The sequence below is a fragment of the Bifidobacterium canis genome, from assembly GCF_009727065.1.
GTDB lineage: Bacteria > Actinomycetota > Actinomycetes > Actinomycetales > Bifidobacteriaceae > Bifidobacterium > Bifidobacterium canis.
This window is the reverse complement of record NZ_WNLP01000002.1, coordinates 173,014-230,684: the sequence shown is the minus strand read 5'-3', so window position 1 is coordinate 230,684 and position 57,671 is coordinate 173,014. Positions and strand designations below refer to the sequence as shown.

46 protein-coding genes, 2 tRNA genes and 3 pseudogenes (2 of these 51 only partly in view) are annotated in these 57,671 nt (G+C 57.0%); 20 read left to right on the top strand and 31 right to left on the bottom strand.

Going from position 1 to position 57,671, the window contains the following annotated elements; genetic code table 11:
* Positions 1 to 1,352: the 3' portion of a sialate O-acetylesterase gene (locus GSD1FS_RS03350; protein WP_155588362.1), read on the top strand. 373 nt of this gene lie to the left of the window's left edge; 1,352 of the gene's 1,725 nt are visible here — the last part of the coding sequence; the start codon falls outside the window, past its left edge; its stop codon occupies positions 1,350 to 1,352.
* A 403-nt stretch (positions 1,353 to 1,755) separates the two neighbouring features.
* A complete protein-coding gene (locus tag GSD1FS_RS03345) occupies positions 1,756 to 2,976 on the top strand; it encodes a Fic family protein (protein ID WP_155588361.1) in 1,221 nt (406 codons plus the stop codon).
* Between the two features lie 187 nt (positions 2,977 to 3,163).
* On the opposite strand, the gene GSD1FS_RS03340 is transcribed toward GSD1FS_RS03345, so the two are convergent.
* The 3 genes from GSD1FS_RS03340 to GSD1FS_RS03330 form a co-directional block, all read right to left on the bottom strand.
* On the bottom strand, positions 3,164 to 4,312 hold the full coding sequence (locus tag GSD1FS_RS03340) for an MFS transporter (protein ID WP_246165759.1): 1,149 nt from the start codon (positions 4,310 to 4,312) through the stop codon (positions 3,164 to 3,166).
* A gap of 542 nt (positions 4,313 to 4,854) precedes the next feature.
* On the bottom strand, positions 4,855 to 5,910 hold the full coding sequence (ilvC, locus tag GSD1FS_RS03335) for a ketol-acid reductoisomerase (protein WP_155588360.1): 1,056 nt from the start codon (positions 5,908 to 5,910) through the stop codon (positions 4,855 to 4,857).
* Between the two features lie 384 nt (positions 5,911 to 6,294).
* On the bottom strand, positions 6,295 to 7,566 hold the full coding sequence (locus tag GSD1FS_RS03330; RefSeq protein ID WP_246165786.1) for an MFS transporter: 1,272 nt from the start codon (positions 7,564 to 7,566) through the stop codon (positions 6,295 to 6,297).
* Positions 7,567 to 8,092: 526 nt separating this feature from the next.
* Here GSD1FS_RS03330 and GSD1FS_RS03325 point away from each other — a divergent pair.
* Positions 8,093 to 8,623, top strand: coding sequence for a hypothetical protein (locus tag GSD1FS_RS03325; protein ID WP_155588358.1), 531 nt, complete (start codon positions 8,093 to 8,095; stop codon positions 8,621 to 8,623).
* Positions 8,624 to 8,791: 168 nt separating this feature from the next.
* On the opposite strand, the gene GSD1FS_RS03320 is transcribed toward GSD1FS_RS03325, so the two are convergent.
* The 8 genes and pseudogenes from GSD1FS_RS03320 to fbaA form a co-directional block, all read right to left on the bottom strand.
* On the bottom strand, positions 8,792 to 10,387 hold the full coding sequence (locus GSD1FS_RS03320) for an MFS transporter (RefSeq protein WP_155588357.1): 1,596 nt from the start codon (positions 10,385 to 10,387) through the stop codon (positions 8,792 to 8,794).
* A 120-nt stretch (positions 10,388 to 10,507) separates the two neighbouring features.
* A complete protein-coding gene (locus GSD1FS_RS03315; RefSeq protein WP_155588356.1) occupies positions 10,508 to 12,118 on the bottom strand; it encodes an MFS transporter in 1,611 nt (536 codons plus the stop codon).
* A gap of 92 nt (positions 12,119 to 12,210) precedes the next feature.
* Positions 12,211 to 13,725: a sucrose phosphorylase gene (gtfA, locus tag GSD1FS_RS03310; protein ID WP_155588355.1), complete on the bottom strand. Its 1,515-nt coding sequence runs from the start codon at positions 13,723 to 13,725 to the stop codon at positions 12,211 to 12,213.
* A gap of 482 nt (positions 13,726 to 14,207) precedes the next feature.
* Entirely contained in the window at positions 14,208 to 15,212 is a 1,005-nt protein-coding gene (locus tag GSD1FS_RS03305) for a LacI family DNA-binding transcriptional regulator (protein ID WP_155588474.1), read from the bottom strand.
* A gap of 128 nt (positions 15,213 to 15,340) precedes the next feature.
* On the bottom strand, positions 15,341 to 15,715 hold the full coding sequence (locus GSD1FS_RS03300) for a fluoride efflux transporter FluC (protein ID WP_155588473.1): 375 nt from the start codon (positions 15,713 to 15,715) through the stop codon (positions 15,341 to 15,343).
* Positions 15,716 to 15,965: 250 nt separating this feature from the next.
* A pseudogene (locus GSD1FS_RS10385) lies at positions 15,966 to 16,325 on the bottom strand (CrcB family protein); the annotation flags it as partial.
* Between the two features lie 387 nt (positions 16,326 to 16,712).
* Positions 16,713 to 17,999 carry an adenylosuccinate synthase gene (locus tag GSD1FS_RS03290; RefSeq protein ID WP_155588354.1) on the bottom strand — a complete coding sequence of 429 codons (1,287 nt, stop codon included), beginning with the start codon at positions 17,997 to 17,999 and terminating at the stop codon, positions 16,713 to 16,715.
* 57 nt (positions 18,000 to 18,056) lie between these two features.
* On the bottom strand, positions 18,057 to 19,121 hold the full coding sequence (gene fbaA, locus GSD1FS_RS03285; RefSeq protein ID WP_155588353.1) for a class II fructose-bisphosphate aldolase: 1,065 nt from the start codon (positions 19,119 to 19,121) through the stop codon (positions 18,057 to 18,059).
* 149 nt (positions 19,122 to 19,270) lie between these two features.
* Here fbaA and GSD1FS_RS10265 point away from each other — a divergent pair, with 149 nt between their 5' ends.
* Positions 19,271 to 20,548, top strand: a complete 1,278-nt coding sequence (locus GSD1FS_RS10265; RefSeq protein ID WP_343030182.1) for a polysaccharide deacetylase family protein — start codon at positions 19,271 to 19,273, stop codon at positions 20,546 to 20,548.
* 197 nt (positions 20,549 to 20,745) lie between these two features.
* On the opposite strand, the gene GSD1FS_RS03275 is transcribed toward GSD1FS_RS10265, so the two are convergent.
* The gene (locus GSD1FS_RS03275) at positions 20,746 to 21,639 is read right to left on the bottom strand and encodes a LysR family transcriptional regulator (protein WP_155588352.1); all 894 of its coding nucleotides are present in this window, start codon (positions 21,637 to 21,639) and stop codon (positions 20,746 to 20,748) included.
* Between the two features lie 198 nt (positions 21,640 to 21,837).
* On the opposite strand from GSD1FS_RS03275, the gene GSD1FS_RS03270 reads away from it, so the two are divergent.
* The 3 genes from GSD1FS_RS03270 (at position 21,838) to GSD1FS_RS03260 (ending at position 24,130) form a co-directional block, all read left to right on the top strand.
* Positions 21,838 to 22,626, top strand: a complete 789-nt coding sequence (locus GSD1FS_RS03270; RefSeq protein ID WP_155588351.1) for an SDR family oxidoreductase — start codon at positions 21,838 to 21,840, stop codon at positions 22,624 to 22,626.
* Between the two features lie 69 nt (positions 22,627 to 22,695).
* Positions 22,696 to 23,547 (top strand): aldo/keto reductase, encoded by an 852-nt coding sequence (locus tag GSD1FS_RS03265; protein WP_155588350.1) that lies wholly within the window; start codon positions 22,696 to 22,698, stop codon positions 23,545 to 23,547.
* A gap of 109 nt (positions 23,548 to 23,656) precedes the next feature.
* Positions 23,657 to 24,130, top strand: a complete 474-nt coding sequence (locus tag GSD1FS_RS03260; protein ID WP_155588349.1) for a flavodoxin — start codon at positions 23,657 to 23,659, stop codon at positions 24,128 to 24,130.
* Positions 24,131 to 24,288: 158 nt separating this feature from the next.
* Here the strand turns inward: GSD1FS_RS03260 and GSD1FS_RS03255 are convergent, their stop codons facing one another.
* The gene (locus GSD1FS_RS03255; protein ID WP_155588348.1) at positions 24,289 to 25,158 is read right to left on the bottom strand and encodes a LysR family transcriptional regulator; all 870 of its coding nucleotides are present in this window, start codon (positions 25,156 to 25,158) and stop codon (positions 24,289 to 24,291) included.
* Between the two features lie 131 nt (positions 25,159 to 25,289).
* On the opposite strand from GSD1FS_RS03255, the gene GSD1FS_RS03250 reads away from it, so the two are divergent.
* The 5 genes from GSD1FS_RS03250 (at position 25,290) to GSD1FS_RS03230 (ending at position 30,091) form a co-directional block, all read left to right on the top strand.
* The gene (locus tag GSD1FS_RS03250) at positions 25,290 to 26,273 is read left to right on the top strand and encodes an alpha/beta hydrolase (protein WP_196425015.1); all 984 of its coding nucleotides are present in this window, start codon (positions 25,290 to 25,292) and stop codon (positions 26,271 to 26,273) included.
* A gap of 142 nt (positions 26,274 to 26,415) precedes the next feature.
* Complete coding sequence (locus GSD1FS_RS03245) at positions 26,416 to 26,856, top strand: cupin domain-containing protein (protein ID WP_155588346.1); 441 nt, start codon at positions 26,416 to 26,418, stop codon at positions 26,854 to 26,856.
* A gap of 315 nt (positions 26,857 to 27,171) precedes the next feature.
* Positions 27,172 to 27,879 (top strand): carboxymuconolactone decarboxylase family protein, encoded by a 708-nt coding sequence (locus GSD1FS_RS03240; protein WP_155588345.1) that lies wholly within the window; start codon positions 27,172 to 27,174, stop codon positions 27,877 to 27,879.
* A gap of 247 nt (positions 27,880 to 28,126) precedes the next feature.
* On the top strand, positions 28,127 to 28,612 hold the full coding sequence (locus GSD1FS_RS03235) for a methylated-DNA--[protein]-cysteine S-methyltransferase (RefSeq protein ID WP_155588344.1): 486 nt from the start codon (positions 28,127 to 28,129) through the stop codon (positions 28,610 to 28,612).
* 300 nt (positions 28,613 to 28,912) lie between these two features.
* Complete coding sequence (locus GSD1FS_RS03230) at positions 28,913 to 30,091, top strand: Fic family protein (protein ID WP_343030181.1); 1,179 nt, start codon at positions 28,913 to 28,915, stop codon at positions 30,089 to 30,091.
* A gap of 172 nt (positions 30,092 to 30,263) precedes the next feature.
* Here GSD1FS_RS03230 and GSD1FS_RS03225 read toward each other — a convergent pair whose 3' ends face one another.
* The 3 genes from GSD1FS_RS03225 to GSD1FS_RS03215 all read right to left on the bottom strand — a co-directional run bounded on the left by GSD1FS_RS03225 (position 30,264) and on the right by GSD1FS_RS03215 (position 32,543).
* Positions 30,264 to 30,578 (bottom strand): DMT family transporter, encoded by a 315-nt coding sequence (locus tag GSD1FS_RS03225; protein WP_155588343.1) that lies wholly within the window; start codon positions 30,576 to 30,578, stop codon positions 30,264 to 30,266.
* 126 nt (positions 30,579 to 30,704) lie between these two features.
* Positions 30,705 to 31,376, bottom strand: a complete 672-nt coding sequence (locus GSD1FS_RS03220) for an SOS response-associated peptidase family protein (protein ID WP_155588342.1) — start codon at positions 31,374 to 31,376, stop codon at positions 30,705 to 30,707.
* 48 nt (positions 31,377 to 31,424) lie between these two features.
* Entirely contained in the window at positions 31,425 to 32,543 is a 1,119-nt protein-coding gene (locus GSD1FS_RS03215; RefSeq protein ID WP_155588341.1) for a lipocalin-like domain-containing protein, read from the bottom strand.
* A gap of 193 nt (positions 32,544 to 32,736) precedes the next feature.
* Between GSD1FS_RS03215 and GSD1FS_RS03210 the strand changes: the two genes are divergently transcribed.
* Entirely contained in the window at positions 32,737 to 33,276 is a 540-nt protein-coding gene (locus GSD1FS_RS03210; protein WP_155588340.1) for a TetR/AcrR family transcriptional regulator, read from the top strand.
* Between the two features lie 212 nt (positions 33,277 to 33,488).
* Complete coding sequence (locus tag GSD1FS_RS03205) at positions 33,489 to 34,160, top strand: transmembrane-type terpene cyclase (RefSeq protein ID WP_155588339.1); 672 nt, start codon at positions 33,489 to 33,491, stop codon at positions 34,158 to 34,160.
* A gap of 66 nt (positions 34,161 to 34,226) precedes the next feature.
* Here the strand turns inward: GSD1FS_RS03205 and GSD1FS_RS03200 are convergent, their stop codons facing one another.
* The gene (locus tag GSD1FS_RS03200) at positions 34,227 to 35,450 is read right to left on the bottom strand and encodes an MFS transporter (RefSeq protein ID WP_155588338.1); all 1,224 of its coding nucleotides are present in this window, start codon (positions 35,448 to 35,450) and stop codon (positions 34,227 to 34,229) included.
* Positions 35,451 to 35,678: 228 nt separating this feature from the next.
* On the opposite strand from GSD1FS_RS03200, the pseudogene GSD1FS_RS10260 reads away from it, so the two are divergent.
* A pseudogene (locus GSD1FS_RS10260) lies at positions 35,679 to 35,938 on the top strand (type II toxin-antitoxin system RelB/DinJ family antitoxin).
* The gene (locus tag GSD1FS_RS03190) at positions 35,931 to 36,176 is read left to right on the top strand and encodes a type II toxin-antitoxin system RelE/ParE family toxin (protein WP_155588337.1); all 246 of its coding nucleotides are present in this window, start codon (positions 35,931 to 35,933) and stop codon (positions 36,174 to 36,176) included. The pseudogene GSD1FS_RS10260 and the gene GSD1FS_RS03190 overlap by 8 nt, the downstream one beginning before the upstream one ends.
* A 9-nt stretch (positions 36,177 to 36,185) precedes the next feature.
* Here the strand turns inward: GSD1FS_RS03190 and GSD1FS_RS03185 are convergent, their stop codons facing one another.
* From GSD1FS_RS03185 to GSD1FS_RS03145, 10 genes are all read right to left on the bottom strand, one after another.
* A complete protein-coding gene (locus GSD1FS_RS03185) occupies positions 36,186 to 37,568 on the bottom strand; it encodes a beta propeller repeat protein (RefSeq protein ID WP_246165752.1) in 1,383 nt (460 codons plus the stop codon).
* A gap of 457 nt (positions 37,569 to 38,025) precedes the next feature.
* Complete coding sequence (locus GSD1FS_RS03180) at positions 38,026 to 38,661, bottom strand: SDR family oxidoreductase (RefSeq protein WP_155588336.1); 636 nt, start codon at positions 38,659 to 38,661, stop codon at positions 38,026 to 38,028.
* Positions 38,662 to 39,241: 580 nt separating this feature from the next.
* On the bottom strand, positions 39,242 to 40,213 hold the full coding sequence (gene argJ, locus GSD1FS_RS03175) for a bifunctional glutamate N-acetyltransferase/amino-acid acetyltransferase ArgJ (protein WP_246165780.1): 972 nt from the start codon (positions 40,211 to 40,213) through the stop codon (positions 39,242 to 39,244).
* Complete coding sequence (locus tag GSD1FS_RS09700; protein ID WP_246165795.1) at positions 40,183 to 40,395, bottom strand: hypothetical protein; 213 nt, start codon at positions 40,393 to 40,395, stop codon at positions 40,183 to 40,185. Before GSD1FS_RS09700 ends, argJ begins: the two co-directional genes overlap by 31 nt.
* A gap of 301 nt (positions 40,396 to 40,696) precedes the next feature.
* Positions 40,697 to 40,770, bottom strand: a tRNA-Gly gene (locus tag GSD1FS_RS03170).
* Positions 40,771 to 41,305: 535 nt separating this feature from the next.
* Positions 41,306 to 42,286 (bottom strand): zinc metalloprotease HtpX, encoded by a 981-nt coding sequence (htpX, locus tag GSD1FS_RS03165; RefSeq protein ID WP_155588335.1) that lies wholly within the window; start codon positions 42,284 to 42,286, stop codon positions 41,306 to 41,308.
* A gap of 12 nt (positions 42,287 to 42,298) precedes the next feature.
* A complete protein-coding gene (locus tag GSD1FS_RS03160; RefSeq protein ID WP_246165750.1) occupies positions 42,299 to 43,501 on the bottom strand; it encodes a class A beta-lactamase-related serine hydrolase in 1,203 nt (400 codons plus the stop codon).
* 204 nt (positions 43,502 to 43,705) lie between these two features.
* Complete coding sequence (locus GSD1FS_RS03155; protein ID WP_343030180.1) at positions 43,706 to 45,154, bottom strand: FAD-dependent oxidoreductase; 1,449 nt, start codon at positions 45,152 to 45,154, stop codon at positions 43,706 to 43,708.
* Positions 45,155 to 45,310: 156 nt separating this feature from the next.
* Positions 45,311 to 47,524 (bottom strand): heavy metal translocating P-type ATPase, encoded by a 2,214-nt coding sequence (locus GSD1FS_RS03150; protein WP_155588334.1) that lies wholly within the window; start codon positions 47,522 to 47,524, stop codon positions 45,311 to 45,313.
* Positions 47,525 to 47,825: 301 nt separating this feature from the next.
* Positions 47,826 to 49,604: a S1C family serine protease gene (locus GSD1FS_RS03145; protein WP_155588333.1), complete on the bottom strand. Its 1,779-nt coding sequence runs from the start codon at positions 49,602 to 49,604 to the stop codon at positions 47,826 to 47,828.
* A gap of 1,076 nt (positions 49,605 to 50,680) precedes the next feature.
* On the opposite strand from GSD1FS_RS03145, the pseudogene GSD1FS_RS10380 reads away from it, so the two are divergent.
* From GSD1FS_RS10380 to GSD1FS_RS03130, 4 genes and pseudogenes are all read left to right on the top strand, one after another.
* A pseudogene (locus tag GSD1FS_RS10380) lies at positions 50,681 to 50,770 on the top strand (hypothetical protein); the annotation flags it as partial.
* Between the two features lie 294 nt (positions 50,771 to 51,064).
* A complete protein-coding gene (locus tag GSD1FS_RS09690) occupies positions 51,065 to 51,472 on the top strand; it encodes a DUF6508 domain-containing protein (protein ID WP_246165779.1) in 408 nt (135 codons plus the stop codon).
* Between the two features lie 10 nt (positions 51,473 to 51,482).
* Entirely contained in the window at positions 51,483 to 52,838 is a 1,356-nt protein-coding gene (tgt, locus tag GSD1FS_RS03135) for a tRNA guanosine(34) transglycosylase Tgt (RefSeq protein ID WP_246165748.1), read from the top strand.
* A 303-nt stretch (positions 52,839 to 53,141) separates the two neighbouring features.
* A tRNA-Leu gene (locus tag GSD1FS_RS03130) sits at positions 53,142 to 53,224 on the top strand.
* A 197-nt stretch (positions 53,225 to 53,421) separates the two neighbouring features.
* Here GSD1FS_RS03130 and GSD1FS_RS03125 read toward each other — a convergent pair.
* The 4 genes from GSD1FS_RS03125 to GSD1FS_RS03110 all read right to left on the bottom strand — a co-directional run.
* Positions 53,422 to 54,789, bottom strand: a complete 1,368-nt coding sequence (locus GSD1FS_RS03125; protein WP_155588332.1) for an FAD-dependent oxidoreductase — start codon at positions 54,787 to 54,789, stop codon at positions 53,422 to 53,424.
* Positions 54,790 to 54,979: 190 nt separating this feature from the next.
* On the bottom strand, positions 54,980 to 56,428 hold the full coding sequence (locus tag GSD1FS_RS03120; RefSeq protein ID WP_155588331.1) for a hypothetical protein: 1,449 nt from the start codon (positions 56,426 to 56,428) through the stop codon (positions 54,980 to 54,982).
* Between the two features lie 124 nt (positions 56,429 to 56,552).
* The gene (locus GSD1FS_RS03115) at positions 56,553 to 57,179 is read right to left on the bottom strand and encodes a CAP domain-containing protein (protein ID WP_155588330.1); all 627 of its coding nucleotides are present in this window, start codon (positions 57,177 to 57,179) and stop codon (positions 56,553 to 56,555) included.
* A 6-nt stretch (positions 57,180 to 57,185) separates the two neighbouring features.
* Positions 57,186 to 57,671: the final stretch of a coiled-coil domain-containing protein gene (locus tag GSD1FS_RS03110; protein ID WP_155588329.1), read on the bottom strand. The gene runs 522 nt beyond the window's last position; only the last 486 of its 1,008 coding nucleotides appear in the window; the start codon falls outside the window, past its right edge — the gene reads right to left on this strand; the stop codon is at positions 57,186 to 57,188.

The window sequence follows — 57,671 nt, the reverse complement described above, 5'->3', positions numbered from 1 at the left end:
AAGTGTGGCTCGCCGGCGGGCAGAGCAATATCGAGTTCGAACTCTACAACAGCGAGTTCGGCAAAGACGCGATCGCCAACGCGCAGGATCCGCTGCTACGCTTCTACAACACCCCGAAAACCGCGCGCGTCAATCTGAACGCCGAGGCGGAATCCGGCTGGCAGCTAGGCGAGGCACCGCAGGTCGCTCATATGAGTGCCGTCGGCTATTACTTCGCGAAGCAGTTGCGTGACGCGCTGGCACATGGCATTCCAGTCGGCATCATCGACTGCTACATCGGCGGCACGTCGATCAGCGCATGGATGAGCGAGGAACTGCTCGAACGCACAGCGCTCGGCCACAAGTATGTGCAGGAATATCGCGACGCGATCGCTGGCAAAACCGACGAAGAGATGCTCGCCGCGCAAAACAGTTGGCAGAAGATCTTCGACAAGTGGAACGCCGACGTCGCCGCTGTGAAAGAGGAGCATCCGGATTATTCGCAGCCGCAAATCGACGCCATGCTCGGTCCATGCCCGTGGCCGCCGCCGGTCACGCCGTTTGCCGAACGCAGGCCATACGCGCTGTTCGAGGCGATGATTCGCCGCGTTGCACCGTACACGATCGCCGGCGCGCTCTGGTATCAGGGCGAAGAAGACGAGCTCAACGCAGCTGGATACGGCGAACTGCTGCGCGGACTGATCGGCGAATGGCGGCAGACTTGGCAGCGCACTGATTTGCCGTTCCTCGTCGTGCAACTGCCGCAGTTCATCGCCGCCGCAGACGCCGATAACGACCCATTGCGCTGGCCTGTATTGCGCGACCAGCAGCTCAGTGTTACACGTGAAACACCGCATGCGGATATTATCTGCACGATGGATTGCGGCGAGTTCGACAACGTGCATCCAGTCGACAAGCGCACTGTTGGCATGAGGCTCGGAGATCTTGCGCTGCACGACATCTACCACCTCGACGTGCCAGCGAGCAGCCCGCAATTGATTGAGCTTAACATTGGCGAAGGCGGCGGCGAACTGATCGCCGTATTCAACCACGCGCACGGATTGCACTGGCATGGCACTACGCCAGACACAATGCGAGCTGTAGACGATATTGCCGAAAGCCCCGAGCGCGATGGCGGCAGTTCCGGCTTCGAAGTGGCTGCCAGCGCTGACTCGGAGTTCGTGCCTGCGCACGCTCGCATCGAGCAGATCGCACGCCCTGGCGAAGATCCAGCTGATTCCGATCTATGCGCCGTGCACATCTTCGCACCTGAAGTTCCGCAACCGCGACATGCCCGTTACGCTTGGCGCAGCTGGGGCCCTGCCCCACTGTTCAACGCGGACGGCCTCCCCGCCTTCCCATTCTCTGCCTGAGAGCAAAGCACGGCAGAGATAGGCAATCAACTGCGTTTCAAGCGCCGATACGGGGCATTTCGCTTACGAGGCGACATTACCGAGCATATCCACGTATAGTGGTGACGGTTTTCCAACGATTTCCGGCGATCATACTTGCCAAATGGGCTCTTAATGTCGCCTCGTAAGCGAAATACCTTGCGCCACTATCTTTTGTCTGTCTACTATCGCACTGAACAACAGCAATCTTATACTTGTTATCATTTTGAACACGGTTTAACCGTGAATCTAGCACAATCTGCCCCTCTATTTGATAATCACTATCATTTAGAGTGTAATTTGAGTGCAAAACTAGCTAAATCAGCTGCGCTATCTTATAATCTTTATAACTTAGCAATCTCAAATCGGTCGAACAGGCAGTCATATGCATAGCGAATACAAAACACTGGCGCGTCTTTTCCACGCCGACAGAAGCACGGACTCGTTCGCACATCTCGAACAGCGCGCAAGCGAGCGGCTTACTGCGGAATCCACGTTCCGCACCGGAATCAACACATCTATGGGCGAGCTCTTCGTGGGCGTACCACGCGAGCTCACGCTTAAACTCAACGACGTGCTGCTTGCGGAGCGCAAGGTTTCGCGCCTGTGGAACGCAGTCACCGGAGCCATGCGCCGAAACTACATCACGCAGTCCATCGCGAGCGAAATGCTGTCTACCAACGAAATCGAGGGCGTGCGCAGCACCCGCAAAGAAGTGACGCAGGCCATCACTGCCGCGGAAAATAACACGTCAGCAAGATTTAGCGAGCTCGCCAGACTGTATTTGGAGTTGGACGATTCAACCGCCGAATTCCCGCGTACACTTGAGCAGATTCGTGAGATCTACAACAAGATTGCGGCTGGCGAGATCGACGCAAACACCATGCCAGATGGCGCGTTGTTCCGCGCCCAAGATGTCGATGTGGTCGGACCGCATGGCACTGCAATACACAGCGGAGTCTCAGGCGAAGCACAGATCAGCGCGCTGCTCACACAGATGATTTCCTTGGCGCACAGTTCAAGTATGCCTGGCGTTATACGTGCCAGCGTCGCGCATTTTCTGTTCGAATATGTGCACCCGTTCTATGACGGCAATGGTCGCACAGGCCGGTATTTGCTGGCACTGGCACTCAACGCAGATTTCTCTTTACCTACGGTGCTCTCGCTTTCGCAGACGATCGCCGATAACAAAGAGCGGTATTATCGCGCGTTCACAGTCGCCGAAGACCCGCTGAATCATGGCGAACTCACGTTTTTCGTCGAGATGATGCTCGACTACATCGCGCAAGCGCAGCAACGCCTCATCGACGAGCTGGAGGCGCGCGATGTGCAGATGGAGCGCATCGAAACACTGTGCAAGAAGCTCGCCAAAGAGAACACTCTGTCACAGCGCGCGATGAATCTACTCTACGTGCTGCTACAAGTGGAGTCGTTCGACACGGTGAAATCAATGTCTTTGCAAAACGTTGCGGGTCAGCTCCAGCTCTCCAAGCAGAGTGTGCGCAGATATATTCACGAGCTCGAAGAACACGATCTCGTAGAGATTACTTCGCAAAAACCACTGAAGGTGCGTGTCAGCGAGCGCGTGCGGCAGCAACTGGTATGAGCTGAATCAGCCGAACATAGCGAATTGCAATTGAATTCTTATGCAATTTTCAGTTTGCGCCATGAGTTCGCCAAGGAAGGTGCGGTTATATTGATATCAACAACCGAACAGGTTGCGACATAACTTAAAACTCCTTCTTCTTCTCTTCTCTCTGGCCCCGACGGTTTCCTCCCGCCGGGGTTTTCTCTTATTTCACTCGCGCCATACGCCAGAGCCACACACCGAACGGTACAGTGAGCACGCCGCCGATGACGAAGATGCATTGTACGGGAATCATATCGGCGAGCGGACCGAACACCACCATGCCAAGCGGCGTGCCGAATCCAGAGAATGTAGTTAGCAGACCGAACACGCGACCGCGCATCTGCGGCGAGCTCTCCTCCTGCAGCAGAGTGAACGTGGGTGAAGCTGTGAAAGAGGTTGCAAATCCTACCAAAAAGTCCACGCACAAATATGCGAGCAATGTCGGAGATAAGCCAAGCCCAGCAGTAAACACACCCATGCCCACAAATGCTGCAGCCAGCACTGCCATGTTGTTGTGGAACACCTTTGGACCGATGGCAGATAGCAGCGCACCGCCGATCACCATGCCAACGCTCCATGCCAGTTCATTCGCTGCAAGCTTGTCCGCCGCCGTGCTGAGCACGGTGAATCCTAAGTCAAGTGATTGCCCGGAGAATCCGCGGTTCATCAGAATCAACGTGAGATTCATCGGCGCAATGTTGATGAAGCACACAAAAGCGTAAGAAATAAGCACGCTGCGTATGCGTGGGTAGCGCCACGCATACGCAAGACCCGTGCGAATGTTTGTGAATACGCCAGCCTCTGTTTCACCGTCATCAACGTGAGCTTCGTGTGAGCTCGCAGACGTCAGGCGCACGCGAATCAGCGCGACGAACACAATACCAATCACCGCGGTGGTCACATCCACATAGAGAATTGCCCACAACGGCATGATATTCACGAGTACTGCGGCAATCGCCGGCGCCGCAATCATATTGACCGACTGAATGGTGCCATTGATCGAGTTCACACGCAAAAGCTTGGGTTCCGGAGTGATTTCTGGAATGAACGACTGCACTGCCGGCGACTGCACGCCCGCGCCCGCCGAGCGGATCGCCAGAATCACAAAGAACATGGCCAGCGCAGTCATGCCGTTCGCGATTGCCAGCGATAGCACCACGGTGGCGACGGCTATAAGTGCATCGGGCAGAATGATCAGCGCTTTCTTGTTCCAGCGGTCTGCCCAGACACCGCCGAACAGTGACACGATTGCCTGTGGCAAGCACGCGCACAACATGATCACTGTCATGATTGTGCCCGAGTTCGTGCGCATCACTAGATACTAGGTGATCGCGTATTGCACGATACTCGATCCGATGAGCGAGAGCGCCTGCCCTGTCAGCAGTAGTGTCACTGACCTGCGCCAGCGCATACTTGTTCCAGATGTTGTGTTCATGATGTCTCTTTTCCTCTGGCGGAGGGCATGCTGCGGCTATAGAAGACGCATATATAAGAAAGTAATTAGATTAAAATGGCATGCCGATTGACCTGCACGCATACTGGCGTCAGGCTCCGCGAATTATTTCATTTCGGAGAATATTAGAGGATGCGTTCTAAAGTGCTATTTTCAGCACGAACATAGTCATCATGCACATTCCACACATGCTGGCAACTGTAGCACATGGCAGCGGAAATTTTTCTAAAGAATAAGAAAAGGTGAGACACACAGCGTGTGTCTCACCTTAACGATGAACCGGTGAACCCGAGCGGCTTGTGGCCTGTGGTTCACGGCTCAACAGCAACCCGCTTTGAGGGCGGGAGCTGTACAGATATGGCTGGCCTATGGCCTAGTGGCAACTAGATGGCTAGTTGAGCTCACTCCTGAACCTGGGCGCGAGCGATCTTGCCGGTGAACGAGTTGGACTCGTCGGCGTCCTTGGCGTCTTCGTTGTTCCAGGAGAACATGGCGCGAAGCTTCGGGCCGACCTCTTCGATGCGAACGTTGGAGTACTCTTCCTGAAGCTGCTTGAACTTCGGAGCGCCAGCGGCCTGATCGTCCATGAACTCCTTGGCGAAGGAGCCGTCCTGAATGCGGCCGAGGTGGTACTGCATGCGCTCACGAGCGTGCTCGTCGATGACGGTGTTCGTGTAGTCACCGTACTGAGCGGTGTCGGAGCAGCTCCAACGTGCCTTGTTCAAGCCGCCTTCGTTCATGAGGTCGACGAGCATCTTGAGCTCGTGGCACACCTCGAAGTAGGCGATTTCCGGCTGGTAGCCGGCGTCGGTGAGCACTTCGAAGCCCATTTCGACAAGCTTGTTGACGCCACCCATGAGCACGTTCTGCTCGCCGAAGAGATCGGTTTCGGTCTCTTCCTTGAAGGTGGTCTTGATGGCGCCGGCGCGCAGAGCGCCGAGAGCCTTGGCGTAAGCGAGGGCGAGATCCCAGCCGTCACCGCGAGGATCCTGCTCGACTGCCACGACGACCGGAACGCCACGGCCGGCGACGTATTCACGACGGACGATGTGGCCTGGGCCCTTCGGGGCGACCATGAAGACCGGGTGATCGGCGGATGGCTTGATGTAGCCGTAGTGGATGTTGAAGCCGTGTGCGAAGGCGACTGCTGCGCCTGGCTTGATGTTCGGCTCGATGTCGTTGTCCCAGATCGTCTTCTGATACTGGTCAGGAGCCAGGATCATGATGATGTCGGCCTCTGCAGCAGCTTCCGGAACGCTCTTCACTTCCAGACCCTGCTCCTTGGCGAATTCCACGGACTTCGAGTTCGGACGCAGGCCGACAACGACGTCGACGCCGGAATCACGCAGGTTGAGCGCGTGAGCGTGGCCCTGCGAGCCGTAGCCGATGATTGCGACCTTCTTGCCGTCGAGAACCGAGAGATCGCCGTCGTCTTCGTACCAGATCTGTGCTGCCATTTGTGGCACTCCTTTTATATGTATGTTGGTGGCACATGCTTCTGCGCCTATGCCAACGCTGTATATGTTGTTATTTTCGTTCACTGCGTTCCGGTGCTTCGTTCAGCCTGAGGTGGTGGCCGGCGAGCTTTCCGAAATGCTCTTGCAGATGTTCCCTATTCGTGTTGGAGATTTTGTCTCCACAACTGAATTTCATATTACCGAAATCTTCATATTCACTGCAGTCGCGTCCATCTTTTGGATACTGACCGTCTAACATTTTGGGAAAACAAATGAAATACTGCGCTTTTGCGCACGACCGCTTATATTATTGAAGATTTTTGACCGAATATTGGACACTTGGTGTGCTGATTGTCAGGTGAATAGTGACGTAGACCCCTTTCTCTACTCCATATAGTTCACGTTCTTGGTTTCATGGCAAGTGAGGATTGCGACGAGGCAGCACAACGCCATCACACCCATGTAGAGGCCGACCGAGCCGACTCCCCAGTGCGAGGAGAGCCAAGTTGCGACCGATGGCACGAAGGCTGCGCCGACGATTGCCGCGAGGTTGTAGCCGATGCCCGAACCGGTGTAGCGCACATTGACGCTGAAGAGTTCGGGAAGCAGTGCGCCGATCGGCCCGAAGGCGATGCCCATCAGGGCGAAGCCGACGCACAGGAACGTCATCGTCGCGAAGGTGTTGTGCACACCAACCACCGAGCTGTTGAGCAGCAGCGGGAAGGTGAGCGAGAACACGACGAGCAGCACCGAGGAGACGGTGATCACGCGACGGCGGCCGAGGCGATCGGCGTAGACGCACGAGAGCACGATGAACAGTGCGAACACGCACACCGACACCATCAGCATCGTCATGTATTCCTGCGTGGAGAAGCCGAGTCCGCCACCGCCTTGCTCAACGGACTTCGTGCCCCAAGCGAGCGACCAAGTGGCGAGAGTGTAGAACAGCGTGTAGGTCACAGCCACGAGGAACGTCGCCTGCAGCACCTGCTTCCAGCTGGTGCGGAACACTTCAACCGCCGGAGCCTTCACAACGCGCTGCGAGCGCTGCGCCTGCTGGAATGCCGGAGTCTCTTCCATATGAACGCGGACGAGCAAGCCGACCACCACGAGCAGCGACGAAAGCAGGAACGGCACGCGCCAGCCCCATGCGAGCATTGCGGCGTCATCGTTGAAGGTTTCGAGCAGCACGTAGGTGCCATTGCACAGGAAGAAGCCGATCGGAGCGCCGAGTTCAGGGAACGAACCGTAGAGTGCGCGCTTGTCTGCCGGAGCGTTCTCGGTGGCGACGAGAGCCGCGCCCGACCATTCGCCACCCAAGCCGATGCCTTGCACGAAGCGGCACAGGCACAGCGCGATGACTGCGAACACGCCCCAAGTGCTGTACCCAGGCAGGCAGCCGATCAGGAAGGTGGCGATGCCCATTGTCATCAGCGAGACGACGAGCGTTGCCTTACGCCCGATGGAGTCACCGAAGTGGCCGAAGATCAGCGAACCGACCGGGCGCGCCAAGAACGCGACGGCGAAGGTGACGAGCGAAAGCAACAGTGCGACCGTTGGGTTCGTGGTGTCGGAGAAGAACACGCGCGGGAAGTAGTTCGCAGCTGCGGTGCCATAAGCGTAGAAGTCATAGAATTCGATTGTGGTGCCGACCATTGATGCGGCGATGATCGTGCCGACCGACGAGCGCTTGGCTTGCGCCACGGTTCGGTGTACATCAAGTGCCGGCGCAAGCGTAGCTGGCTCGGCTTCCTCCGATTCGACTGCTGTCATGAGATTTCCCTTTTCTCTGCTCTCACAGTGTTGAGTTGCTAGATACGAAAAAGTCCTGCGTTCTATGGCAGGACTTGGAATCTCATGCAGATATCAAAACGTCCTGCCATATTCGGCAGGACTTGATTTGTTGTACGAAAATCAGCCCGCCGATGGCGAGATAATAATTCGTACAATCTGCAGTCGTGCATTACCAGCCATTGCGAGCCTCCTTTCGAAAAGTTCTAGCCGCGATGTTTTCGCGTTGGTTGAGAATATACGCGCGCGTCCCGAAATCACCCCAGCGAATGTTCACTATGTGGACACGCATATTGCGTAGCTGACGAAGTTATGGCAATGCGCGAGGTACACTCAAAAGCACTATTCGCAAGCGATTGCGAATAGTGCCAAACACACGAGAAGGGTTGATATGAAAAGCAAATTTACGAGGGGCATTGCACTCTTATGCGCGTGCGTCATCGCCTGTGCGAGCGCGGCGTGCGGCTCTGCCGACACGTCGCTTTCTGCGGAAGAAGCGAAACCGTATCTCGACGCGTATGTGAAGCTCGTAGACAACGCGTATTCCGCGCTTAATCCGTACGATGCGCAGGGAAATAAGCGGCAGACTTCCACGCCGGCGAATACTCCGCAGACAATAATCGACGACGTGAACGAGACGTATTCCTCCATGAATCATCTTGGACTCGTCATCAAAAGCGAGCAAGCAAAGGCGATTTTTGAGTCAGGCAAAACCTTGGGGAACGACGCTGTTTCCATTAAAGCTGAAATATCCGTTACCGTGACTACGACCGATTTGCCGAGCAATACCCCGAGCAATCATGATTCTTCAGATTCGAGCTGGTCGGATGTATACACATTCGAAGCGAAGAAGCAGAGCGGCGCAGACGGCAAATCGCAAATTATTATCACGTCGAGCACGCTGGAGAAAACTTCGAACTGAGTTACCCAAATAATAATTTATATAGCTCAACCAAGTAGCTCGAGTTCAAGCAAACTGCGGCTTGAGCAAATTTTATGAGGTATGCAAATGCGTTGTGGCGGTGGTTTGCGACCTAAAGATTATTGGTCGCAAACCACCGCCACAACGCATAAATACGCGAGTAATAAGCTACGCGAAATGCTTACGTCCGGCGATGATCACCAGCATCAGCGCAGCAGAGAGCGCGCCAGCCACAGTGAACAGCGACGTGAACGCGCCTGCCAGCGAGAAGACGATCGCGCCGGCAATGACGCCGATCAGTCGGCCCGCGTTGTCAAGACTGCGCACAACGGCGAGCACGCGGCCGGTGTGCTGCAAATCCTCGATGGAATTCACGACGACCGACTGGGCGAGCGAGTCGAGCATCGACAGCGCGAAGCCGCCGAATGCGGCGAACAGCAGCAGGCCGATCTGCGTGTGCAACGTCATGCCGCAGATTGCGGAGAGCAGCAGGCATAGACCCGACAGCCACAGCGCGGTGAAGTTCGACATGTGCGCGGTGATCGGGTCGAGCAGCACCGAAGCGACAGCCGCCATGACGTATGCCACAACAGCCATTGCAGCGAGCGTGGCGAGCGACGTCGTGAATGACGTGCCAACGCCTATGCCGTAGAACACGACGAACCAGATGTAGGTGGCGGAAACCGCCAACGTTGCGGAGATCAGCAGGCGAATCACAACGATCCAGCCCCAGTTGCGCACGCCGTGCGGTGGGCGGAACGCAGCGAGCACGCTTGACGTTTTCAACGTGCTGACGTGCAGGTATTCGCTGGAGTGCTCGCGCGGAGGCACAACCACGGCAACGACACCGGCGGCGAGCATCAGAATGCCACAGACCGCCATTGCGAGGACTCTGCTGTGCGATGCCATGCTCGTGGCGAATGCCACGCCGCACAGCGAGCCTGCGAACATCATCACATCGCGCCACGTGGCGATGGAGCCTCGGAATTTGTCGGGCACCATTTCGCCGATCATCGCAGACAGCGACATCAGCATGATTGCATAGCCCAATTGCATGAATGCCCACACGATTGTGAGCGACACGGCAGTGCTGCAACTCGGCAGCGCGAACGCGAAGAGGCCGGTGAGCACTGTGCCCGCAAACAGCCAGGGAGTGCGGCGGCCGAGTATTGTGCGCGTGTGATCCGACAGCGCGGAGGCGAGCGCTGTGGTGAGCATCGTGACGACGATGCCGATGCTCATGAGGATGCACATATTCACACCGGCATTGATGCCGTTGGCAACGGTGTGCGTTTTCACGTCGGCGTTCGCGAACATGTCGAGCTGCATCGGCACCAGCACCACGGTGAGCGCCACCATCACGAACGAGATCAGGAACGCGCACAGCGAGAAGCCGATTTTCATGTTGAGCACTTGGCTCGACGTCGGGCGGTAGCCGGTGGAATCGACCATCGGATCGCGCATATCGAAGAACGCGGAGTTGACGTCTGGAATCGGTTCGTCTGCGGCGGCGTTTGGAATGCCGCTTGATTCCGCAAGTGCCGTGGCTTGCACTTCGGGATGCGATATTGCAGGCTCCGCGGTGACCGGCTTCTGGCGCACGGCGAGACGCGCTACTGCGGCTTTGTCGGCAGCGCTTAAGGCTTCGTCGAGGTCCGGGCGGTCGTCGATGCCAGGGCGAATGTAGTCCGAATTCGGGAACGGACGCGGCGCAGACTGACTGGGCTGCTGTTCCTGCTCGCTGTTATTAGACTGATTGCTCATATGTATAACAGTAACTGTTTCGCCCAGATAAAAAAGCCGAATGCGACATGCGCATAAAAAATGGCTGGCATTCGCGGAGGCTAAACCCGCGAATGCCAGCCATTGTAGGAGGTTACTTACTCACTTGACGTGCTTGATGCGCATGATCAACCAAGCGGCGATCAGCACGAGAACGATCGCGACGACGAACACGATCACGTATGCCTGCGTGGTCGCCACCGTCGTGTGCTGCACAGCCTTGGCAACCGCCACAATGAGAGAGGTGAACGCAGTGCCGATAACAGTGGAGAGCGTGTTGGCGAGGTTCAGGATGCCGAGATCCTTACCAGCTTCCTTCGGGTTCGGAAGCACAGCCACGTTGAGCGCCTGATCGATGGCGTTGTAGATGCCGTAGCCGAGACCCGCGATGCCTGCGAACAGGAACATACCAGTTGGCGAGCGGAACAGCAATGGCATTGCAGCACCGACTGCGAACAGGCAGCTTGCCAAGGCGACAGGCAACTTGCGGCGGCCGATCTTATCGGTGATCGGGCCTGCGGAAACCGCGGCGATCAGCGAAACGATAAGCGTGATGACGCCCATCGTGGCGATGATATTGGCAGCCTTGATCTTAGCATTCGGATCACCGGCATAGATGTAGTCTTCAGCAATGTAGAACTGATAAGCGTTAATCATCCAGTAGCCGCCCATCATCATAGTGCGACCGATGAGCGCATAATAGAAGTCTGGAGCATGACGCGGCGGACGGAAGTTCAGCAGTACTTCCTTCACACTCATGTCAGCACGTGCCTCATTGCGGTTGTCGCGTTCGCGAGGCCACACCAGCACGACGAAGATGCCAATCGAAGCGAAGATCGCCATGCCCATCATCCATGCGCCGAAGATGCCGGACTCACCCTGCTTGAGGAACTGAGCGCCGACGACAGAGCCGAGCGTTTGGCCAGCGGCGATACCTGCACCGTAGAAGCCGGAGATCGTGCCACGCACCTTGTCGGGCACACGGTCAGACATCGTGGCGACGTATGGGGCGAGCATCATGTTGTAACCGAGCTGAGCCAAGCACCACAGCGTGATAATGAGCCACGTGGTATTCGTGAATGCAATGGCACCGATGCTCAAACCGGTGATCAAACCGCCTGCAACGATCCAAATCGTACGCTTGCCGTAACGCGAACGCGTCATGTCGGAAAGCGTGCCGAAAATGATGTTCGACAGCAGTGCCACGATCGAGCCGATGATGTTAACAACGCCGAGCATCGTTTCCTTGCTGGCTGGGTCGATTTGCTGGAACACCTGCGGCAAGATGATCGAGCTCAATGCCACCCACGGAATAGCACAGGCGACTGCCGAAACGGTGAAGCCGACGCCAATGCGAATCAATTCCGTTCTCGTTGGGCGGTGGCCATCCGCGGAAACCATCGGGTCGCGCATATCCATGAATGCCGAAGCTTCGTCAGGAACTGCGGTGTCAACCGCAGCCAGCGATGCCAAGCCAGCGGCTGTAGCATCGGAGCCCGTTTGCATTCGAGTGCTCTGCACCTGCTCGTCGTCGATGGTGCTGTCTCCTGCGCGGCGTTGCGGCATTGGCGTTGCCAAACGGTTGATGGCCTCTTTGTCTTCAGGGGTCAGCGCCTTGTCAAGATCCGGGCGGTCGTCGATGCCCGGTCGGATGTAGCCGTTGGAACCAGTGGACGGCTTGTTCTCGTCCTGGTTGCCGTGTTCGTCAGCCATATCTCTTCCCTTTCCACATCAATGGTGCGTGCGGGTTCCGCCCGCACGCACCTGCACGGCTTGCGTGCGTTCGCTTACATATTAGTTGCGCATCACTTGTGAGCTACTGGCGGATTGGCGATCAGATCGTCGCTGTGGTGCTCGCCCTCAGCGTCGGTCCACGTCATCGTGGCGACCGGACGGTCGTTGTTGACGCTCATGCCCTTGGAAGGCGCGAACACCAACGTGGCCGACGTGTCTTTGTCGCTCCAGGTGAAGCTGATCGAATCGTCGTCAACCTCATACGAGAAGTTGCCGTCGAAGGCCGACAGTTCGTTGCGGAACTTCGCGAGCGCGTTCAGCGCCTTGACCACCGGACGCTGCAGGTTCTCGTCGATCTCCTGCGTCGTGTAGTAGTGGCGGTTGATGTCGCGGCCGACGTTCGTGCGCTTGAGCAGATCCATGTCGTTCTTGCCCGCAAGGGCACCGACGTAGTAGACCTGCGGAACGCCTGGCATGAAGAACTGCACTGCGCGAGCGGCGATGTAGTGCTGATCGTTGCAACCCAGCGCCGAGTAATAGGTGCTGTTGACCTGGTAGAGGTCGAGGTTGGACGCAGCCGCGCCAGTCGCTTCCTTCGACTCGCCATTGGTGTTCGCGGCGATCGTCTCGACCATCGCATCAACGTCTTCGTCAGGCACCAAGCCCTTGAGCGAACGGTCGAGCTGGTCGGAACCGATGTCGATGACGCCGATGCCGTCGTGCGTATCGAGCACGGTGACGGCGTTGTTCGGGCGGATCTCGGTCCAGTGCGCCAGCGCGTCCACCTTGCCGGTGAACAGCGAGTGGAGCAGCAGCGGAGGAAGAGCGAAGTCATAGACGCGATCAACCTTGGCCGCGATCTCGACCTGCTTCTTGTAGTAGGAGTGAACTTCAATCAGAATCTCGAGTCCACGCTTCGAAGCCTCTTCGCGCAGGCGGGAGATGAGCTTGAACGTCTTCGGCGTCATGAAGCAGCTCGTACCGGCTTCCTTCGCGCCATAGCCAACGGCGTCAAGACGAATGTATTTGACGTGCGACTTGCCCATCTGGTCGAAGATCGACATCAGGTATTCCCAACCCTTATCGGAATCCGTGTCGATATCGACCTGCTGCGGGGTGAACGTGACCCACACGAGGCGCGTCTTGCCCGCGAAGTTGTAGTGCGTGAACGGCAGACCCGGGCGTGGGCGGTAGATGCCCGCGAGCTCTTCCTCGGTGGCGCCGTTCGGGAAGATGGAGCTCATCGTCAGGAACATCGGGTAATACTCGGAGTCCTCGCCCTTCGCGAGCACATCCTGGAACTGGCGGGACTGCCAGCTCATGTGGTTGACGATCGCATCGACCATGATGTCGTGCGTCTTGGAAAGTTCGGCGATGTCATCCCAATCGCCGAGACGCGGATCAACCTTCGTGTGGTCGATCGGGTCGAAGCCCGCATCAGCACCATCGAACGGGGTGAAGAACGGCAGAATGTGCACGCCCTCATACACGCCATCGAAGCGAGTGCGCAGAATATCCGTCATCGAGGCGAGATTTCCGTCACCCAAACGATCCGCATAAGTGATCAGCTGGACTTTGTTTTTCATGGGCTCCTCCTGGAACTCTTCAAATCACGTCTTTGGGATTATTCACGGCTTTCACTTTGCAACTGCGAAGCCTCCTTGTTCGCAGCGCTCGGTATCGAACCGTTTCGATATATGGTATACAACGGATTCCGCAACGATGCAACCCCTTTGCCGTCGGCGTGTCGAACCGGTTCGATATACATTTTCGTCAATTTGCCTAGACGCGGATGTTCAGAAAATATATTTCTTATTTTCCACAGCGTCTCTCTGCGCCGAATCTTTGGCGTCATTATTCGCGTTTCACCTACGCGCGCGTTAGTTCTATCTATTGCAAGTGATTCTCAATTTGCTCCCAGCAAATCTGCAATCTTATAAATCTGCAATAAAAATTCTTGGATTTTGCGCGCAGACCGAGCCAAGCGTGTCGCGCATGGTTCAGCAATCGCCAATAATCGCACGAATAATAATCAGGCAAGTAATCAAAATCGAGCGTAGATCAATACTCAGCGAGTGGTGGCGGACTCGCGCAACGTCACCGGAATGAGGGCGTCGCGAACGCGTTCGTCGTCGTCGATCTGCGCCTCCACGCGCTCCCCTATCGCCGCAGCTATTTTTGTGAAATCCTGCTGAACAACAGTCATTGGGAGCCCAGCAAAATCAGCGACCATAGTGCCGTCGTAAGCGATGACCTGCAATTTCTTCGGCACATTGATGCCGCGCAAGCGCGCCTCCTGCACGGCGAAGGCGGCGGCAACGTCGGAGCCGATGAACGCGTCCATGCGGGGGCATTCTTTGAACGCACGAATAACCGCGGGGTGAATGCCCTCGGTGTCGTTCACTTCACCGGCCTCGAAGTAATCATGGCGAATATGCGCCTCGTCGAGCCGCTGCTCAAGCGTCTTCACATAGCGCACGGTCGGGAACGTGGTGCGCCCCTCGCCGAGATCGTCGAATTGCGAGCGCGGGCCGCCTACCATCACCACGCGCTTCGCGCCGGTGCGCAGCAACAGATCGGCGAGCAGTCTGCCGCCTTGCTCGTGGTCTGAGCTCACCTGGGCGATGTCACCGCCCAGGTAGCGGTCGAACGCGATGATCGGGCGGTGAATCGACGACCAATATTCAGCGTCGTGCACGGTGTGCGCGGCGACGACGAGCGCGTCGAGACTGTGCTGGCGAAGCATGTCAACGTATTGGGACTCCCCACCTTCCACGTCGGCGGTCGAGCACAGCATCGTGCGCAATCCGCGCGATGCGAACTCGTGCTGCAGCGCGCTGGTCAGAGTGGAGAAGAACGGGTGACGAATCGTCGGAACGATCACGCCGACTATGCCGGTGCGACCACGGTAGAAATGGCGCGCCAGCTCGTTCGGCACGTAATTGAGCTCGCGCATCGCGCTCTCCACGCGCTTGCGCATGTCATCGGAAACGTAGCCGGTGCCGTTGATCACCAACGACACACTGCTCGCGGAAACGCCAGCCTTCTTCGCAACGTCGCGCATACCGACCATCGTCACGTCCTCCATTGCCGTCACGGAACTCGAACCGGTTTAACATCTCAAGCCATTGTATGCCACCGGCACGCGCATGCCAACGTATGTTGCGTATGGTGTTTGTGTTGCCTAATGCCTTACGCTGCCTAATGCCCGAGAGCGCCGATCCACCAGCCGAGCACAACAGCGGCGAACGGCAACACCAGCGTCGTCAGAAAATAGGTGACGGCAATCGCGAATTTGCGCCCACGCGTCAGCGACACCATTTCGTTGATCGCGGTCGAGAACGTGGAGAAACCGCCAAGGAAGCCGGCGACGAAGATCAAGTACGTTGAATAATTCACCGTCTGGTAGTAATACGCGGCGGCGGCAACGCCAGCGCAGACTGCGGCGATGATGTTGATGATGAACGTCGACAGCGGGTATGAGCGATGCCACCAGCGCTGAATCGACGTGTTGAGCATGAAGCGCGCGACCGCACCCAAACCGCCGCACACGCATACGAGAAGGAATGTGCCCATCAGTTTTCCCTCCCATCATGTGCGTGCCTTCCTGCGCGTCCAAGTGCTCCTCGGCGCTGATGATCGGCAGTTCGTCGGTGATTGGGTTGGAGTCGTCAGCGGCAGGCATGACGGTCGATTGCGCGGCATTTGCATTCACCGGCACGCGCACGCCGATGGCGGGTTTGCGAATCGTTTCCATCTGCTCGCGAACGTGTGCGCCGGTGCGCTTGCGGGCAAGACGCAAGCCGAGCCACGTGCCGAACCACGCGAAACCGAACGCGAGCACGAACGTGCACAGCGTGTAGAGGAAGAAGCCGAGGTATGCGTGGGAGTGCATCGACGTGATGTCTTCAACCATCATCGCCGAAAGCGTTGAAAAACCACCACACAAGCCCATGCCAAAACCACCGTTGGTCAACTGGCGCGTGCGCTTCTTCACCCATACCGCTTGAGACATGTAGCTGACGAGCACGGCGAACATGAAGCACGCCAGAAGATTCGCCACCAACGTGGACGGGTGGAAGGCCATCAGCAGACCATGGTTCGATGCGGCAGATGGCCAGGCAAGCCAAAGCAGGTAGCGCATGGCGGTGCCGAACATGCCACCGACGAACACGACCAGATACATGAGGCCGTCCGCCAACGGGTTGAATTTCGCCTGCACACGCTTGCTCGGTGCGAGAGGAATGCTCGGCGGCCTGCGCGCCGCGGCAGCGCCGGTGGGATGCGGTTGCATGAGTTCCTTGCGGAAGTCTTGAATCGCTGGGTCTACCGGCTCTTGCGCCTCTGGCCTTTGCACTGCTTGAGGCGTCTGCGGTGCTTCATCAGGTATGGCAACGTGCGCCTTCACCGATTCATCGGTGGAATCGGAATCGTCTTCGGGTTTCGCCGCCATCTGTCACCGCCTCAAAAATGCCACGCCTATTCGTCGCCTATCGCTTGTTATGGCTCGCCCTGCATCCTATGTCGGTATGATCATGCCGTTATGCAAAGCACGAAATAGTGTAGCCGACTTTTAGTCTAGAAGCGAATGCACCTCGATGATGTGGTCGCGCTGCGGGCCAGTGCCGATGGCCGAAATGCGGCATCCCGACAGCTCTTCGAGCTTCTTCACGTAGTCCTGGCAGGTCTGCGGCAGGTCTTCGAAGGCATGCACTTGCGAGATGTCTTCGGTCCAGCCCGGCATCATCTCGTAAATCGGCTTGGCTGCCGCGAATGCGGTCTGGTCGGTCGGCATGTCGTCGTAGCGCACACCGTTCACGTCGTAAGCCACGCAAATCGGAATCTCTTTCAGGCCGGTCAGCACGTCGAGCTTCGTCAGCACGATGTCGGTCAAGCCATTGACCTGGGTGGCGTAACGATTCACCACGGCATCGAACCAGCCGCAACGACGCGGGCGGCCAGTGGTCACGCCATATTCGTGGCCTTGCGCGCGCAGCCATTCGCCGGATTCGTCGAACAGTTCGGTTGGGAACGGGCCTTCGCCCACGCGGGTCACATATGCCTTCGAAACGCCGATCACGCGGTTGATTTTCGTCGGGCCAACACCGGTGCCAGTGCACGCGCCGCCTGCCGTTGGGTTCGACGACGTGACGAACGGGTAGGTGCCATGGTCGATGTCGAGCATCGTCGCCTGACCACCTTCGAACAGCACGGTTTTGCCATCGTCGAGCGCATTGTTCAGAATCAGCGAGGTATTGGCGACATATGGCTTCAGGCGCTCACCGACGGCGAGCATCTCCTGCACGGTGGCCTCCACGTCGAACGCGCGACGGTTGTAGAGCTTGACGAGCATCTGGTTCTTCTGATGCAGTGCATTGCTCACCTTGTCGCGCAGCACATCTTCGTGGAACAGGTCGGAGATGCGAATGCCCACGCGGTTAATCTTGTCGGCATATGCAGGGCCGATGCCACGGCCGGTCGTGCCGATCTTCTTCTTGCCGGCAAAGCGCTCGGTCACTTTGTCGATCATGCGGTGGTACGGAGCGATCACATGCGCGGATTCGCTCACCAGCAGGCGGGAGCAGTCGATGCCGCGGCTCTCCAATCCATCGATCTCTTCCAGCAGCACTTCGGGGTCAACCACAACGCCATTGCCGATGACCGGCGTGGCATTCGGGCTGATGATGCCAGACGGCAGCAGGTGCAGTGCGTAGGATTCATCGCCAACGACCACGGTGTGCCCCGCGTTGTTGCCGCCATTGAAGCGAGCAACATAGTCGACTTTGGTGCCAATCAGGTCGGTAGCCTTGCCCTTACCTTCATCGCCCCATTGCGCACCGATCAACACGATTCCTGGCATTGCGAACCTCCGCTTCGGTCTAGTTGTGCCGAAGTCAGGTTAGCACGCCCTCTAGCGCTAGTTGAGTGCGCGACCCGCAGAACCCAGCTCCTCGCAAGCCTCCACCACGCGGGCGGCCATCGAATCCTCGGCCTCGCGTCCCCACGAGCGGGGGTCATACATCTTCTTATTGCCCACTTCGCCGTCCACTTTGAGCACTTCGTCGTAGTGGCGGAACATGTGCCCTGCCACCGCGCGCGTGAACGCGTACTGCGTGTCAGTGTCAATATTCATCTTCACGACGCCGTGCGACACGGCTTCGGCGATCTCTTGCGGAGTCGAGCCGGAACCGCCGTGGAACACCAGCTCGAACGGCTTGCCTTCGGGAGCGTTCGCGTCGAGCACCGCGTGAACGGTGCCGTCTTGCACGCCGTCCCACACGCCCTGCTGAATCTCGCGCAGCAGATCCGGACGCAGCTTCACCACGCCCGGCTTATATGCGCCGTGCACGTTGCCGAACGTGAACGCAGCCATGTATTTGCCGCGCTCCCCCAAGCCGAGCGCGTTCGCTACGGCGATGCCATCGGCGACGGTGGAATATAACTTTTCGTTGATCTCCGCGCTGTGCCCATCTTCCTCACCGCCGACCGCGCCGATCTCAATCTCGAGCACGGTGTGCGCGGCCACGGATTTCTCGAGCAGTTCGCGCGCAATCTCAATATTCTTAGCCAGCGGAACTGTGGAACCGTCCCACATATGCGACTGGAACATCGGCTCGCGGCCATGCTTCACCTCGTCCGCTTCGATGGCGAGCAGTGGGCGCACCCAGCTGTCCAGATACTGTTCCGCGCAGTGGTCGGTGTGCAGCGCGACGGTGATATGCGGGTACTTTTTCGCAACCTCGTGCGCGAACGCAGCGAACGCGAGCGAGCCGGTGACGCGATCGTTCACGCGCTGCCCCGAGAAATATGCGGAGCCGCCGACGGAAACCTGAATGATGCCGTCTGACTCGGCATCTGCAAACCCCTGCAATGCGGCGTTGAGCGTCTGCGTGCTCGTCACATTGATGGCTGGGTAGGCGAAGCCGCCCGCACGAGCGGCATCAAGCATTTGTGCATAGCGTTCCGGTGTTGCAATAGTCATGATTCCTATTATCACGCGCGCCCGCTACCCGCGCGCCGACTTTTCGCGAACGCGTATTTGTGTGGTGCGTGTGCAGTGCGCGACGAGCTGGCACGCGCACGCCGCACATGCGCTACCCTTGAATTCAGAGAGGAACGCAGGGAGGCAGCGTGAGCAGCAACGAGCCAACGTCGCAAACTGATTCCGAAGCAGACGAAGAACTCAACGATGAGATCGAAGAACTCTCCTTCGGAGATAACGTCACTATTCCCAAAAACAAACGACGCAAAACAGTATTATTTACTTTTCTTACAATACTTATTACTCTCGCAGTGCTCGCTGTGGGCGGCGGACTGTGGTGGATGTGGCAGTACCACTGGCGCACGCTGACAATTTCGGTTGACGGAGCGAATTATTCCGCGCGCGCCGGCACCACGGTCGCGGACTTTCTGCGCGCGCACAACACGTTCGACCGCGCGCCGGGCAGACTGCTTTCAGTGAATAATAAGGTACTTGAGAAAACCGGCGGAAATCCAGCCACTGTGAATATAGATGGCAGCGCTGTGCCGCATGAACAGTGGGCAGACACGCGACTCGATCGCGACGCGACGATGACGGTCACGCCCGGCACCGACCGCATTGAAGAGCACACGGTAGAGAAGGCGAGCGTGCCGTTCCCCACCGACATCAATCTCAACAATGGTCCGATTCAGATCGTCACGCAGCAGGGCGAAGACGGCGTGCAGGAAGTCTGGCATGGCAAGAAAAGCGGCGAAACCGCAAAGAAAACCATGCTGAAGAAGGCGAAGGCGCTGGTCGTGAAATCATATTCACCGCGACCGGACGGCAAGAAAGTGATTGCGCTGACCTTTGACGACGGGCCAAGTCAATATACAGGAAAAATTCTCGATATTCTGAAGAAAAATAGCGTGAAGGCGACGTTCTTCGAGCTCGGTGAGCAGTCGCTCGAGATGCCGGACGCCGACGCGCGCATCGTCAAAGAGGGGCACCAGCTCGCGTCGCACAGTGTGTCGCATCCATATCTGCCGAAGATGTCGCGCGATGCGATGCGCGAGGAGATCACGACCAGCTTCGCGGATATCAAGAAAGCGAGCGGAACTGAGACGCGCACATTCCGCGCGCCATATGGCGCGTTCGGTGTCGAGCAGTGGAAAGAAGCAGCAGATCTGATCGACAAGAATGTGCTATGGGACATCGATACGACCGATTGGGCGCAGCCGGGTGTCAAGGAGATTCGCAAGCAGGTGGTCGGCAATGCGCACAATGGCGCGATCGCGCTGATGCACTCCGGTGGCGGCGACCGTAGCGAAACAGTCAAGGCGCTGCCCGACATCATCAAGGATTTGAAGAAAGCGGGCTATTCGTTCGTCACGGTCGACGAGCTGTGTGATATGGCGGGCTTGCCGGCTGCCGCGCAGCCCAACTGAGAATAATTCCCTCTGGAGAATTATTCTCTAAGTAAGCGGCACCTCGGTGAGAGAATAATTCTCCGTGGGGAATAATTTTCTCAATATTAGCCCTCTGAATTAGAGAATAATTCTCCGGGGAAAATAATTCTCCGGTGGGGATGGTTCTCCGGGGGGAAGGTTCTTTGAGTACTGGTTCTTTGACTGCTGGTTGCTGATTATTCGGCGGCGGCGATAACCGCACGCATCTCATGCAGAAAAGCTCGCGCGGGAGCGGAGAGGTCACGGTCGTTGCGCCAGGCGACACACAGGTGCAGCTGAAGCGGCGGGTCGAGCGGGCGGAATGTGAGTCCACTGCCCGGCTCTTCGTCTACGAGCCCTTCGGGAGTGAGCGCGTAGCCGTAGCCCTCGCGCACGAAACACGCCGCGTTATAGAGCAGATTCATTGTGCCGATGATGTTGATGTCTTGGCGCGAGCCGCCGATGAGCCAGCCGGAGAGATCGCGACGCTCAATCGAGCCACGCGCAACGATCAGCGGCAGCGTCGGCAGTACTTTCTGCGTAATTGCGGCGGACTGCGCGAGCGGGTCGTCTTCGCGCATCAGAATGCCCAAATGGTCGCCGCCAGGCAGCGCCGCGTAATCGAAACGGCTCAAATCAGTGGGCTGAACCAGCACTGCGAAATCCGCGAGACCATTGTTCAGACGTTCCACGTTGTTCGGCGTGTGGTCGTCGTGCAGCGCGAACGTGATGTTCGGGTGGGCGATGCGCGTGCGCGTTGCGGCGCGCCCGACGAGCGTCATCACATTGCTCTGCGCGGCGGCGATATGCACCACGCCCTCGAGCGGCGCGCGCCTGTGCACTTCGGCACGCGCGCGATCTGCGAGCTCAACGATTTCCCTCGCACGGCGATAGAACGTAACGCCTTCCGGCGTGAGCTCGATGGCTCGCCCACGATTGCCACGAGCGAACAGCGTGACACCCAAATCTTCTTCCAACTCGCGAATTTGGCGAGATAGTGCGGGTTGGCTCATCTGCAGCACATCCGCCGCCGCTGAGATTCCCTGCTCCTGCACGACGGCGATGAAGTGGCGCAACACGTTGATATTCATGAGTTTTCCACTCTCTCAAATTTACTACATGCATTATTTGCATATCATCATAGTGAAAAATGACATTTGTAATAACAAAATGATGCTTCTAGGGTAAGAGCCAACAAACGAACACAGGTTGCGCGTCGATCACCAAACAGGCGTCGGCGCGCAACTGAGACAACGCATATTGAGCATACTTACGAATCGAGGAACGCAATGAAACCAACGCATGTGCTGTTCGTCGGAGCCACCGGAAGCATCGGACGCTACGCGGTTGAAGAAGGGCGCGCGCAAGGCTACAAGGTGCGCGCACTGGTCCGCGACAAGAGCCGCGCGCACTTCGCCCCAGACGTCGAGGTGTTCGAAGGCGACCTGACTTCGGTGGATTCGATGCGAGAGGCGCTCGACGGCATCGACGGCATCGTGTTCACGCAAGGCTCGAACGGTGGCCCGACCGCCACCGAAACCGTGGACTACGGCGCGGTGCGCAACGCACTGGAAGCACTTGATGGCCGCCCGGTTCGCATCTCGCTTATGACATCGATCGGCGTGACCAACATGAACAACGACTACAACCGCTCCACGCAGGCGCATGATTGGAAGCGCCGCAGCGAACGCCTGGTGCGCGCCAGCGGCAACGAATACACGATCGTGCGTCCGGGCTGGTTCGACATGGAGGGCGCGAACGAGCACCACTTGAAGTTTGAGCAGGGCGACCGCAAGGATCCGCAAGGCCCGCAGGACGGCTCGGTGTCACGCGAGCAGATCGCGCAGACGCTCGTCACCGCACTCGGCTACGACTCGGCGAATCGCAAGACGCTCGAGCTCGTGGATGTGCCCGGCCAGGCGCAGACCGACGCCGAGCTCGACGCGATGTTCGCCGCGCTGAAATCCGACCCGCTGGGCAGCGTCGACGGCGTTGAGGATCGCGACAACTTCCCGCAGAAGTGTCAGCCGAAGCGCTTCCTCGAAGAGCTGCAGCACGTCGAAGACATGCGTAAGTAAATACTAATTAAATATATAAATAATTCGTATTCTCAAATAAAATTACAATCTCACACTAAGGAGAATATTATGGAGTTCGCAACTCTTTCCAACGGCAACAAGATTCCTATGCTCGGTTTCGGCGTCTACCAGATTCCGCCGGAAGACACCGCCAAGGCAGTGCGCGAGGCCATCGAAATCGGCTACCGCCACATCGACACCGCGCAGGCGTATTTCGACGAAGAGCAGGTGGGTGAAGGCGTGCGCGAGTCCGGCATCGACCGCGATGACCTGTTCATCACGTCGAAGGTGTGGATGAGCAACTTCGCGTACGAAGACACGATTTCCTCGGTCAACGGCTCACTGCGTCGCCTCGGCACCGACCACATCGATCTGATGCTGCTGCACCAGCCGTTCGGTGACGTGTTCGGCGCATGGCGTGCGCTCGAGGAACTCTACAAGGACGGCAAGGTGCGCGCGATCGGTGTCAGCAACTTCTCGCCGGTGCAGGTCGAGAACATCACCGCGTTCAACACCATCGCGCCGATGGTCAACCAGATCGAAACGAACCCGCTCAACCAGCAGATCGACGTGCACAATTGGCTCGCCGAGCGCGGCATCGTGCAGGAAGCTTGGGCTCCGTTCGGCGAGGGCCGCGACAACATGTTCACCAACCCGGTGCTCGCGAAGATCGGCGAGGCGCACGGCAAGTCCGTCGCGCAGGTGATTCTGCGCTGGCTCATCCAGCGCGGCATCGTCGCACTCGCGAAGTCCACGCACAAGGAGCGCATGGCGCAGAACTTCGACATCTTCGACTTCACGCTCACCGACGACGAGATGAAGACGATCGCCTCGCTCGACACCGCGTCGAGCCTGTTCATCGACCACAACTCGCCAGACACGGTGAAGATGCTCTCGCAGTTCAACGTGCCGCGCGACTGATTATTCGAGCTAATTATCTGAACACTGCAATTACTGCGAACATTGACTCCGTTCGCAGTAATTGCAGTAATTATATAGTAATAATAAATATTTTGGAGAAAAATAAGATATGACTAAGCGACTCGTTGTATATTTCACAGCGACAGGCAACACCGGCCGCGCGGCGGAAACGCTCGCGCGCGCAATCGGCGCGGATATTGCGCAGATCACTCCTGCGGAGCCGTATGACGCCGCCGCACTCGACTGGACCGACCCGAACAGCCGCGTCTCCGCCGAGCACCGCGACCGCTCGATGCGCCCGGCACTGGCAAATAATCCGAGCATCGACGGGTACGACGAAATCTTCCTCGGCTACCCGCTGTGGTGGGAGACCGCGCCGCGCGCTGTGCGCACATGGCTGGAATCGCACGATTTCACCGGCAAGAAGCTGATCACGTTCGCCACGTCGTCATCGAGCGTGCGCGGCGCGAATGGTGTGCAACTGCACGATTCCGCGCCAAGTGCCACGTGGATCGACGGCCGCCGCGTGCAGCCGAACGCCACCGAAGCAGACATGCGCGCGTGGGCGGAATCCGTCGCCTGACTCCCCACTTCTACTGACTCGTATATATATGTCATTTGAGTCGAGCCACTCCCGAAATTACCCGTTACTGTCGCTGATATAGCTGATATATATGTGACAGTAACGGGCTGCAGGGGTTGATCCGCCACAGATTTTCGCGTTTTCAGCAGATGGGGGCACTACGCGGATCGGAGCTGCTTGAGGAAGCGCTCGGCGATCGGGCTGAGCGGGCGATTGCGCCGCCACGCCAGATGCAGCTTCGTCTCCAAAGCCGGCTCAAGCGGGCGGAACACCAAGCCAGAGCCTTCGCTTGTGTCAACGATTCTGTCGAAGGAGAGCAGCACGCCAAGGCCCTCGCGGGCAAACACGGCGGCGTTGTAAGCCAAACCGAATGTCGCTTCAAGACGCAGATCCGGCAAACGCGACCCAGCCCAGCGCGCGACTTCTCGCTTCCAGCCCTGTTCGGAGCAGAACAGCGGTTCACCGACCAGATCATCGATGCGAATGCGCTCGCGTGAAGCCAAGCGGTGGCCTTGGGGCACGATCACGCCCCACCTGTCCACGTCCGGGAACGCCAAAGCCTCGTATTTCGTCAGATCCGGCTGTTGCGCCAGAACCGCGAAATCCAACGTCCCCTGATCGAGATGCTCCAGCACTTGGGAGGACACGCCACTTTCCACGTGATAATGCAGGTCCGGGCAGTCGCGTCGCAATAATTTGATCTGCTGAGCCAAATATTTGATTTGGAACGACTCCGCGAGTCCGAAATACAGTGTGCCGCCGGTCACGTTGCCGAGCGAGGCGAATTCGTCTTCGATGCGGTCGGCCATGCCCACCAAGTCACGTGCGCGTTCGCGCAATAGCTGCCCATCTTCGGTGAGCGTCAGCCCGAAGCTGCGCCGCACAAACAGTTTCGCGCCGAGCTCGCGTTCCAGTGATTTGATGAGCTTCGACAGCGACGGTTGAGACATGTGCAGCTCGGCGGCGGCGCGCGTCATGTTCTCCTCCCGAGAAACTTCCAGAAACGCGCGCAGTGCTCGAATCTCCATTCGCGTCACCTTTCCAATATTATTCTTCTACTGAATAATCATTATAACGAATGACTATTTGCGTTATAACGCTCGTGCGCACATACTGGGAATCACACAGCGAAACACAGCAAGGTAAGCAAAGGAAAACAATGGCAAAGCTTGAAATGACTCCGGTCTGGGACAAAGTGTTCCCGCAGAGCGACAAGGTGGACCACTCGAAAGTCTCGTTCCACAACCGCTACGGCATCGAGCTCGCCGCCGACGTCTACAAGCCGAAGCGTGCAACCGGCAAACTGCAGGCCATCGCAATCTGCGGTCCATTCGGCGCGGTCAAAGAGCAGTCGAGCGGACTCTACGCGCAGCAGCTCGCCGAACGCGGATTCCTGACGATCGCGTTCGACCCGTCGTTCACCGGCGAATCTGGCGGCTCCCCGCGCTACGTTGCGTCGCCGGACATCAACACCGAGGACTTCTCCGCCGCCGTGGACTATCTGGCGAACCGCAGTGACGTGAATCCTGAGGCGATCGGCATCATCGGCATCTGCGGGTGGGGCGGCATGGCGCTCAACGCGGCGGCGAACGACCCGCGCATCAAAGCGACCGTCGCCTCGACCATATACAACATGAGCCGCGTCACCGCGAACGGGTACTTCGATGCGGACGATTCCGCGGAGAAGCGCAACGCGTTGCGTGCAAAACTCGCCGCGCAGCGCACCGCCGACTATGCGAACGGAGACTATGCGCGCGCCGGTGGAGTCGTGGATCCGGTTCCCGCCGACGCCCCGCAGTTCGTCAAGGATTACCACGAGTACTACAAGACTTCGCGCGGCTACCACGCGCGCTCGCTCAACTCGAACGACGGCTGGAACGCGACGTCCGCGCTCTCGTTCATCAACATGCCACTGGATAGCTACATCGGCGAGATCGAGAATCCGGTGCTGCTGATTCATGGCGAGAAAGCGCACTCGCTGTATTTCAGCAAGGCGGCCTACGAGCAGCTTGAGCACGGCGTGAACCCGTCGAACAAGAAACTCATGATCATTCCGGGCGCGAATCACACCGATTTGTATGACCGCCTCGACGTGATTCCGTTCAACGCCATCGACGAATTCTTCACGAAGAACCTGCACTGAACTTGCTTTGCGAGCAATAAATATTGCTCGCAAAGGTCAGTCCACAGAAAAACTTCAGACAATTTATATACATAGCAATAACTTGCGCGGTAAAACCACACATAGAGATATGCGAACCGCATGTTTCACGAAAGGAATTACCATGACCAACGAAGTTCCACAAGGTGTGCCAGAGGATTACGCGAAGACGCTGATCTTCCCAGTCGGCGAGCCGAACGATGCATATGCGCAGTATTTCACCGGCCGCAGCTGGCTCGCGCCGCTGAGCAGTGAGCAGGTGAACATTGCGAACGTGACGTTCGAACCAGGCTGCATCAATCACTGGCACAAGCACAACGCTACGAAGGGCGGCGGCCAGATTCTGATTTGCGTTGGCGGCCGCGGCTATGCGCAGATTGAGGGTCAGGAGCCTATTGAGATGACTCCGGGCACTGTGGTGAACATTCCGGCGAACACGAAGCACTGGCATGGTGCCGCTCCGGGCAGCTGGTTCTCGCACATCGCCATCGCCGTGCCGGGCGAGAACACGAGCAACGAATGGCTTGAGCCGGTTGACGAAGCCGACTACAAGAAGCTCAAGTAAGTTCGCGCACACCGCGCTACGTAATACCGCGTTGTGTAGTACCTCGCCGCGCAATACCGCACCGTGCTGCGCGGCGGCAAGAGTCACACGAACAGCTAAAACGGCAAACTGCTTGGCAAGAACGGCAAATCTATGCGTCAAAACAGCGAAATTATTTATTTTCGCTGTTTTAGCAGATAGATTTGCCGTTCTGACTCAGAAAATGCATGTAAAAGCTGTAAAAACATCAAAACTTACGCTCAAAACAGCAAAAGCAGACATCAACCGGCACATCGCAATAGACGTCACACACTAAGCACACACTAAGAAGGAACTATGACCGATACATTTACCACCAACGAAGATCTGGAGCGCACCGACCCTGCCTACATGGAGCGCATGCTGCACTTCAAAAATGTTGAGGTCGCTCAGGACAGCGACACGAAGCTTGACGACGAGACGCGCTATCTCGCAATTCTCGCCACACTGCTCGGCTGCCAGGGCGTCGACGAGTTTCACGTGGAACTCGAGCGTGCGCTTGACGCTGGCGTGACCCCTGTTCAGGTGAAGGAAGTCGTGTATCAGGCGACTGATTACCTCGGCATCGGCCGCGTTCGTCCGTTCCTCACCGTTGTGAACACGGTGCTCACGGAGCGCGGTGTGGAGCTGCCGTTGCCGGACCAGACCACGACCACAATGGAAGATCGCTTGGAGCGCGGCGCCGCTTTGCAGGCCGAGTTCTTTGGCGAACAGATGCGTGAGAGCTGGAAGAAGGGCACGATCAACCGCTGGCTTGCCGACAACTGCTTCGGTGACTACTACACGCGCACCGGCTTGACGAACCAGCAGCGCGAGATGATCACATTCTGCTACCTGAGCGCGCAGGGTGGTTGCGAGCCGCAGCTGACCGCACACGCCCGCGGCAACATGAACATCGGCAACAGCGCGGACTTCCTGCGCAAAGTGGTCGCCCAGTGCCTGCCGTACATCGGCTATCCGCGCTCACTCAACGCGATGACCGCCATCGCCAACGCCGAGAACTAAGGAAAAATCTCCTATTTTGCTGGTGGGGATATAAAACCTCGTTGATGCCAAGTAGTCGCAATTTGAAAACCGCTATTTTCAACGATTTTTAGGTGCAGATACTTGGATGTTTCGAGGTTTTATATCCCCGCCAGCAAAATAGGCGCGCAAGCGACACGGACTCGCTCGGCGTTTTCTATGGCAACGCACGAAGAACCTTTCTATAATCAAGCTCACTATTGCAGATTCGAGCAACAAGGAGGTACTTATGGAAGGATTTGCGGTATACGAGACGCAATATGGTCCAGCGCGCATGGACTGGCAAGACGACGCAATCACCGGCTTGCAGCTCATCACAACAGAGAAGCACGAGGAGCTCGGCGATGGCGAGCCGAACGATCTCACCGACGAGACGTTCCGCCAGTTGCACGAGTATTTCGAAGGACTGCTGACGCAGTTCACCGTACCGATTTCGATTGTGAACGGTACACGGTTCCAACGCGCCGTATGGCAGCAACTGCTGTCGATCCCATACGGCGAGACACGCACATATGGGCAAATCGCCGAGGCAGTCGGCAACCCGAAAGCCGTGCGCGCGGTAGGTTCGGCGAACAACCACAACCCGATCACGTTCATCATTCCATGCCACCGCGTCGTCGGCGTTGGCGGCCGACTCGTCGGCTATGCCTACGGCACTGATATGAAACGCGAACTGCTGCGCATGGAACTACGTGTTTCACAGCAAACCGCCTGATAAGCCACTCTCGCTGCGCGCACAAGGCACCAGTCAAACTCTGTTTCAACAGTATGGGGTGGTTGCATCACTCGTCAATGTGAGGCAACCACCCCATACTGCGTTTTGGCCTCCCCCGCCTGGGCCCACCGATTCTGGCATCTCAATTACTAATTTGGCGACCAAATCAGCTTTTACGCCACCCAAAATCACAGCTCTGCGTCACAAATCGAATCAAAACACTAACATTTGGCAAATGTTAGTATTCGAAAACTAAAATCTTCAACATTTTAGTTATACTGGAATAGGTATCAAAAGGCGATGAGAGGAAAGGTGGTCATGAGAAGCGATATTTTCACTAATACAGCACCCGGAACGTTGCGAACACTATCCGGCGAGTATCAGAGCCGTTATGGATTGATTTCGTATGAAACGCCATCATTCATTCCTAATCGCCTATCCGACTACCCCGCACTCACCATGCGCACTATGGGAGCGGTGAATCGCGCTTCAATGGCTGTGGCGCGCCTCAGCGAATTGGGAGAACGACTTCCGAACCCAGATCTCATACGACGTCCGATAATGCGACGTGAAGCACAGAGCACCAGCGCGTTGGAAGGCACATACGAACGATTGGAAACCGTGCTTGCACAGGATTATGAACCTGGCACTAACACATCAGGGTTGAATGAATCCATGCGCGAGATTCTCAACTACATAGATGCCGCGGATTGCGGCATCAGAAGCATCCGAGACGGTAGACCAATCACCATCTCGCTCATCCGCGAATTGCAGCAGCTTCTTGTGCACAATACTGTTTCAGACAACCCACAAGCAGGTGAGATCCGCAATTCGCAGGTGTTCATCGGTTCGCCAACGCGCAAGATTGAAGATGCTCGATTTGTGCCAATGCCTCCAGGGCATGATCTCAACATTGCAGTGCAGCATCTCATTGATTGGTGGAACTCGCGAACCGAGCCAGGGCTCGCCATGCTTGACATGGCCATGTTCCATTACCAGTTCGAGACGCTGCATCCGTTCACGGACGGCAACGGTAGAATCGGGCGCCTGCTGATCCTGTTGCAGATGATGAGCCGCGGATTGCTCCACCAACCACTGCTCTCTGTGTCATCATGGTTCGAGCAGCAGCGCAGCGAGTATCAGGATGCCCTGTTCGGTGTATCCACACGCGGCGATTGGGATACATGGGTGCTCATGTTCTGCCAAGGTGTAGAGGAATCCAGCGAAGATGCGCTAATGCGAACCAGCCGTCTGCTGTTCGTTCGTGAACAGTACCGCAAACTCATCACCGACCACGCCTATGGCAACACGGTTATGGAGACGGGCATGCTCTTCATTGGCCATCCGTTCCTCACTGTGGAACAACTTCAGCGCTATATCCATAAGAGCCCGACTGCACTGCGCAATGCATTGAAACGCCTTGAATCACTGCAGCTGATTGAAAACATGGGCATGAATACGTTGCGCCAGATGTGCTGAATGCGACCATGGCACCGCAAGGCTCCCCCATCGTTGTCGACGCGCCACTAGCCTTGCAGCAAAAACGCAACTAAAGAGAAGCCCCAGCAATCGCTCTTGCACAGGCAAAGTATCACTGACAATCACGCAGTGATACTTTGCCACCAGTTAATCCACCAATTGATCCGCAGATTTAGTGGGCGAGCTTGAGGCCGGCTATGCAGGCTACCATGCCGACTAAGCAGACGATTTTAAGTATTGAGACGGATTCCTCGCCGGCCAGCATGCCGTAGATCACAGTGATCGCAGCGCCGATGCCCACCCACACCGTGTATGCGGTGCCGATGCTGATCGAACGCATCGCATACGAGAGCCCGCCCATGCTTGCCACAAGTCCGAGCACGAACACAATAACTGGCACTATTTTGGTGAATCCCTGTGATTTGTCGAGCGCGATTGCCCACACCGATTCGCAGATTCCCGACAGAACGAGCACTACCCATGCCATGACTTGCCTCCACTACAGAACATTGGAATTACTGGTTATTTATTGGCAAGTCTTTGCGAGTTCCTGGTACTTGACCGTCGTCAGGGAGACGGCGCCATTCGCCGCTCGCTCACGAATCTAGCACACTCAGCGCACAGGCCGCGATTCGAGCGCGATCTCAGAGCGGTCGGCGAGCGCGCGGTAATCCGGACTCAGCCACAGGTCAAGCTCACCTTGCCGCATGATGAGCGGCATGCGCGGGTGAATCGGCTCCATGCTGGCGTTCGCTTCGGTGGTGATCATTGAGAACTGGTTGCCGCGGCGCACGCCACCGATGAGCATGACCGGCTCGCCGGGAACGCGGAACACATACTGCCGCTTGACCTGCCGCCCTGTACGCTCGCTTGTCACCGTTTCACTACGGTGTGATTCGTAGAACCAGCGGCAGGCGATCACACAACGCTCATGCTCCATCGGCGCACGCCACATCGGTTTGTCGGCGCTTTCGATGCGCGTATTGAACACCGGCTGCGGCGTCCACTCCTGCTCGAACCCCCATTGGGATTCCACCGTCTGCAGTGTGCCCGGCCGGAGCTCGGGCACACCCACTGCGGTGTCAAATGTCGGCGCAATGATCGGCACCACGGATTTCGGGTATGCTTCCACGCCCACTCCGGCAAATGCGAGATTCGCAGCGTCACCGGAGTGGGCGGGAACACCGGCAACTCCGGTATCTTCGCCGCCCTCCGCTTGCTCAGTCAGCATGTCTACCAGCTGGTTGATTTCGGCGATGGTCAGTCCCAAGTAATGCGCGCACATACCGCCAGATTAGCGCAGCCAATCACCGCGGTGAAGTACTACGAAGTATTACTTCGTGGAAGTATCCATGAGTTCGCGGTAGCTGTCTTGCACGTAGGCGAACTCGTAGATCAGGTCGCCGCCGTCGCTGATCGTGCTGCCGTCCGCACGCCTCAACGTGAACTGCCCGTCCGCCACGTAGCGCCCGTACTTGGGGTGCGATCCGGCGAACATTGACCTCATGAAGAACGGCACGCCCTTGTAAATGTTGCGGTCGTCGAGAATCTGCTTCACCTTCAACGTGTATTCGAGCGTCTGGCCTTTATCATCGTGGAACACGTAGCGCGTGGTCTTCGGGAACGGGCAGCCGACAACCGGCTGGTCGATCTCGTCGAGCACCTCACATTGCACACCTTCGATCGACTGGAACAGGATGTCGCCGGCGTTGTTCTGCAGGAACACCAGCGGGATGCGTGCGTGATCGTATTTCGCGTTCATGATGAAGTCGAACACCACCAGGCCGTAATCCTTCGTCTGCTGGCGACTCCACAGCCAATTGTTAAGGAACTGGAACTGAATCGTGTCGCCCCACTGATGATCGTGGTAGCCTGTGCCAGTGATGTGGTGGGTCTTGCCGTTGATGGTCACCGTGCCTTCGACTCGGCCGCGTGGCACCATGCACGTCCAGGTGAAATACTTCTCCGGTCTGCCGTCGGCATTCTCGCCGAATCCGATGTAGCCGGTGCCCGGCCTCCACGATGAGCCCTGTTTGGTCAGCGTCACGTCGAAGCCCAGTCCGTCAACCGGCTCTGCTTTGATGTGGTAATCCTGTAGATCGCCTTTGAACACGTGCGGCCCGAGCTTCACATCGCAACCCTCTTTGGAGAAGCTGATCTCGTCTTTCTTGAACTTGCGGTGATTCGCACGGTATTCCTTGCCGTCGGCGTCGGTGATGTGCACGGACACCGACGGATGCGCGCCCTTCACGAACGTGAACGGCTGCGTTTTCGTGCAGTAGCAGGCCGCGATCTTCGTGCCGTCATCGAGAATCGCGTCGAAATACCACCACTCGAACGCGTTCTTACGGTAGTTGTCGCGCTGCCCGTCTTCCCACGGCTGCACAACTCCGCGCGTCAATCCCAAGCGCTTGTAGTCGGCATCTGAATTCAGCAACCAAGACTTCGTCATGAGTTCCTCCCGCACACCAATTTAATAGATGTATGTCTGTTAATTGACATTCGTTTATTTTCTTGCTAAGACACTAAGTCAAGGAAACAAACTGTGCAAGGATCAATAATCATAGAAACAACACTTAATTGACGGATGATTCCGCATTGTCAACGAATACGCAAAACTTGCACAGCACAGAAACGGAGACGCCATGCCACACACTGCACAAGGCGCGCGTGACCTGCGCGTGCGCAAAACCTACGCGGCGCTGTTCCGCGCGTTCCGCGAGCTCATCACAACGCAGCCGTTCGACAAAATAACCGTCACCGAACTGTGCAATCGCGCGATGATCCGCACGGCCACGTTTTACAAGCATTTTCAAGATAAATATGAATTCGCGCAGTTCATGATGCAGACCATGCGCGCGGAATATGCCGAGCGAGCCGAGCACACGCAGCACAGCGAGCCCGCCGACACCGTGGAATATTGCGTGAATCTCGTGCGCGAGGGATTCTCGTTCCTCGAAGACAACGAGTCGCTGATTCGCGCGATCGACTCGAACGGTCTGCTCGTCGGCATGATGCACAGCGCCGGAGAGCAGTTGCAGGAGAGCATTCGCGCACGATTGCTCGCGGAAGGCACGTTCGACCGCGAAGACGCCGAACTGCTCGCCGAAATGTTCGTCGGCGCGATGAATCAGATCGCGCGCTGGTGGTTCGCGAACCGCGGCACATACTCCAAAACGAAGTGATCGCGCGCCTCACCGACCTGCTGCGCGGCATGACGCGCGGACTCAGCTCGCGCGCGCAGCCTGCCGGAGAATAACTATCTGCAATATTTATACGCACACTACATACGTATTCGTCAATTAATTGACGAATACAGCCATGTCATATCTCCAGCGCAAACTTCAGCACGCATACAGTGGCGGTATTCGACTGTTTCGCGAAACTGGGAGTGTGCATGAATCTGTTTCTCGTGGCATTGAGCGGCATCTGCTGGACTATCGTCTACATCGAGCTGATACGGCTCGGATTCCGCGATAAAACCTGCGGTATGCCGGTGTTTGCGCTCGCGCTCAACTTCGCGTGGGAACTGATCTATTCCTATGACGGGCTGTTCGGCAGCCGCTCGTTCATGGCTGCGCAGAACGCGGCCGACGTTGCATGGGTGTGTTGCGACGCGCTTATTGTGGCGACGTGGTTCGCGTACGGGCGGCACCTGTTGCCACAACGTGCGCGCAGTGCGTTCCCGTTCTGGTCGTTCATGACATTCGCGTCTTGCCTGGCCATGCAGCTGGCGTTCTATTTGCATTTCCCCAACAAAGTGGCGGCATCGCAATATTCGGCGTTCGCGCAAAACGCGGCGATGAGCATCATGTTCGTCATCATGTTCTACACGCGCGATGATCTCAAGGGGCAGTCGCCGGTGATCGCGGTCTGCAAATGCATCGGCACGCTCGCGCCGACTATTCTCGGCGGATTCCTCGAAGGATTCAACGTGTACATCGTGCTGATGGGCGCAGTGTCGTTCGCGTTCGACATCTCGTACATCGTGCTCGTCACGCATGCGTTCCGCCGCGAGCGTTCAAAGGTGCAGCTTACGAGCAAAGTTGCCGTCAATGGAACTAGGTAGTTACTCGGGAGAACTAGGGAATACTAGGGAATATCAGCATTTGATAAACAGCAATGCAGTATGCGTTTAAATGCGCACACCATCCTGTCGACGCTCATAGCGCCAGGAGTAGAACGCTAGGAGCAGCACGGCGAGAGCTGCGAACGGCACGCCGCTGAGTGCAGGGTAGTGGTAGTTCATGCCGGTTGCGTTGAGCACGTCGCCGCCGACGATCGAGCCGACTGCATTGCCGAAGTTGAATGCGATCTGCACGGCAGCACCACCGATCAGTTCGCCGCCGCCTTTGCCGGCCTCCGCCATCAGCAATTGCTGCGGAGCGGAGACGAAGAACAGGCCGAAGGAGATCACGAAGGTCAGGATCGCCGTGCTCAGGCGGGTGCCTGGCACCAGGAAGACCGCGAGCAGACCAAGGCAGGCGACGAGCTGGCCGAGCGCGGATGTGCCGCCTGGATTCCAGTGGTCGGCGATGCGGCCGCCGCACAATCCGCCGACCACCATGCCGAAGCCGGCGAGCATCATCAGTGCCGAAACGGTGTTCGACGGCCAGCCGCCAACGTTCTGCAGCCATGGGCTCACATAGCTCCACCAGCAGAAGATGCCGGTGTTTCCAACGAATACGGCGATGAGCACCATCCACGGGCCGGGTTTGCGCAGGAATCGGAATTGGCCTTTGAGTCCGGCATCTTTGACGGGTTGGATGAACGGAATCCAGCAGCGTGCAAGCACTGCGGTCACCGCCGCGATGATGGCGAGCACACTGAATGCGAGCCGCCATGACATGTGCTCGGCGAGCAATGTGCCGGCTGGCACGCCGAGCATGTTGGCGACGGTCTGGCCGGTGACCATAGACGAAACGGCACGCGCCTCCTTCCCTTTTTCGGCGAGCAGTTTGGCGATCAATGTGGCCGTACCGAAGAATGCGCCGTGCGGCAGACCGGCGAGGAAGCGGGCGGCAATGAGCATTGGAGCGTTGACCGACACCGCCGACAGGGCGTTGCCTGCGAGCGCGATGATCATGAACACTACGATCCATGTGCGCGGCGGTACTTTGCGCCCGAAGACGAGCATGAGCGTACCGACGCAGACGCCGATGGCGTAGGCGGAGATGAAGTGGCCGGCGAACGGGATGCTCACGTGCATGGCCTGCGCGGTCTGCGGGAGAATACCCATCATCACAAATTCGGCGGCACCGAGCACGAACGCGCCGCATGCGAGCGCAATGATGCCAAGCGTATGGCCGCCGCTCCCCGACCTCTGGCCGTTCGATGAATTGACTATTGCGTTCGCCATCTGCCCACCTACTGAATACTGGAATACTGCGGTTATCTGCAATTACACGCATTTCGCGTCAATACCTGCTTGAACCGACTCTTAAGCATAATGTGAGCTCTTCCCGACTATTCTGAGGCTCATGTTGATTCAATATAACAATGCTATTGTATAAACAATGCATTGCAATAGAGACACAATTGCATTATCATGGTATGAGTTAATCCAATCATCATTTGAGGAGCACATATGAGCGACACAACCACGGTGAGCTTCCGCACCGATCGTGAAGCCAAGGAAGAGGCCAAGCAACTGTATGAATCCATGGGGATGGATCTCTCCACGGCATTGAATGTGTTTTGAGGCAGTCAATCCTTGAAAACGGCATGCCGTTCAAAATCACCCGTGAAAAGCCGGAGAACATCGAAGCCCGCCGTCAGGCAGCTATGCATGAGGGCAAAACGTTCACTAACGTCAATGACCTCATGGAAGATCTGACGAATGCTTAAAACCATATTTCGCACCACGCAATTTAAAAAAGACTTCAAGGTCTTACTCAGAAAACACTACGGCCAAGCGAAGTTTCAAGCTGCGGTCGAGGTACTCATGAAGCAAGACAAACAACTACTTGTCACCAAGTACCGCGAAATACATATCGAAGGAGATTGGTTGCTCATCTATCGCGTTGAGAAAGATGAGTTACAACTTGTTCTGACGCGCACAGGGTCGCATGACGATCTCTTCTGAACAAGGCGGTCAGCCAGCGGAAGTAGCGGCGGGCTCGGGCTGCTCCTTGACGAAAGTGAACGAGTTGTCTGATGCGTTGTAGGAGAACACGGATTCCATGATTTTGCCGTCGCGCGCGTAATCGGCGTCGCTCCCCTGCCCTACGGCGAGGTAATACTTGCCGTTCTCCTGCCACATGCGCGTCGGCGTATCGAACGGGTAAAAACCGAGCTTCTTTTCGAGTCCAGGTTCCTGCGGAACCGCGATTTTCTGCCAAGTGGCGCCGGTGTCGGAGGACATATACAACGTGTCAGTCTTCCCCACGAACACAGTGGTGTCGTTCAGCCAGCTCGCTAGCGTCAGATCGGTCGGGTACTGCGTATACTGCGGAATCTTCTGCCATGCGTGCTGTGGATCAGCGCGCAGCTGCGTCAATGTGGACGCAACCATCACATACCCGCGAGCGGTGAGCGCGGCATCGAAGCTGTATGCCACGCCGATGCGGTCGCCTACCACCGAGATGAACGTCGGCGCGTTAATACCCCTCCCGAACCGCGACGTAAGCCAGGTCTTGCCACAATCCCAGGAGTAGATGAGTTCGGCGTCGTCCCCATCACCGTCAGAATTGCGCTCAGTCCCCACGAATGCAGTGAACTGCGGAGTGATCACATAACTCGATGGCTCCAACCACAGCTCGGTGCTGGCGTTCATGTCGCCCAACACTCGCTGCACACCGTCTGGAACTGCGACCCACGTTTTCCCAGCATCATACGTCACTTCCAGCTTCTCAGTACTCACTCTGTAGCCGTTCTTGCCATTGAGCACAGGGGCTGTAGGCTTGGGTTTCGGCGGATCTGCCATGCTCCAGTAGTCAGAGTAAGTCATCACTTGCAGCACGTGATACTCATTCTGCTTTGGTTCAAGTTCGAAAACGCATGTCATATTATTCGTCGACGAACCCGATATTTCCTCACAACCCTGCTGCTCGGCGAGACTGGTGACCGAAGCAAACCGCGGGCGCATCATAATATCGAGCTGAACAAACAGATAGTTATTATTAGGGACTTTCTCCAGCTGTTTTGTGTCGGCCACTTTCACCGAACTCAACTGATATTGCGGCGCCACCAAAAGCCCCGTCTGCCCGCCCACGAGCTGCATATACCAGCGCGAAACATCATCGGCAACCTTGGAATCAGAGGACTGTTTCTCGATGATTTGCTCGCCGTGCGCAGGCTGGTCATACAATGCCGGCGGCTCGTACGCGCCCCACGCTGTGCCTGCTCGTATGCCGAGGGCAATGATCGAGAACGCGACCAGCACGCACACCGCAGCCACCCAACCGCGCAATTCGGGCGGATCTGTGCGCGACCACCACTCCCGAGCGGTCATATGCAACTGCGGTTTCTCACTCATATATTCAATGTATTACAGCCGCGGCACACGCCCCAAACATGAATCCAAGCGAGACCTGCTCTTATCTGTCTGAGAATATTTCGCATACTTTCAGCAGATCTCTCCACGTGCATTCAGCAGATCCGTTCTGCTATAAGCACGTCTGCGACGTCCCTCATGCACTTCCAACAAGTTCTATCTGCCAAGTGCACGCGAATGACTGCTTTCACGTGCATGTAACAGATTTATCCTGTAAAAGCATTCCAGCAGCACTCCTCCTGCACAGTGAACAGCTCACGTCTGCTCATTGCACGTGAGCATCCCTCTCCGCGTGCTTTTAACAGATTCCTTCTGTTGGGAGCGTGTTACTGGATTCGTCATGTACTCAGCGGGCAGAGGTCACCTGCTGGGTGCACGCGAAGTAGTCCTCTCCCGTGCACACAGCAGGTGACATGCACTGCCATGCGATTAGCAATAATCAGAATGCGGCAACAGCCTGATCAATCGGCGTATCGCCGCCGCCCATCATGATGACCTTGCAATAGGTGTTCGGAGCGTTAAGCACGGCGGCGAGCACGGCAGCCACGTCATACAGGCTGTTCGGAATGGAACGATCCACATGGAAAGTGACCTTGCCGGTGGCGGGCTCTTCCATCAGATTGCCGGGCTGAATAATCGTGTAATCCAAGTTAGTGCGGGTCATCAACCACTGGTCAGCGAAGAACTTCGCGATGTTGTAGTCGGGGATATCCTTGAGATTCGGGTCGTTCCACTTCTCGGGAACGTCCGCGAACACCGAGCTCAGCAGAATAAAGCGCTTGATGCCCTGCTGCTCAGCGGCCTGCATCAGTTTGACTGCGCCGAACGCGTCGGTCTGCAGCAGATCCTTGCCGCGGGAACCGGCGACGAAGTAAACGGCGTCCACGCCCTTCAAGTCTTCTGCGAGCTGTTCAACGGAACGGTGCAGATCGAGCACCATCGGAGTCACATGCTCTTGGCCTTCAAAATGCTCTGGATGCCGAGAAGCGGCCACCACTTCGTGACCCTGCGCAACGAGATCCTTGGTCAACGCGGTTCCAACACGACCTGAAGCACCTGCAACAAAAATACGCATATTCTCTCCTGACGTTCTGCCGCGAAGCCGCCGAAACCAACTCCGCAAGCTTCTACATTCATTATGCGAGGCGTTCTTACGTCCCATTACCAACAAGGTGCCCTCGCGGAGCAATATTCCGCCAGCCTCTTGCGTTCCGCCATCGGCTCAGTTTCCAGCAGCGCACACAACATGCATCCGAATTATGCGGTACATTGCGGCATATTTGGAGATTACGCGCGCTATTTGGAATCGGCGCGCGCTATTTGGAAAACGCGCGCCATATTTGGAAAATACGTCACGTTTTAACCCAAAAAGTGACGTATTTTCCAAATAGCGCGCGTAATCTCCAAATACAGCGCACACTTTCCAAATAGGCACGTAATTGCCGAGAGCCTCTCCTACCTCGTATCGCAGCACCCGCCCAGCGATACTTTCCGCAGATTCAATCCTGCACTTTGTATCGCCAGCAATCTTCTAGCGATACTTGCGCCTCATCCTGAATCCGTACCATGGCGGAACTGGGTATTCGTACCGGCATCCATCCCTTCGGATGCTGTCCACAGACGCTGAGTTGTCAAACAGCTAAGGACCCTACGAATCAGGTCGTGTAGTAGCTGTTGATACGAATGTATTCCTCGGTCAGGTCGCATCCGAACACGCGGTGCCTCTCATGCCCCGAGTTCATGTCCACCGTGATGGTGATGACGTTATTGCTCTTCAGATACTGCCGAATTGCCTCAACATTGCCTGTGACTTCCTTCCCATCCTCAAAGATGGGATATTCCCCGATGGAAATGCGAATTGCGCCCTTATCCAAGTTGATGTCCGGCGTTTTCCCGATGGCCATGATGATGCGTCCCCAATTAGGGTCGCCACCATAAATGGCGGTCTTCACAAGCGGCGAATTGATTATGGATTTGCCGATTCGTTTCGCTTCTTCATCGGTGGCACAGTTCTCGACAACCACTTCGATGGTGTGCTTTGCACCTTCAGCTCCTGCCACTATCTGACGGCATAGCGAGACGCATACGTCATCAAGAGCATTTTGGAACTCGTCGAGATCAACGGAGTGGATTCCGCTGGAGAGCAGCGCTACTGTATCACTGGTAGATGTGTCGGTGTCGATGCTCATGCTGTTGAACGACAGATTGACACTGTGATGCAGCATGCCATCAATGTTGGCATCCGGCACTATGGCATCGGTGAAGATGTACACCAGCATGGTGGCCATATTCGGCTCGATCATGCCCGCGCCCTTTGCGGTTGCCAGAATCGTGGCCTCCCCCACAGTGCGCGATTCGATTTTAATTGCCGAATCCGTTGTGATGATTCCCTTGGCGAATTGCATGAAGTGTTCCGGAGACAGTTGGTCGACGATTGCGGGCATTCCCTGCAAAATAGTGTTCACAGGGAGCTGCGGGCCAATCATTCCAGTAGATGAAGGCAGAATGTTCTCCGGGGAGATATGCGTCAATGAAGCAAGCTCATCAATGAGTTGAAGCTCATTGCGACGCCCTTCTTCACCGGTGGCCACATTCGCTATGCCGCTGGTAACGATGATTCCTTGCAGACGGTGATTGGCAACCGCTTGCCTTCCAATGGGAATGCACTCGCCGCAAAATGATTCTTGGTGAACATGGCGGACGCGCTGCACACCTTGTCGGCGACCGCTATGCCGATGTCATCGTTGACGTCTTTGATGCCAACGTGACCACCTGCAAACACAAATCCTTGGGGAACTTTAAAATCCATCGTCTCACTCCTTGTTTTGTGTGAAAATATTCATTTCAAGTTACGAATGCGAGAATAAGTTCACTATTTGGAGAAAATATAACTAGCCTGAACCACAATCACACACAAAGAGAACTCCGTAGTCACCGATCACAAAAGATTTCCCACTACTGAAACGTGTTTATATCGATGCATAGGCAAACGTTGCATCAAATCGGCGCAGCAAATATATCTGTTGTAAATTGGTACTATTTTGTTACCTTTATGCGCGTTCTGAAAAGAAGAAAACGGCTGAAATCGTTGGAAATCAGCCGTTTTCTAGTGGAGCGGATGACGAGAGTCGAACTCGCCTCTAAAGCTTGGGAAGCTTTCGTTCTACCGATGAACTACATCCGCATGGTGCCGCTTGCGCGCACCGTGAATAGTCTAGCATGTGCGCAGACCAGTCCGCGCGCCTCCCACTATGGGCAAGTTAACCCGCGGCTAAGTTAACTGGCTCACTTCCTAGCAAATATGGGCGAATTAACTTGCGTGCCGGTTAAATCGCCCACTTCTCTGCTGCGGTATGGGTCAGGTAACTTTGGCGCAGGTTAACTGACCCAGAACTTCGCGCAGATGCGGGCGATTTAACTTGGATCTGGGTTAACTGACCCATTCCTCACACTGCACAGCCTCGGCTGCGCTTCCGTGGGCACAGTATGGGCACATTTTGTGCACAGCGCACACTAACCAGCACAGAAAAGTCTGCATTTCAAACGCTGCGCAGGGTATTTCGCTTACGAGGCGACATTACAGGCTCATTCGGCAAGTACAATCGCCGGAAATCGTTGAAAAATCGTCGCCGATATGCGCGTATATGCTCAGTAATGTCGCCTCGTAAGCGAAATACCCCACACCAACATTCGGTACGCAATCACAGAAAACTAGCGAACTAGCGCTGCGAATAGTTGGAAGTCTGCGAATACTGCGCGTACTGCGGCATCTGCTGCTGCGGAGCGGCGGCACCAACCTGCCCCATGTCCACTGCCATCTGCTGCAGGCGGGCGATGCGATCTGAAGTCGGCGGATGCGTTGAGAACAAACGCGAGATGTCACGCCCGCGGAACGGAGACTCGATCATCATTGCCGCAGTGGAAGTGTCGGTATTGGTTTTCGGCAGCGGGTTCTGATCGATGCCCGCCGAAATTTTGTCGAGTGCCGACGCCAGCGCGAGCGGATCGCCGGTCAGCGTGCTGCCGTCTTCGTCGGCGTCGTATTCGCGGGTGCGCGAAATCGCCATCTGAATAAGCGACGCAGCAATCGGCGCGAGCACTGCGGAGAGCACGATGCCGATCAATCCCAGCGCTCCCGAGGCATTGTCGCGGTCGCTGTTCGAGCGCGAGGAGTTGCCGATATACATCATCGAATATCCCAAATACGTGAGCACCGTTGCCATTGCTCCCGCGATCGCCGACGTGCGGATGTCGCGGTTATACACGTGCATCAGCTCGTGACCGAGCACGCCACGGAGCTCACGCTCGTCGAGAATCTGCAGAATATCTTGCGTGCAGCACACCGCCGCATGCTTCTCGTTGCGACCGGTGGCGAATGCGTTCGGCGTCTGCGTCGGCGCGATATAAATGCGCGGCATCGGCTTGCCCGCTTTTTGAGACAGCTCTCTCACGATTCGGTACAGCGCGGGTGCCTGCTGCTCAGTCACCGCCTGCGCGTGCATCGACGCGATTGCCAGCCGGTCGGAGAACCAGTATGAAACGAACGATGTGCCCAAACCGATCAGCACGTACATCCACAGCGTCGACACAGTGGCACCGGCGCACCACCAGATCAGCATGATGACGAGCCACATGATTGCAAACAGCGCCGCCGTTTTCAACCCGTTGTGATGATTGTGCATGTGCAAGTTTTCATTCATACAGACAATCTATCAAAATGACTCACACAAATACTGGCTGTGCCCGCGCCGCTGAGTATTCTGCTTATTTTCCGTGCGCATCTGCGAGCGCACAATATCGTCGAGCGTGCCCGCCAGCTGCGTCAGCAAATCGTTGCGACCGCAGGCGTCGCTCATCATCGCGAGCACATAACCGCGCGCGCCGCTGCCCACCGCCGGCAATATGATGCCGGCGTCATTGAGCGCATAATAATTGCCTTCGCCGTTGATCCAGCCTGCTTTTGACAGCACAATCACAGACGCCGACTCATCGGCAGACTCAGTATGCGCGGCGTCGATCGCCGAGTTCAGCGAGTGGATCATATTCGAGCCGAGCCAGTTGCGCGCGGCCTGCGAGCCGGACTCCTTACTCGCCAGATATGCATACGTGTTCACCCACATTTTCGCGAGTTCCGTTGCACTGACGTCTGGGTACTGGAATCCCTGCATGCGCGCGGGATTCTCGACGATGCCATTCGCCCATGTAATCATTGAAGTGCTACCGTATTGCGCGAACAATGTGTCGTAATTGTCGTTATCTGAGTAGCGCAGCACCGGCTCGATGAGCTGCGCGGCGTATTGCCCCGCGCTCGTCATATGCGCGGCGGTTTCCTCGAGATCAATCGCCCCGGTTTGCAGCAGCGACACCACATATGGGGCTTTGATCGCCGACGCCGGATACCGCACCGCAGCACCGTTCGACGCGAGCGCCGAGCCGCTGCTCATGTCGGCGAGCGCGAACGAGATCTGATATCCGTTGTCTGTGAACGCGCGCAGAACTTGCTCGAGCTGCGCGCGGGAGGAATCATCGAGAGTGAATCCAGCGGTTGCGAACTGGTCGGCAGTATTGACTCGGGTGAGATTGTTCAGCGCAACGCTCGCCGCCTGCGCTGTGCTCAATTGCGAATTATCTGCGGCAGCTGCGGAACTCGTGGCGGACGACATGATCTGCGGAAGAGGCAGCTCAGTTGCTGTGGTTTCCGGCTCGTGTGCTGTCACCGCTTGCGCTCGCACATATTGCACGCCAACTCCCATGCACAGCACGAGCAGCACAGTGAGTGTGGCGGCCAGGGCAACGATCAGTAGGCGGCGCCAACGATTCAGCGTGCGCTCGCATCGCTGGCATGTGGCCGTGACGCGCGAGTCACGGGTGCCGCTCGCCTCCTTTGGCGAGAAGTCTGACTGCTGACCGCGCATTACTACCTACTTCTCAATATCACACAGTAGATTTTTCTCTTTAGATATTCGCACGCGCGGCGGTCAAACTCTTCTATTTGCCCGCATATTCACAAATATTCGACACCTAGTGTGAGTAAATATAAATTCATATAACTGGTGCCTCGCACAGCATATTGTGTGCGAGGCACCAGTAATTATTAGTAATTATTGGAAGGCGCGCAGTCACTCGCCGTGTGCGAGTGCACGGAACTGGTCAGGGTCGATGACCTTCTTGTGCTCGCGGCCTTCCTTCGCGCCTTCGGCGCGCTCGTATGCGTCGACGCGCTTCCAGCCGGCGAAATCGATCGGCTTGATACCGCGCGATTCGAGCAAGCGGTCGATCGACTCGGGATCTCGGTCGGGAGCGAGACGCGCATTTTCCTTGTTCTTCGCGAGGTCTTCGAGCATGTTCGTGACGATCATCAGAGCGTCGGACTTCGTCGAACCGATCAAACCGACAGGTCCGCGCTTCGCCCAGCCGGTGGCATAGAGACGGTCGCGAATCTCGGTATTGTTCTCGTCGACGGTGATGCGGCCGTCACCGTTCGCGTTAGCCAGATGAGCACCCTTCTCGTCATAGGCAATGCCAGGCACGGATTCCGGCTTGTAGCCGATGGCGTGATAAACAGCCTGCACTGGGTAATCGGTGAATTCGCCAGTGCGGGTCATGTGACCGTCTGCGGAAGTCTCGGTACGCTCCACGCGGATCGCGCTCACCTTGCCGTCTTCGCCAAGAATCTCGGTCGGAGCACTGTTGAAGTGCACGTAATACTTGCGGTCGGCGGGGTTGCCTTCGAAGTCGACGTCGCCATCGTCTTCCATATCTTCAGCCATGTCGCGAATCGCGAACAGCTCCTCCACCATCTGACGGGTGAGCTTGTCTTTGCCGGCCTCCTCAATCGTGTCGTCATCGAGTTCGAAATCGTCTTCGTCGATGATCAGCTGCACGCCGGGGAGCTTCTCCATCTCGCGCAGCTCCTGCACCGAGAACTTCGCCTGGGCAACGCCACGGCGAATGAACAAGTGCAGCTCCTTCGCCTTGTTCTTCTTGATGCCCTCATACACGTTGTCGGGGATGTCGGTGCGCGCCTTCAGATCGTCGGCGTTGCGCATGAGTTCGCGAGCCACGTCCATAGCCACGTTGCCGCCGCCGATGACGGCCACCTGCTCCGCATCGAGTGGCCATTCGCGCACGCCAGTTGGGTAACCGTCGTACCATTCGACGAACTTGGCGGCGCCATACACGCCGTCGAGGTCGGCACCGGGGATGCGCAGCGGCTTATCTTTGATCGCGCCGGTGGCGAAGAGCACGGCGTCGTAGCGTTCGAGCAAGTCATCGAGCGTCACGTCTTTGCCGAACTCCACGTCGCAATACAGGTGGATGTTCGGGTTGTCGAGCGTCTTCTCCAGCGCGGACGCGATGAATTTGATCGACGGGTGGTCCGGAGCCACGCCGTAACGCACCAGGCCGAACGGCACCGGCAGTTTCTCGAACAGGTCGATGCGGGCGTGCGTGCCCAGGCCGAGTTCGTCGCCGAGTTTGGCGAGCTGGCGCAGGAAAATGTCGGAGGAATAGACGCCGGCCGGGCCAGCGCCAATAACAGCAATACGAAGTTCAGAATCTTGAGTCACGACAACAGATTAGCCCATGCGCCCGAATCTGTGAAGAGTGGAGCCGGCTCCGCCACTAAACCATCAAACTGGCAAAGCATCAAACCGGCAAAGCAAAGAGCCGCGCAACCCTTATGAGGGTGCGCGGCTCTTGGGGATGGTAGAACGCAACTGCTGCTAGTCGCGGTTGAAGAGGGCGGTGAGGGCCCAGAGGATCGACACGACATCGATGGCTTCCTGCAGGAAGGCGCCCGCAACGACTGGGATCAGGTTGAAGGCTGCACAAACCATGCCGACGATGGCAAGCGCGATGCCGACCAGCACGGCCTGCAGCATGCGCTGCTTGGTCTGGCGTGCGATCTTCACGGCCTTCGGAACTGCGCCGATGTCGTCGTTCATGATCACCACTTCGGCGGATTCCGAAGCGGCGGTGGAGGTGCCGTCGGTCATCGCCATGCCGATGTCGGCCACGGCGAGCACCGGCGAATCGTTGACGCCATCGCCCACCATCATCGTCACATCGCGGTGAATCGGCTCACCGAGCAGCTTCGAGAAGATGCGATCCATCGTCGAAGTGTCGGCGACCTTCTTGTCTTTGTCGGCGTCACGAACCGCAGCCACCTTGTCTTCCGGCAGCAGTTCGTAGCGCACGTCGGTGATGCCGACCTCGTTGGCGATGATCATGGCCGAAGCCTTCTTGTCGCCGGTGAGCATCGTCTCTTGCTTCACACCGAGTTCGCGCAGCTGCTCGATCGACTTCTTCGCGTTGTAGCGAGGAACGTCGCGAAGCACGATGCGGGCGGCGAGCTTGCCGTCAATGGCGATGTAGGTGGCCATCTCATCCGGTTCGAGCGTGGTGTTCCACAGCTTCGCGGCATCGCGGTCGGCCTGCGCCATCGCCTTCTCGTTGCTTTCCTCTTCCTGGGCGTTGTGCACTTCCTGCGAGGCGATCGCCTGACCGGTCACGAATGCGAAGCGCCCGACCTCAACCTTGTGGCCGTCAACGGTTCCGGTGACGCCCTTGCCTGGGGTCTCGGAAACGTTGCCCACAACCGGGTAGTTCTCGTGAGGATCCGGCAGCTCGCGGTGGTGTGCGTCAACGTTTTCGTCGGAAGCGCGCTTGCCGCTGGACTTCGGCAGACGATGCAAGCGTGCCATAGCCTCTTTACCAGCGGCCACAATGCCCTTGGCGAGCACGTGCGCGGAGAATCCTTCAACGATGCCGGCGAGCATCAGAATCTCGTCTTCGGTGAGCGATTCGGGAGCATCCTTGGACTTCTCCACGCGAACCACCTGCGGCTGCTTGACGGTCAGCGTGCCGGTTTTGTCGAAGAACACGTGCGTCACGCGACCAAGATTCTCAAGCACGTCCTGCGATTTAATGAGGATCTTCTGCTTGGCCAAACGAGCAGTACCGGCGACGTAGGCAACAGGAGCGGCGATCAGCAACGGGCACGGGGTGGCGAGCACGAGCACCTGTGCGAAGCGCAGGCCGGTGCCGGAGACGATCCATGCGACGATGGCGATGGCAAACGACACAATGGTGAATGGCACAGCGAGCATGTCAGCGGTGCGCACGACGGCAGCGCGCGACTCCTCAGCCGAAGACACGAGCTTCAAAATCTGCTGGTATTGCGAGTCGGCAGCGAGCGATGTCGTGCGAATCATCATCGTCGTCGAACCATTAATAGAGCCGGAGAGCACCTTTGCGCCAGCGAAGATGGTGCGTGGCACGGGCTCGCCGTTGATGTTGCTCAAATCCGCGCTTGCAGTGCCCGACAGCAGCATGCCGTCAACAGGCACGATTTCGCCCGGCAGCACGATCAGCACAGAGCCGAGTTTGACGTCGTTCACCGGCACAGTGTCGAAGTGCCCAGCGCCAGCGGTGATCGTCGAACCATCGCGTTGCGCCTCCTCGACCGCCTGCTGCACTTTGCGGAAGCCCTCATCGGTTATCTCGATGTTGGTTTCATCCACGCCTGGCAAATCAACCACATGCGCCTGCTGTGGCGCCGCCTTGATGAGCGCGGTGAGATTGCCGCGTGCCTTGTTCTGCGCATACGATTCGATCGCTTCGCCAGACGCGACCATCAGCACGACCGCCCAAGACGCCCAGTATTGCTGCACGCACACGGTGGAGATGAGCGCGACGATGGCGAGCAGATCCACGCCGACGTGCCCGTGTTTGAGGCTGTCGATCATTTCGCGAATGCTCGTGTAGATAGTCCACGCGACGAAAAGAATGATGATCCATTCGCCCACACCTGGGTCGAATGCGGAGTGGATGTGACCCCACGGCCTCCACGATGGAATGAGTGCCAACGGAATCGCCGCAATCAAAGTCAGCGGCAGCAACGGCACTTCTTTACAAAGATCGATGATTTTCTTCATCGTATCTCCTTACGGTCGGTATCGTTTCCCCACACGAATGCGAGGATTCAGCTTCACGCCTTGTTAGCCCACCGCAGCCGAACCTCGGTTCGATCACGATACACGGCGTAAAAAGATAGATTCATATTCAGTTATTCAGTTATTTGCACGCTTTCGCGCACGGGACTTCACTATAGCAAATTGCGCACGAACGCGCGTGTCTTATCTGCCAGCAAACTCACGTGCACACTTGCGCACAATGCAAAGCGGCGGGCTCGCTGAATACTCAGTCGAGCCCGCCGCTACCGCGTTGGCGTGTGCTTTACCACATGCCGAACGGATCAATCAGACCATCACTATTGTCATCATTATTATTGTCGTTATTATTGTTCTGATTGTTGTTATTATTATCGTTGTTTTGGTTATTATTATTGCTCTCGCTGCGATTATTACCGTTTACCGAGGCTTCGGCTTGGTCGAAGGTCACGTTGACTTCCATCGTCTTGCCGTCGCGCACGATGGTGAGCTTGGCGGTGGAGTTCATCGCAGCTGCACGCACGAAGCCGAGCAGTGAGTAGTTATTGGTGACCGAGACGCCGTTGAAGCCGACGATCGTGTCGCCAGTCTTGATGCCAGCCTTGGCAGCCGGGCTGTTGGCGACCACGGACTTCACCACTGCGCCGCCACGAGTCACGCCATCGGATTCGACGGTGCTGCTCTGAATGGTGACGCCGAGGGCCACGTGTTCGGCCTTGCCGTTCTTGATGATCTCCTGCGAGACGCGCTTGACGAGGTTCGACGGGATGGCGAAGCCGATGCCGATCGAGCCGGCGCTCGACGAATTGGAGGCGGTGGAGGCGATCGAGGAGTTGATGCCGATCACCTGGCCAGCCGCGTTGAAGGTCGGGCCACCGGAGTTACCAGGGTTGATCGAAGCGTCGATCTGCACAGCGTTCGTGACGATCGTCGAGTTGTCTTCGTCCATAACCGTCACAGGGCGGTTCAATGCGGAGACAATGCCCGTGGTAACCGTGTCTTCGTAGCCGAGCGGGTTGCCGACTGCCATGACCGCTTCGCCCTGTGCGAGGTTGTCGGAATCAGCGAAGGTGACCGGAGTCAGATCGCTTGGAGGATTGTCGAGCTTGATCACCGCGAGATCGGTGGTGGAATCAGTGCCGACGATCTGCGCGCTGTAGATGTCGCCATTGCTCAATGTCACCTGAATCTGCTTGGCGCCGGAGACCACGTGGTTGTTCGTGACGATGTGGCCTTCCTTGTCGAGAATCGCGCCAGAGCCCTTGGCGGTGCCGTCAGACACGGTGGTCTGAATCGAAACGACGCTCTTCGTGACGTTTGCCGCCACGCTCGTCCAATCGACGGCCTGGCCGCCTTCAACCTTGGCGGTGCCGGAACCGCTCTGACCGTTGCTCACGCTGCTCATCGAGCTGGAGTTCGGAATGTTGACCCATCCCTCAGTCAGTGCCAGGTAGCCAATGCCGAGGCACAGCGCCGCAGCGACAAGGGCTGCGACCACAGCCACGATGATGTTGTTCGCCGTGCGTGGCTGCTGAGGCACAGCCGGACCATTCGCGCCATTGTTCGGCATCGAGCCATTCGGACCCTTAGGGCCAGTCGGACCGGCAGGGCCAAACGGATTGTTCATCGTCGGCTGCCCGTTCGCTCCGTTCGCATTGCCATAAGGATTGCGATTCTGCGGAGCTGGAGCGCCGAAAGGCATGTTCTGCTGGTTGTTCTGCGTCTGGAACGGCAGTCCCGACTGAGTGTTCTGAGTGTTCTGAGTGTTCTGAGTATTCTGCTGCTCCTGCACAGGCGGCACCACTCGCGTGGTCTGATCCTGCGGAGCGAACGCGCCGTATTGCGGAGCCAAGCGATACGGCTCGGGCGAACGCGTGGAGTTGCCGGCAGTCTGCTCAGACTGCTCGTTCGCGCCCGCATTCCCCGGCACTGTGTTATTCAGCGGTGGCAGCGTGCTTGTCGGCTGCTCATTCGCCGCAGTAGGCGTCTCGTTTTCTTTGTTTTCCTGCGTGTGCTCGCCCTCCGAGTTGGGCGTATTGGTAGGCCAATTGTTGTCGTCAGCCATCGACTCTCCCTAATATCTTCTATCGCGCACACGCAATCTGCCGGGGCACTTGCGCACACGCAATCATTTCCGTTCTGTATTAGTTATTAGTAAAATCATTTCGCCTTGGAAATTCCTGAATGTTTGTTGAGAACTGAATTCTTCTTTGTACAAGGAATCTTGAGAATAAAAGCAAACATATATAAATTCATTCGTCAATGTCATCTCTAAGGAGAGATACACCACATCAACATCTGCTATGCAATCAACACCAATCCGCGCTATTTTCAATGCACATCAACACGGAGCACCGTATGCAAAACTGCTAGAATTTCAAAGATGGCAGGGAAGAACATTGCTGACGATTTTGAGTTCATGCATAGTAGCGAGCCAGATTTTGTGCCGTCTGACGAATATAGACGCACACGCAGCACAGTACCAATCATTGAATATGCCGAACAGTATTATTGCTTTACCGACCCAGTGATTGGACCGGTACTGCCAGCTGTATATATTACATTCCCGTTGTTTGAGAACGCCTTGGCTGGCGCGACGCGCATGTATGGCCGCGAGCGCGTGAATATCTACCCGCAGCTAGAAGACTGGAACTGGAACGGCAATGGAGCGAGTTATGTCGTGCCAATTAAACCAGTGCCCATCTGCTGGAAAGATGCGGCTGGAGACACGGTGATGCCACGTGAACAGTGGGTTCAGCAATACCGTGGGCTTCCCGGAACACCGTTTTATTCCACTTTTTCAGACGACGACTCATACTGCACGCACGCTTCCACATATGATAGTAAAGGTTGGGAGGCGTACAGATATGGCATGTTCTATTTCGAAGAGGCGGAGCGCGCACATACACAATTCGGACTTTTCAATAACGAACCCGAGCAGCAATTCCGAGATTGCGTGAAACTCGCAGAGATCCTGTTTCGCCATGCTGCGGGTCGCGGCAATGCGCGCGCATGGGTGGCGCTCGGCAGAATCTACCACGACGACACCAATGGTAAAGACTATTTCAATAGTTTTACACGGCGAGTTTCAAAGGACAACCCCCGATTATCCAGCAACCTCCGATTCCGGAGCGCGCGCGCATGTGCTTTGAGCGTGCGGCAGAACTCGGTGACGCAGAGGGCCTTGCGTTACTCGGCGATCTGTATATCGAGGGGCAGGTGTGCACACGTGATGTGCGACGTGCGTTCTCCCTGTATGAGCGTGCATTCGAGCGCGGAGGCGATACCGGGCAAATGCACTATGCGAAGGCGATTGCCGCGCTGCGACTCGCACGTTGCCTTCGTTGTGGTGTGGGCTGCGATGTTGATGTGAAAAGAGCGCGGGATCTCTATCTATTCGCGCACAAATATTTGGGTGAGATCTCAAAAACTTACCCATGGTGGTACAAGCGGGAACGCGACGAGGCCTTGGAAGGCGACGATTTTCTTACACAACTGCTCTGTCACCCTTCACACGAAGAGCGCTTGGCTTTGCGCAACACGAACTCGGCGCACTCATATACGTCAGTCACGCGTTTTCTGCCAGCCCTATCGCATAAGAGCACGTTCGGCACGTGGCATGAATATTTCTGGGTGTCCTACGACCACGACGTCGAACAGTTCCAAGACGCCGTTGAATCATTCTTCTCGAAACAGCCCGATTGGGGGTTCTACGATTACTTGAGCCTACTACATGCCAATTTGCTCTCGACGTCACTATCTCAGGCGGATCCTGAGGACTACGATGCTCGCACAGTGATGGCGATGGTCATCTATATTGTGCGGGGAGAAAAATTTGACCCCGGGGTGCTATTGGACTTCCTTGAACATGGCGTGGTGCAACGCTGGCTGCAACGATTGCAAGACACCGAGCAAGACAACCGCACGCTCTAGAATTGCCCACATGACAAGCACGAGCATTCCAGCAGACAGCAACAGCACGTTCGTCGGAGCGCCGGCTCCGCAATTGGTTGAACAGCCGCGCGGTGCCGCACCAAATAAGCCCGGCGACCGCAGCGCATTTTCTTTTGAAACGGTCACGAGACTGCCCGACTCCCCCACCGGCAAGGGGCGCGGCGGTGCACGCTATGGGCGCACCGGTATTCTGCACACACCACACGGCGACATTCACACGCCGGCGTTCGTGCCGGTCGCCACACAAGGCGCGATGAAAGCCGTACTACCGGAGTCTATGGTCGATCTCGGCGCGCAGTGCCTGCTCTCGAACGCGTTCCACCTCTACGAACGCCCCGGCGAAGACGTGCTCGACGAAGCCGGCGGTCTCGCGAAGTTCATGAACTGGAACGGCCCCACATTCACCGATTCCGGCGGATTCCAAGTACTTTCGCTCGGCGCGGGCTTCAAGAAGACACTCGCGATGGACACTCATGGCATGAAATCAGATGACGTGATCGCAGAAGGCAAGGAACGCATGGCCTTCGTTGATGAGGATGGTGTGACGTTCAAATCTCCGCTCAACGGTTCGCTGCACCGTTTCTCGGCGGAGATTTCGATGAATATTCAGCATAAGATCGGCGCGGATATCATGTTCGCATTCGACGAGCTGACCACACTGATGAATACGCGCAAATATCAGGAGAAATCAGTGGAGCGCACGTACCGCTGGGCACAGCGTTGCGTTGCCGAGCACAAGAGACTCACTGAAGAGCGCGTGGGCAAACCATACCAAGCACTGTATGGCGTGGTGCAAGGCGCGAATTATGAAGACCTGCGTCACCACGCCGCCGCGCAGATTGCTTCGCTCGATTTCGACGGCGTGGGCATCGGCGGCGCTATGGAGAAGAGGATTATCGGCGACATCTGCGCATGGATCTGCGATGAAATGCCCGAATCTCGCCCGCGGCACGTGCTCGGCATCGCCGCAGTCGACGACATCTTCGCATGTGTGGAAAACGGCGGCGACACGTTCGACTGTGTTGCTCCCGCGCGCTGCGGCCGCAATGGTGCTATTTTCACGCGCGACGGTCGCTACAACATCAAGCGAGCGGCTAATAAGCACGACTTCTCCCCACTCGAGGAAGGCTGCCAGTGCTACACGTGCACGCATTATTCGCGCGCGTACGTCGACCATTTGCTTCGCGCGCACGAGATGAATGGCTTCACTCTCGCCACGATTCACAACGAGTACTTCTTCGTGCACTTGCTCGATGACATCCGCGCGTCAATCGACGGCGGCTACTTCGACGAGTTCCAAGACGAAACGCTCGCCCGCTTCTACGCGAACGGTTCCCGCGGCTGACTTCTGCTGCGCTGCAGCTGCCAATCATATGCAATATGGGTTCAATATGGGGCAGTTAACTTTTCCGTAGGTTAATTGACCCACAAATACCGCCGCCTGCGGGTCAGTTCACCGGCGGTTATGTTATGACTCATATATTTATTTGGTCGCAAGTGGCGTGGCAGAGGTACCAAAACGGTACCACTTGCAGAAAAGTACGCAGGTTATACCTCAGAAACCCGCCGACTACTCAGCGAAACCAAATTATTGGCGACACGCCGAATTGCACTACTGCCGTTTGTAGTGTAAGTTGATTCTTTGTCTGCGAGCGTGGCGGAATGGTAGACGCGCTGTCTTCAGGTGGCAGTGAGCGTATGCTCGTGCGGGTTCAAGTCCCGCCGCTCGCACGAATATAAAATGGCTGATTTCCAGCGAAATCAGCCATTTTTGTTTGCTCAAACAGGTGTCTGTGATAACACTTTGACAACATTTTGGCAACAGATTGAGAACATTGTGAGAACACAACTCATAGAAAATTTATAGAAAAAGTGGTCAGATTCCAATAGAATCTGACCACTTTCTTACTCGCAGAGAGTCCGCGAAGTTAGGCGAAGAGATCGTTGAGAGCTTCGGTCATCGTCGGATGCGTGAAGATCGCGTCACGCAATTCCTCGGCATGCGCGCCCATATCCATCGCCACTTTGACCACATTGATCATCTCATATGCTTCCGGGCACAGCAGCATAACGCCGAGAATTTCGCCAGTTTCCGCGTCTGTGACCGCCTTGAGCAATCCTTCGGTTTCGCGTATGACGCGAGCTTTCGGCACCGCGGCAGTCGGCATCACGCGCACTCGCACGTCGAGATCGCGCTCGACTGCTTCGCGCTCGTTGATGCCGATGCGCGCATATGGCACATGCAGGAACACGCACGACGGCACATTGCGGCGATCCGCGCGCGAATACGGCTTCGCTCGCTCCGAAAGCTGCGACCAGACCACGCGGTAATCATCCAAAGAAATATAGGTGTGCTGTGGCCCGCCGTTCACATCGCCGAGCGCCCAGATATTCGGCGCGGTTGTGCGCAGCTGCTCATCGACGACGATCGCGCCACGTGCATCAGTTTCCACGCCCGCCGCCTGCAGATTCAGATCTGCGGTGTTCGGCGTGCGACCAGCCGCCACAAGCACGGCGTCCGCCGCGAAATCAGCGGGCTCGCCATCTACTTCCGCGCGCACAGTCACCGCGGAATCAGTGCCAATCGCCACCTCTGTAGTGACCGCGTTGAGCACGAGCCGCACACCCTGCTGCTCCAGCACATCGCGAATGGCCTGCGCCACATCTTCGTCTTCCTGCGCGAGGAATCGGCCGCTGCGTTGCAGCACGGTCACTTCGGAGCCGAAGTCCGCGAGCATAGACGCAAATTCCAAGCCGATGAATCCGGCGCCGATGATCACCACGCGCTGCGGCAGCTCCGGCAGAGAGAGCATACCCGTGCTGTCGTATACACCCGGCGTTGTGCGAAGACCTGGAATATCGGGGATTCTCGGTGACGCACCGGTGTTGATGAAGATGCGATCCGCTTCGATTATCTGCTCGTCTCCGTTTTCGGCGGTCACGCGAACGCTGTGCGGGCCAGCGAACTGCGCGGTGCCGTCGATCACCGTCGCGGAGTCGAGCGACGCCACCTTGTTGTAGTTCGCCGCGCGCAGTGCGTCTGTCAGCGCGGTTTTCTGCGCCATCGCGCGCGCAAAAGACCCCGTGCCCGGTTCGCCGGCACGGTGGGCGGATTGCGCGTCGATGATCAGTGATTTGCTCGGCAGGCAGCCAATATTGATGCATGTGCCGCCATACATCGCGCGCGAACGTTCCACGAGCGCGACTTGCTCGCCTTCGCTCGCGAGTTTTGTGGTCAGCGTTTTGCCGCCTTTGCCGAATCCGATGATGAGATTGTCGTAATGTGTGGCTGCCATGCCGCACCTCCAGTCGGTTGAGTTTGCTTTAGCGTACTGCGCAAAACATGTTGGCGGTAGTGAATACTCTGCGCGCGGATTTTCGCTTCACATAGTGGACGAAAGCAAAATGGGTACGTCACACGAGAAGTATGACGTACCCATTATTGCCTGTTGAAAGTTAGCTCTGCCAGTTATTGATTATCGGCAATTATTGGCGAGCGGAACGCTTCGTAGCACCCAGTGCGGCGACACCGAGAGCCATGAGTGTGAAGGATGCGATGGCGACCGCATCTGCGGTGGCGCCGGTTGCTGCGAGCTTGGCGCTGGCGGCGTTCGCTGCCTGCACCGACTCAGGAACCTTGACCTGCGGGGCGTTGCCCTTGCTCGGAGCGGCATCGTTTGCGTTCACAACAATGGTGTTGGAACCAGCCGGCTTGGTGGCGTCGGAGTTGCCGGGCTTCTCGCCGGGCTTCGACGTGTTGCCCTCGAGCTTGAGTGCGGCGGCGAGCGCAGCCTCGGCAGCGGTCAGCTGGCTCTTGCGAGATGCGACGGCATCTTTCGCGGACTTAAGAGCGGCCTGAGCATCAGCGTAATCAGCCTGCTTTTGTGCTAGATCAGCCTTCGCAGCATCCAGTCGCTGCTGAGCCTGCTTCGCAGCCTCGGTGTTGCCTGCATTCGCCTTGGCCTCGTCAAGAGCCTTCTGAGCGTCAGCGACCTCCTGCTTCGCGGAGTCAACGGCAGCCTGAGCCGCCTGCACTTTGCCCTGTGCGTCGGTCAGCTCGTTCTGAGCCTTCGCCAGCGCGTCGTTCGCGTCGCTCAGCTTCTGCGAAGCATCGGCAAGCGCCTGCTGCTTCTGTGCGAGGGCGGACTTTGCGGCGGCGAGATCGTCGACGTTCTCTTGCGCGGCGTTCAGGGCGTCCAGAGCAGCTTGATAGGCGGCATGAGTCGCGTTTGCAGCGTCGGCAGCCTGATCAGCGGCGGCATTCTTTGCCTCGAAGTCTGCATAAGCCTGCTCGTATGCCGCCTTTGCAGCTCCGACCTTCTCCTTGGCCTCGAGCATATCCTGATAGATTTGCTTCGATTCTGCAAGCGCTTGCTTGATGCCCTCAAGCTCCTCTGTGTTGCTCGCCAGAACCTCTTTCGTAACGTTCAGGTTTGACTGCGCCAGATCATTCTCATTCTTGGCGTTGTTGTAGTCGGTCTGTGCAGAATCCAACGCCTGCTTTGCGGCGGTGGCCTTCGCGGACGCCTCCTGAGCTGCCTGCTGCTTGTCGGCCTGCGTTTGCTTAGCTGCATCATTAGCGCTCTTGGCATCGGCAACCTTGGCGGCTGCGGCTGCCTGAGCGGACTGCGCATCCGCGAGCTTCGTGGTTGCAGCATCTTCAGCGGATTTCGCGGCCTCTGCAGCTGCATCGGCTGCAGCGATTGCCTGCTGTGCCTTCGTCACTGAAGCCTGGGCATCGGTGAGCTTCTTCTGCGCATTATTGATGGCATCAACATAGCTCTGTGCTGCCGTCAGATATGCATCAGCATCCGTTGGGGTGTCGGAAGCGGGCAGAGTGGATGAAGCATCTCCAGTAAGCAACGAGTCATAGGTGCCAAATTCCTGAGACCACACTTTCGAATACTCTCCGCCAGCATTCTTGCTGACACCCATGCCAGCAACCTTGTTGTCAGGATTCTTCAGGTTAAGATAATGGCCGATGTTTTATACAAATCCGGATAGGTTATCATCACCGTGTACGGATCTGTATTCGCCAAATCGCCATATTGCCCGCTGGCTACCGCAGCGTCATATGTCTTTTCTCTTTGTCCCACCAGCCATTGTATGGGTTATAGCCTTCCCATCCATACGAGAGATTCTCAGCAAGACTAAGGTTGTCATCGAACTGATGATTGTGCCCGAACTTATTGATTGCGCTGTTGGCCTGTACCATAGCCACTGCCATCGCAGCGTCAGAGATCTTCAATGGGCTTAGACCCTGCGTAGCGCGCAGTTTATTGGCCTCCTGCACCATCTTGATACCCTCGATAAGGTTCGGCAGGCTCGTCGCATCAGTGGATTCACCGAGATGCGTTTCGTCGAGATATGGCTTGCCAGTCTCAGGGTTCGTCTTGCCGAGCGAAGAATCGGTGAGAATCTTCTCAGCCAGAGTAGAGTTGCGGCTCTGGAACCAGCCGAGTGCACCTTGCTGCTGCTTCGTCTTCGCGGCATCAGCGGCAGCCTGCGCAGCGGTAACAGCAGCCTGAGCGTCAGCGAGATCCTGCTGAGCCTTCGCCTTATCTTGCGCAGCCTTGCTCGCCTGAGTGCGGGCGGATTCAAGATCGGCATTCGCCTGCGTCACAGCGGCATCTGCGGTATCCTTTGCCTGCTGAGCGGCAGTCACATCAGCAGCAGTGGAATCCACTGACTCCTAAGCGTCAGCGAGATCCTGATTTGCCTTATCTTGCGCAGCCTTGGCATTGTTGGCAGCGGTTTGCGCATCAGTGAGCTTTTGTTCGGCAGACTGGAACTTGTTCGCCGCATCCTGCGCGACTGCGGTCTTATCGGCAACGTCCTGCTTGTTGCCCTCCACTATCTGCGTAAATTCATCTTGTGCGCTCTGATTAGTCTCGATAGCTTGCTGTACCTGCTCGAAATCCTCATCAGTGGGGGCCATGCCGTATTTCTGAAGGACGTTGCTATATGCGTCGAGCGCGTCATTAGATGCTTTGACTGCTGCATCAGCGGCAGCCTGCGCAGGACGATATTTGTCGGAGGCGTCGCTCCAAGCCGAATGCGTTTCGTCGACCTTCTGCTCAAGATTTGCGATGCTATCTTGTGCATCGACCTTCTGCTGAGCGTCATCGACGTTCTTCTGGGCGGAGTCGGCAGCTGCCTGCGCGTCGTCTTTCTGGGT

Bases quoted from the DNA above. Each gene is read 5' to 3' on its own strand.
- GSD1FS_RS03345 (WP_155588361.1), top strand. From the start codon at position 1,756: ATGCATAGCGAATACAAAACACTGGCGCGTCTTTTCCACGCCGACAGA.
- GSD1FS_RS03340 (WP_246165759.1), bottom strand. From the start codon at position 4,312: ATGCGCACGAACTCGGGCACAATCATGACAGTGATCATGTTGTGCGCG.
- ilvC (WP_155588360.1), bottom strand. From the start codon at position 5,910: ATGGCAGCACAGATCTGGTACGAAGACGACGGCGATCTCTCGGTTCTC.
- GSD1FS_RS03330 (WP_246165786.1), bottom strand. From the start codon at position 7,566: ATGGTCGGCACCACAATCGAATTCTATGACTTCTACGCTTATGGCACC.
- GSD1FS_RS03325 (WP_155588358.1), top strand. From the start codon at position 8,093: ATGAAAAGCAAATTTACGAGGGGCATTGCACTCTTATGCGCGTGCGTC.
- GSD1FS_RS03320 (WP_155588357.1), bottom strand. From the start codon at position 10,387: ATGAGCAATCAGTCTAATAACAGCGAGCAGGAACAGCAGCCCAGTCAG.
- GSD1FS_RS03315 (WP_155588356.1), bottom strand. From the start codon at position 12,118: ATGGCTGACGAACACGGCAACCAGGACGAGAACAAGCCGTCCACTGGT.
- gtfA (WP_155588355.1), bottom strand. From the start codon at position 13,725: ATGAAAAACAAAGTCCAGCTGATCACTTATGCGGATCGTTTGGGTGAC.
- GSD1FS_RS03305 (WP_155588474.1), bottom strand. From the start codon at position 15,212: ATGGTCGGTATGCGCGACGTTGCGAAGAAGGCTGGCGTTTCCGCGAGC.
- GSD1FS_RS03300 (WP_155588473.1), bottom strand. From the start codon at position 15,715: ATGGGCACATTCCTTCTCGTATGCGTGTGCGGCGGTTTGGGTGCGGTC.
- GSD1FS_RS03290 (WP_155588354.1), bottom strand. From the start codon at position 17,999: ATGCCAGGAATCGTGTTGATCGGTGCGCAATGGGGCGATGAAGGTAAG.
- fbaA (WP_155588353.1), bottom strand. From the start codon at position 19,121: ATGACTATTGCAACACCGGAACGCTATGCACAAATGCTTGATGCCGCT.
- GSD1FS_RS03275 (WP_155588352.1), bottom strand. From the start codon at position 21,639: ATGAATATCAACGTGTTGCGCCACTTCATCGCCGTCGTGCAGGAGCAG.
- GSD1FS_RS03270 (WP_155588351.1), top strand. From the start codon at position 21,838: ATGAAACCAACGCATGTGCTGTTCGTCGGAGCCACCGGAAGCATCGGA.
- GSD1FS_RS03265 (WP_155588350.1), top strand. From the start codon at position 22,696: ATGGAGTTCGCAACTCTTTCCAACGGCAACAAGATTCCTATGCTCGGT.
- GSD1FS_RS03260 (WP_155588349.1), top strand. From the start codon at position 23,657: ATGACTAAGCGACTCGTTGTATATTTCACAGCGACAGGCAACACCGGC.
- GSD1FS_RS03255 (WP_155588348.1), bottom strand. From the start codon at position 25,158: ATGGAGATTCGAGCACTGCGCGCGTTTCTGGAAGTTTCTCGGGAGGAG.
- GSD1FS_RS03250 (WP_196425015.1), top strand. From the start codon at position 25,290: ATGGCAAAGCTTGAAATGACTCCGGTCTGGGACAAAGTGTTCCCGCAG.
- GSD1FS_RS03245 (WP_155588346.1), top strand. From the start codon at position 26,416: ATGACCAACGAAGTTCCACAAGGTGTGCCAGAGGATTACGCGAAGACG.
- GSD1FS_RS03240 (WP_155588345.1), top strand. From the start codon at position 27,172: ATGACCGATACATTTACCACCAACGAAGATCTGGAGCGCACCGACCCT.
- GSD1FS_RS03235 (WP_155588344.1), top strand. From the start codon at position 28,127: ATGGAAGGATTTGCGGTATACGAGACGCAATATGGTCCAGCGCGCATG.
- GSD1FS_RS03230 (WP_343030181.1), top strand. From the start codon at position 28,913: ATGAGAGGAAAGGTGGTCATGAGAAGCGATATTTTCACTAATACAGCA.
- GSD1FS_RS03225 (WP_155588343.1), bottom strand. From the start codon at position 30,578: ATGGCATGGGTAGTGCTCGTTCTGTCGGGAATCTGCGAATCGGTGTGG.
- GSD1FS_RS03220 (WP_155588342.1), bottom strand. From the start codon at position 31,376: ATGTGCGCGCATTACTTGGGACTGACCATCGCCGAAATCAACCAGCTG.
- GSD1FS_RS03215 (WP_155588341.1), bottom strand. From the start codon at position 32,543: ATGACGAAGTCTTGGTTGCTGAATTCAGATGCCGACTACAAGCGCTTG.
- GSD1FS_RS03210 (WP_155588340.1), top strand. From the start codon at position 32,737: ATGCCACACACTGCACAAGGCGCGCGTGACCTGCGCGTGCGCAAAACC.
- GSD1FS_RS03205 (WP_155588339.1), top strand. From the start codon at position 33,489: ATGAATCTGTTTCTCGTGGCATTGAGCGGCATCTGCTGGACTATCGTC.
- GSD1FS_RS03200 (WP_155588338.1), bottom strand. From the start codon at position 35,450: ATGGCGAACGCAATAGTCAATTCATCGAACGGCCAGAGGTCGGGGAGC.
- GSD1FS_RS03190 (WP_155588337.1), top strand. From the start codon at position 35,931: ATGCTTAAAACCATATTTCGCACCACGCAATTTAAAAAAGACTTCAAG.
- GSD1FS_RS03185 (WP_246165752.1), bottom strand. From the start codon at position 37,568: ATGAGTGAGAAACCGCAGTTGCATATGACCGCTCGGGAGTGGTGGTCG.
- GSD1FS_RS03180 (WP_155588336.1), bottom strand. From the start codon at position 38,661: ATGCGTATTTTTGTTGCAGGTGCTTCAGGTCGTGTTGGAACCGCGTTG.
- GSD1FS_RS09700 (WP_246165795.1), bottom strand. From the start codon at position 40,395: ATGGATTTTAAAGTTCCCCAAGGATTTGTGTTTGCAGGTGGTCACGTT.
- htpX (WP_155588335.1), bottom strand. From the start codon at position 42,286: ATGAATGAAAACTTGCACATGCACAATCATCACAACGGGTTGAAAACG.
- GSD1FS_RS03160 (WP_246165750.1), bottom strand. From the start codon at position 43,501: ATGCGCGGTCAGCAGTCAGACTTCTCGCCAAAGGAGGCGAGCGGCACC.
- GSD1FS_RS03150 (WP_155588334.1), bottom strand. From the start codon at position 47,524: ATGAAGAAAATCATCGATCTTTGTAAAGAAGTGCCGTTGCTGCCGCTG.
- GSD1FS_RS03145 (WP_155588333.1), bottom strand. From the start codon at position 49,604: ATGGCTGACGACAACAATTGGCCTACCAATACGCCCAACTCGGAGGGC.
- tgt (WP_246165748.1), top strand. From the start codon at position 51,483: ATGACAAGCACGAGCATTCCAGCAGACAGCAACAGCACGTTCGTCGGA.
- GSD1FS_RS03125 (WP_155588332.1), bottom strand. From the start codon at position 54,789: ATGGCAGCCACACATTACGACAATCTCATCATCGGATTCGGCAAAGGC.
- GSD1FS_RS03120 (WP_155588331.1), bottom strand. From the start codon at position 56,428: ATGGGTGTCAGCAAGAATGCTGGCGGAGAGTATTCGAAAGTGTGGTCT.